The organism is Microbacterium sp. cx-59, from assembly GCF_020805625.1.
In the GTDB taxonomy this organism is placed as follows: domain Bacteria; phylum Actinomycetota; class Actinomycetes; order Actinomycetales; family Microbacteriaceae; genus Microbacterium.
This window is the reverse complement of record NZ_JAJHGO010000008.1, coordinates 169,457-227,007: the sequence shown is the minus strand read 5'-3', so window position 1 is coordinate 227,007 and position 57,551 is coordinate 169,457. Positions and strand designations below refer to the sequence as shown.

The 57,551-nt window shown below is 68.5% G+C and carries 53 protein-coding genes, 2 tRNA genes and 1 other RNA gene (1 of these 56 cut by a window edge); 28 read left to right on the top strand and 28 right to left on the bottom strand.

The window, feature by feature from the left end:
* Positions 1–386: the 3' portion of a hypothetical protein gene (locus LMI96_RS11805; RefSeq protein WP_228361608.1), read on the top strand. The gene continues 67 nt to the left of window position 1, outside the view; the window shows 386 of its 453 coding nt (coding positions 68–453); its start codon lies beyond the left edge, outside the window; its stop codon occupies positions 384–386.
* A 420-nt stretch (positions 387–806) separates the two neighbouring features.
* On the opposite strand, the gene LMI96_RS11800 is transcribed toward LMI96_RS11805, so the two are convergent.
* Genes LMI96_RS11800 through LMI96_RS11790 form a run of 3 tightly spaced genes read right to left on the bottom strand, consistent with a single transcriptional unit; the run spans position 807 to position 5,441 of the window.
* Positions 807–3,215: a DUF3488 and DUF4129 domain-containing transglutaminase family protein gene (locus tag LMI96_RS11800; RefSeq protein WP_228361607.1), complete on the bottom strand. Its 2,409-nt coding sequence runs from the start codon at positions 3,213–3,215 to the stop codon at positions 807–809.
* Positions 3,202–4,431 carry a DUF58 domain-containing protein gene (locus LMI96_RS11795; protein ID WP_228361606.1) on the bottom strand — a complete coding sequence of 410 codons (1,230 nt, stop codon included), beginning with the start codon at positions 4,429–4,431 and terminating at the stop codon, positions 3,202–3,204. Before LMI96_RS11795 ends, LMI96_RS11800 begins: the two co-directional genes overlap by 14 nt.
* 5 nt (positions 4,432–4,436) lie before the next feature.
* A complete protein-coding gene (locus LMI96_RS11790; RefSeq protein WP_223722808.1) occupies positions 4,437–5,441 on the bottom strand; it encodes a MoxR family ATPase in 1,005 nt (334 codons plus the stop codon).
* 99 nt (positions 5,442–5,540) lie between these two features.
* On the opposite strand from LMI96_RS11790, the gene ffs reads away from it, so the two are divergent.
* From ffs to mqo, 11 genes are all read left to right on the top strand, one after another.
* Positions 5,541–5,637, top strand: an RNA gene (ffs, locus tag LMI96_RS11785) — signal recognition particle sRNA small type.
* A gap of 105 nt (positions 5,638–5,742) precedes the next feature.
* A complete protein-coding gene (locus LMI96_RS11780; RefSeq protein ID WP_228361605.1) occupies positions 5,743–5,901 on the top strand; it encodes a hypothetical protein in 159 nt (52 codons plus the stop codon).
* 89 nt (positions 5,902–5,990) lie between these two features.
* Positions 5,991–8,141, top strand: a complete 2,151-nt coding sequence (gene pta / locus LMI96_RS11775; RefSeq protein ID WP_228361604.1) for a phosphate acetyltransferase — start codon at positions 5,991–5,993, stop codon at positions 8,139–8,141.
* On the top strand, positions 8,138–9,358 hold the full coding sequence (locus tag LMI96_RS11770; RefSeq protein ID WP_228361603.1) for an acetate/propionate family kinase: 1,221 nt from the start codon (positions 8,138–8,140) through the stop codon (positions 9,356–9,358). Before pta ends, LMI96_RS11770 begins: the two co-directional genes overlap by 4 nt.
* 114 nt (positions 9,359–9,472) lie before the next feature.
* A complete protein-coding gene (locus LMI96_RS11765; RefSeq protein ID WP_223722812.1) occupies positions 9,473–10,198 on the top strand; it encodes an HAD family phosphatase in 726 nt (241 codons plus the stop codon).
* Positions 10,199–10,257: 59 nt separating this feature from the next.
* Positions 10,258–12,783, top strand: a complete 2,526-nt coding sequence (locus LMI96_RS11760; protein WP_223722813.1) for a glycoside hydrolase family 65 protein — start codon at positions 10,258–10,260, stop codon at positions 12,781–12,783.
* Between the two features lie 77 nt (positions 12,784–12,860).
* Positions 12,861–15,098 (top strand): DNA polymerase III subunit gamma and tau, encoded by a 2,238-nt coding sequence (locus tag LMI96_RS11755; protein ID WP_228361602.1) that lies wholly within the window; start codon positions 12,861–12,863, stop codon positions 15,096–15,098.
* Complete coding sequence (gene recR, locus LMI96_RS11750; RefSeq protein WP_223722815.1) at positions 15,098–15,691, top strand: recombination mediator RecR; 594 nt, start codon at positions 15,098–15,100, stop codon at positions 15,689–15,691. The genes LMI96_RS11755 and recR overlap by 1 nt, the downstream gene beginning before the upstream one ends.
* Positions 15,692–15,774: 83 nt before the next feature.
* A complete protein-coding gene (locus LMI96_RS11745) occupies positions 15,775–17,061 on the top strand; it encodes an aspartate kinase (RefSeq protein WP_223722816.1) in 1,287 nt (428 codons plus the stop codon).
* Between the two features lie 162 nt (positions 17,062–17,223).
* On the top strand, positions 17,224–18,294 hold the full coding sequence (locus LMI96_RS11740; RefSeq protein ID WP_223722817.1) for an aspartate-semialdehyde dehydrogenase: 1,071 nt from the start codon (positions 17,224–17,226) through the stop codon (positions 18,292–18,294).
* A gap of 109 nt (positions 18,295–18,403) precedes the next feature.
* Positions 18,404–19,861: a malate dehydrogenase (quinone) gene (gene mqo, locus LMI96_RS11735; protein WP_228361601.1), complete on the top strand. Its 1,458-nt coding sequence runs from the start codon at positions 18,404–18,406 to the stop codon at positions 19,859–19,861.
* A 27-nt stretch (positions 19,862–19,888) separates the two neighbouring features.
* On the opposite strand, the gene LMI96_RS11730 is transcribed toward mqo, so the two are convergent.
* Complete coding sequence (locus tag LMI96_RS11730) at positions 19,889–20,323, bottom strand: YciI family protein (RefSeq protein WP_228361600.1); 435 nt, start codon at positions 20,321–20,323, stop codon at positions 19,889–19,891.
* A 95-nt stretch (positions 20,324–20,418) separates the two neighbouring features.
* On the opposite strand from LMI96_RS11730, the gene LMI96_RS11725 reads away from it, so the two are divergent.
* The gene (locus LMI96_RS11725; RefSeq protein WP_228361599.1) at positions 20,419–21,048 is read left to right on the top strand and encodes a thymidine kinase; all 630 of its coding nucleotides are present in this window, start codon (positions 20,419–20,421) and stop codon (positions 21,046–21,048) included.
* 273 nt (positions 21,049–21,321) lie between these two features.
* On the opposite strand, the gene LMI96_RS11720 is transcribed toward LMI96_RS11725, so the two are convergent.
* From LMI96_RS11720 to LMI96_RS11700, 5 genes are all read right to left on the bottom strand, one after another.
* The gene (locus LMI96_RS11720; protein ID WP_228361598.1) at positions 21,322–22,089 is read right to left on the bottom strand and encodes an HAD-IIB family hydrolase; all 768 of its coding nucleotides are present in this window, start codon (positions 22,087–22,089) and stop codon (positions 21,322–21,324) included.
* 81 nt (positions 22,090–22,170) lie between these two features.
* Positions 22,171–22,244, bottom strand: a tRNA-Pro gene (locus tag LMI96_RS11715).
* Positions 22,245–22,296: 52 nt separating this feature from the next.
* A complete protein-coding gene (locus tag LMI96_RS11710; RefSeq protein WP_228361597.1) occupies positions 22,297–24,789 on the bottom strand; it encodes a hypothetical protein in 2,493 nt (830 codons plus the stop codon).
* A gap of 117 nt (positions 24,790–24,906) precedes the next feature.
* Positions 24,907–25,839: a metallophosphoesterase gene (locus LMI96_RS11705; protein ID WP_228361596.1), complete on the bottom strand. Its 933-nt coding sequence runs from the start codon at positions 25,837–25,839 to the stop codon at positions 24,907–24,909.
* Positions 25,836–28,364, bottom strand: a complete 2,529-nt coding sequence (locus LMI96_RS11700; protein WP_228361595.1) for a transglycosylase domain-containing protein — start codon at positions 28,362–28,364, stop codon at positions 25,836–25,838. Before LMI96_RS11700 ends, LMI96_RS11705 begins: the two co-directional genes overlap by 4 nt.
* Positions 28,365–28,472: 108 nt before the next feature.
* Between LMI96_RS11700 and LMI96_RS11695 the strand changes: the two genes are divergently transcribed.
* The 4 genes from LMI96_RS11695 (at position 28,473) to LMI96_RS11680 (ending at position 30,930) form a co-directional block, all read left to right on the top strand.
* The gene (locus LMI96_RS11695) at positions 28,473–28,697 is read left to right on the top strand and encodes a DUF4177 domain-containing protein (protein ID WP_223722824.1); all 225 of its coding nucleotides are present in this window, start codon (positions 28,473–28,475) and stop codon (positions 28,695–28,697) included.
* Positions 28,694–29,164: a RidA family protein gene (locus LMI96_RS11690; RefSeq protein WP_228361594.1), complete on the top strand. Its 471-nt coding sequence runs from the start codon at positions 28,694–28,696 to the stop codon at positions 29,162–29,164. Before LMI96_RS11695 ends, LMI96_RS11690 begins: the two co-directional genes overlap by 4 nt.
* A gap of 318 nt (positions 29,165–29,482) precedes the next feature.
* Entirely contained in the window at positions 29,483–30,157 is a 675-nt protein-coding gene (locus LMI96_RS11685; RefSeq protein WP_228361593.1) for a hypothetical protein, read from the top strand.
* Positions 30,154–30,930 carry a hypothetical protein gene (locus tag LMI96_RS11680; protein WP_228361592.1) on the top strand — a complete coding sequence of 259 codons (777 nt, stop codon included), beginning with the start codon at positions 30,154–30,156 and terminating at the stop codon, positions 30,928–30,930. Before LMI96_RS11685 ends, LMI96_RS11680 begins: the two co-directional genes overlap by 4 nt.
* 112 nt (positions 30,931–31,042) lie before the next feature.
* Here the strand turns inward: LMI96_RS11680 and LMI96_RS11675 are convergent, their stop codons facing one another.
* The 18 genes from LMI96_RS11675 to acs all read right to left on the bottom strand — a co-directional run bounded on the left by LMI96_RS11675 (position 31,043) and on the right by acs (position 44,215).
* Positions 31,043–31,807 carry an immunity 52 family protein gene (locus tag LMI96_RS11675; protein WP_228361591.1) on the bottom strand — a complete coding sequence of 255 codons (765 nt, stop codon included), beginning with the start codon at positions 31,805–31,807 and terminating at the stop codon, positions 31,043–31,045.
* 140 nt (positions 31,808–31,947) lie between these two features.
* Positions 31,948–32,478: an Imm47 family immunity protein gene (imm47, locus tag LMI96_RS11670; RefSeq protein ID WP_223722829.1), complete on the bottom strand. Its 531-nt coding sequence runs from the start codon at positions 32,476–32,478 to the stop codon at positions 31,948–31,950.
* A 75-nt stretch (positions 32,479–32,553) separates the two neighbouring features.
* Positions 32,554–33,117 (bottom strand): T6SS immunity protein Tdi1 domain-containing protein, encoded by a 564-nt coding sequence (locus LMI96_RS11665; protein ID WP_228361590.1) that lies wholly within the window; start codon positions 33,115–33,117, stop codon positions 32,554–32,556.
* Between the two features lie 90 nt (positions 33,118–33,207).
* Complete coding sequence (locus LMI96_RS11660; RefSeq protein ID WP_228361589.1) at positions 33,208–33,666, bottom strand: hypothetical protein; 459 nt, start codon at positions 33,664–33,666, stop codon at positions 33,208–33,210.
* 40 nt (positions 33,667–33,706) lie between these two features.
* On the bottom strand, positions 33,707–33,976 hold the full coding sequence (locus tag LMI96_RS11655) for a hypothetical protein (RefSeq protein WP_228361588.1): 270 nt from the start codon (positions 33,974–33,976) through the stop codon (positions 33,707–33,709).
* 29 nt (positions 33,977–34,005) lie between these two features.
* Positions 34,006–34,287: a hypothetical protein gene (locus tag LMI96_RS11650; protein ID WP_228361587.1), complete on the bottom strand. Its 282-nt coding sequence runs from the start codon at positions 34,285–34,287 to the stop codon at positions 34,006–34,008.
* Positions 34,288–34,460: 173 nt separating this feature from the next.
* Positions 34,461–35,096 (bottom strand): hypothetical protein, encoded by a 636-nt coding sequence (locus LMI96_RS11645; RefSeq protein ID WP_228361586.1) that lies wholly within the window; start codon positions 35,094–35,096, stop codon positions 34,461–34,463.
* Positions 35,097–35,113: 17 nt separating this feature from the next.
* The gene (locus LMI96_RS11640; RefSeq protein ID WP_228361585.1) at positions 35,114–36,157 is read right to left on the bottom strand and encodes a hypothetical protein; all 1,044 of its coding nucleotides are present in this window, start codon (positions 36,155–36,157) and stop codon (positions 35,114–35,116) included.
* Positions 36,158–36,191: 34 nt separating this feature from the next.
* A complete protein-coding gene (locus tag LMI96_RS11635; protein WP_228361584.1) occupies positions 36,192–36,848 on the bottom strand; it encodes a hypothetical protein in 657 nt (218 codons plus the stop codon).
* A 73-nt stretch (positions 36,849–36,921) separates the two neighbouring features.
* The gene (locus tag LMI96_RS11630; protein WP_223722837.1) at positions 36,922–37,368 is read right to left on the bottom strand and encodes an ankyrin repeat domain-containing protein; all 447 of its coding nucleotides are present in this window, start codon (positions 37,366–37,368) and stop codon (positions 36,922–36,924) included.
* 142 nt (positions 37,369–37,510) lie between these two features.
* Positions 37,511–38,557, bottom strand: a complete 1,047-nt coding sequence (locus LMI96_RS11625) for a hypothetical protein (protein WP_228361583.1) — start codon at positions 38,555–38,557, stop codon at positions 37,511–37,513.
* A 10-nt stretch (positions 38,558–38,567) separates the two neighbouring features.
* Positions 38,568–39,188: a DUF1851 domain-containing protein gene (locus LMI96_RS11620; RefSeq protein ID WP_228361582.1), complete on the bottom strand. Its 621-nt coding sequence runs from the start codon at positions 39,186–39,188 to the stop codon at positions 38,568–38,570.
* Between the two features lie 36 nt (positions 39,189–39,224).
* Positions 39,225–39,878, bottom strand: a complete 654-nt coding sequence (locus LMI96_RS11615; protein ID WP_228361581.1) for a hypothetical protein — start codon at positions 39,876–39,878, stop codon at positions 39,225–39,227.
* Between the two features lie 31 nt (positions 39,879–39,909).
* Positions 39,910–40,887, bottom strand: a complete 978-nt coding sequence (locus LMI96_RS11610) for a hypothetical protein (RefSeq protein WP_228361580.1) — start codon at positions 40,885–40,887, stop codon at positions 39,910–39,912.
* Between the two features lie 13 nt (positions 40,888–40,900).
* Complete coding sequence (locus LMI96_RS11605; RefSeq protein ID WP_228361579.1) at positions 40,901–41,527, bottom strand: hypothetical protein; 627 nt, start codon at positions 41,525–41,527, stop codon at positions 40,901–40,903.
* 60 nt (positions 41,528–41,587) lie between these two features.
* Positions 41,588–42,007, bottom strand: a complete 420-nt coding sequence (locus LMI96_RS11600; protein WP_228361578.1) for a hypothetical protein — start codon at positions 42,005–42,007, stop codon at positions 41,588–41,590.
* A complete protein-coding gene (locus LMI96_RS11595) occupies positions 42,004–42,204 on the bottom strand; it encodes a hypothetical protein (protein WP_228361577.1) in 201 nt (66 codons plus the stop codon). Before LMI96_RS11595 ends, LMI96_RS11600 begins: the two co-directional genes overlap by 4 nt.
* Before the next feature lie 31 nt (positions 42,205–42,235).
* Positions 42,236–44,215, bottom strand: coding sequence for an acetate--CoA ligase (acs, locus tag LMI96_RS11590; RefSeq protein WP_228361576.1), 1,980 nt, complete (start codon positions 44,213–44,215; stop codon positions 42,236–42,238).
* A gap of 601 nt (positions 44,216–44,816) precedes the next feature.
* Here acs and LMI96_RS11585 point away from each other — a divergent pair.
* The 11 genes from LMI96_RS11585 (at position 44,817) to LMI96_RS11530 (ending at position 56,727) form a co-directional block, all read left to right on the top strand.
* Complete coding sequence (locus tag LMI96_RS11585; RefSeq protein WP_374197484.1) at positions 44,817–45,866, top strand: TadA family conjugal transfer-associated ATPase; 1,050 nt, start codon at positions 44,817–44,819, stop codon at positions 45,864–45,866.
* Positions 45,854–47,131, top strand: a complete 1,278-nt coding sequence (locus LMI96_RS16190; RefSeq protein WP_308015767.1) for a type II secretion system F family protein — start codon at positions 45,854–45,856, stop codon at positions 47,129–47,131. Before LMI96_RS11585 ends, LMI96_RS16190 begins: the two co-directional genes overlap by 13 nt.
* Before the next feature lie 99 nt (positions 47,132–47,230).
* On the top strand, positions 47,231–47,506 hold the full coding sequence (locus tag LMI96_RS11570) for a DUF4244 domain-containing protein (protein ID WP_228361575.1): 276 nt from the start codon (positions 47,231–47,233) through the stop codon (positions 47,504–47,506).
* Between the two features lie 23 nt (positions 47,507–47,529).
* Positions 47,530–47,868 carry a TadE family protein gene (locus LMI96_RS11565; RefSeq protein ID WP_228361574.1) on the top strand — a complete coding sequence of 113 codons (339 nt, stop codon included), beginning with the start codon at positions 47,530–47,532 and terminating at the stop codon, positions 47,866–47,868.
* Positions 47,868–48,209 carry a helicase gene (locus tag LMI96_RS11560; RefSeq protein WP_223722859.1) on the top strand — a complete coding sequence of 114 codons (342 nt, stop codon included), beginning with the start codon at positions 47,868–47,870 and terminating at the stop codon, positions 48,207–48,209. Before LMI96_RS11565 ends, LMI96_RS11560 begins: the two co-directional genes overlap by 1 nt.
* A gap of 61 nt (positions 48,210–48,270) precedes the next feature.
* A complete protein-coding gene (topA, locus tag LMI96_RS11555; protein WP_223722860.1) occupies positions 48,271–51,000 on the top strand; it encodes a type I DNA topoisomerase in 2,730 nt (909 codons plus the stop codon).
* Positions 50,997–51,626, top strand: a complete 630-nt coding sequence (gene tmk / locus LMI96_RS11550; RefSeq protein WP_228361573.1) for a dTMP kinase — start codon at positions 50,997–50,999, stop codon at positions 51,624–51,626. The genes topA and tmk overlap by 4 nt, the downstream gene beginning before the upstream one ends.
* Before the next feature lie 40 nt (positions 51,627–51,666).
* Entirely contained in the window at positions 51,667–52,821 is a 1,155-nt protein-coding gene (locus LMI96_RS11545) for a DNA polymerase III subunit delta' (protein ID WP_228361572.1), read from the top strand.
* Positions 52,818–54,356, top strand: a complete 1,539-nt coding sequence (locus LMI96_RS11540; RefSeq protein WP_228361571.1) for an alpha/beta hydrolase — start codon at positions 52,818–52,820, stop codon at positions 54,354–54,356. Before LMI96_RS11545 ends, LMI96_RS11540 begins: the two co-directional genes overlap by 4 nt.
* A 76-nt stretch (positions 54,357–54,432) precedes the next feature.
* A tRNA-Thr gene (locus LMI96_RS11535) sits at positions 54,433–54,505 on the top strand.
* 527 nt (positions 54,506–55,032) lie between these two features.
* Positions 55,033–56,727 carry a hypothetical protein gene (locus LMI96_RS11530; RefSeq protein ID WP_228361570.1) on the top strand — a complete coding sequence of 565 codons (1,695 nt, stop codon included), beginning with the start codon at positions 55,033–55,035 and terminating at the stop codon, positions 56,725–56,727.
* On the opposite strand, the gene LMI96_RS11525 is transcribed toward LMI96_RS11530, so the two are convergent.
* Positions 56,663–57,550 carry a DNA adenine methylase gene (locus LMI96_RS11525; protein WP_228361569.1) on the bottom strand — a complete coding sequence of 296 codons (888 nt, stop codon included), beginning with the start codon at positions 57,548–57,550 and terminating at the stop codon, positions 56,663–56,665. The two genes, LMI96_RS11530 and LMI96_RS11525, sit on opposite strands and share 65 nt — an antisense overlap.
* Between the last annotated feature and the right edge of the window lies 1 nt (position 57,551).

The window sequence follows — 57,551 nt, the reverse complement described above, 5'->3', positions numbered from 1 at the left end:
GGCGGCTTCGGTCTGCGAGCGCGCTCCTGCTCATCCAGGGAATCTTCATGGAGGGCGGCGTCTTCATCGGATTCTTGGTACTAGCTGCTCTGGGGGTCTCGCAGCAAGACGCCGGAACTCACTTCAGCTTCATCGTCCCCTTCTTCCAAGAACACCTCTTCCTCATGATGATCATGAGCGGCATCTTCGGTGCTCTCCGGATCACCGGCGCAATCGGCGTCCTGCGTAACAAGATGTGGGGTTACGCGCTGTCGGTTATCAACTGTGTGGTGACGATGGTTCTGATGATCTTCATGCTGCCTGCGGGAATCGCCGACGGTCTACTCTCTGGTGCCGCACTCGTCCTGCTTCTCATGGTGTTCTACCGCGGGAAATCAATCACCTAAGCAGCAGCCCCGCCACCTTCGTCCATGCCGAATCGTTCCAAGCTTCCCTCAGTGTGGCCGCCACCCACGAAAGCCTCGGCCGTTCCGGCCGGGGCTTTTCGTCTGCCCCGCCCCCGCTCGTCTGCCCCGCCCCCGCTCGTCTGCCCCGCCCCCGCTCGTCCGCCCCGCCCTCGCTCCTCGCGGCGGCTCCCGGGGCCGCCGCTCGCCCCCGCCGCGCCCGGGTCCCGCCGCGCCCGGGCCCCGGGCGCCCTCGCCACGCGCGCTGCGAGGCCCTGGCGCTCACGTGTCGCAATCGGCCGCCCCCAGCGACGGATCGCGACACGTGAACGGCGGGGATCTGCGCTCACGTGTTGCAATCGGGCACCGCGAGCGGCAGATCGCGACACGTGAGCGAGGGGGCGAGGCCGCGCGGGCGGCTTCCTAGCGGGTGGGCGTCGGCGACGCGCCACCGGCGGACGCGCTGCCGGGACGGACCACGAGCGAACGCGGCGCGATCACCGCGAGGCCGCGCCGGAGCGGCGACGCGTGCGCGCGCAGACCGGCCGTGACCGCGGCGAGGGCCGCGGCGAGCGGCCCGCCGCGGCGCGAGGGTGGGCCGGCAGGAGGGAGCCCGCCGCGGCGCGAGGGTGGGCCGGCAGGCGGGAGCCTGTCGCCACCCGTGGGTGAGCGGTCGGGCCCGCCGGCGGTCAGGTCATCGGCGCCATCCCCACGTGGGAGGTCGGCGCCGCTGGCGGGCACCGCATCCGCGGGCGCGTAGCTCGCCTGCTCCACCGCAGCGACGAGCAGGTGGACCGCATCCGCATCCGCTCCATGACTGCCGACCAGGCGTGCGCCGAACGCGCGCGGCGATTCGCTCGGCGGCACGGGGATCCCGAGGTCGATGGCCGCGCTCTGCACGGCGCTCCACGCGGCCACCGCGTCGCCTGCGCGCGCGGCGACACGCTGACGGGTGCGACGCAGCGCGCGCGCGAGCGCCGGCAGAAGGAGGAGAACGATCGCCAGAACGACGATGCCCGTGCCCGGCCAGAGTGCTCCGAGCGAGAACCCGGTGCCCGAGGCGCCCGCGGCGGGGGTGTCGGGGGTGTCGGGTCGGGTCGTCGGCGCGGCGGATGCGGTGGGCGACGGCGCGGACGTCGGGGCGGGCGTGTTGAGTGGATCGGTCGACGAGGTGCCGCCGCTCGCGAACACCGGTGGCGCTCCCAGGCTGTTCGTCGGCTCGAATGCGACCCACCCGATTCCCTCGAAGTACACCTCCGGCCAGGCATGCAGCAGGTCGCTCGTGACCGAGTAGACCGTCTCGTCGTCGACCGTGTCGGATGTCGCCCGCCCCGGCAGGTACCCGATCACGATGCGGGTCGGCATCCCGAGGGAACGCGCCATCACCGCGAAGGCCGATGCGTAGTGCACGCAGTACCCCTCACGCGTGATCAGGAACTGCTCGAGCGCTTCAACGCCCTCCCCGTCGAAACCGTCTTCGACGGGAGCATCGAGCGAGTACGAGAACTCCGACGAACGGAACCAGGTCTGCAGCGCGGCGACCGCGTCGTAGTCCGTCGAGGTCCCCTCCGTCACCTGCCGGGCAAGGTCCGTGACGAGCGCGGGCGTCTCGGTCGGGATGTCGGAGTACGCGGCCGGGACGTCCGACCCGCGCGAGGCCGCTGCGCGGATCTGCGGCAGCGTGGGGCGCGGCACCTCGGTCGAGACGGTGTAGTCCTGCCCGGAGGAATCCGTACCGAGTCCGATGACGGTGCGGTTCTCCGCCACGACACCCCACTCGCCGGTGAGGCCCTCGATCGAGGTCGCCGGGAACGGCACTGGCAGGTAAGGCGTGTTCAACTGCGAGACCTCGACGCGGACCTCGTCCTCGTCGCGGAGGATGTCGGACGCGGCGACGAGCGGACCGAAGCCGTCGCCCCCGGCGAGGGGCTCGGACGCGGGGTCATCGGGCTCCCACACGTCGCCGGCGAACGTCGAAAGGGTCACGGCGCGGAGGTACGGAGCAACGGCGTCAGAGGTGCGCACGCGCAGCACCTCGACGGGATTCGGCCGCCGGAGGTCCTCGCCGAGGCTGAGGGTCGGGTCGATTCCCGACGCCCCTCCCGAGCCCCACACGCCGGAGCGGTCCGCCGGCGCGGGCAGGAGCGGGGTGACCACGACGGCGACCATGACCGCCGCCACCCCGATCACGGCCGCGGTGACCGAGGCGCCCGGCGACCGAGGTGCGCGCGTCGCCGCGGGCACGCGGGTGCGCGTCTCGGTGCGGAGGAGGAACAGGATGCTGAGCCCGAGCAGGGCGAAGGTGCCGACGTCCATGGGAGCGGGCACGGCGATCGCGGGCACGAGCGCGACCGAGACGAGGGCGACGGCGGCGAGCAGCGGCATCCGCGTCGTGATGACCACGTGATCGAGGACGATGGCCAGAAGGCTCACGGCCGCCACCATGAAGAACTCCATGGACGGCGAGGGGGCGAGCGGGGCGACCCCCACCGAGATCTCCTGCCCGGTGGCCGCGATCGCATCGCCGACCGCACGGATCGTGTTCGGCGACGGCACGACGAAGAACCACGCGCCGGCCCGGAAGAACCCGGCGGTCAGGGCGACGACCCAGATCGCGAGCTGCACGATCGTCACCCCGATCGCCGGGGTGCGGATGCGGCGCAGCAGCGCACCGATCGCAAGGATCGCGGCCGCGAGCGCGAAGGCCCCCACCGTCCAGGCTCCCGGGGAGACGACGCGAAGCACCGGAAGGGTGGTCGCGAAGAGAGCCACGAGGACGCCCAGAGCGAGGGTGACGGTGCCGCCTCGGCGCGCCCGCTCAGGCCGGGACATGACCGCCCCTGCCCGCGCCCCGCCACGACTGCGCGAGATCCTCGCCGAGCTCGGCGGCCGCCCACCCGTGCGCGGCCGTGAAAGCGCCGGATTCAGGGGCGGTGGCGAGCAGTAGCGGGAACGAGCTGTGGTGCGCGACGGCGGCGAGCGGTACCGCATCCGCCGCGGTGAGTCTTCCGGTCACGAGCACGAGCGGCCCGGTCGTCGCGCCCGCGAACAGGTCGACGATGGCGGGCAGGCGGTCGTCGGTGCGCGCCGTCACCGTGGCGAGTGCGAGCAGGGCGTCGTCGAGGGCGATCGAGTCCGCGGACTCGACGCGCCGGCAGAGCGGCATTCCGTCCGGTTCGATCACATCGACCGCGTAGCCGTCGTGCACGAGCCTCACGAGGGCAGAGGCGCAGAGCGTCACGGCACGCTCGAAGGTCGGATCGGCGCCCGGATGCTCCATCGCCACCGGCGACCACCGCGACGACGCCCGGTCCAGCACGATGGTCGCTTCGGGGGAGGTCTCCTGCTCCTCCTGCCGCACCATCAGTTGGTCGCGGTGTGCGGAGGCGCGCCAGTGGATGCGGCGCATCGAGTCGCCCGGGGCGTACGGCCGCGCGACGACATCGTCGGCTCCCTGGCCGAGACGGTTCACGGGCGAGGCCACGGCGCCGCCGGCGCGCCCCACCAACCCGGGCAGGGTGGGCAGATCGATGACGGCCGGCGTCACGACCAGGCGGGTCGGCTCGCCGAGAGACACGGTGCGGCGGGCGATGCCGAACGGGTCTGCCGTCGACAGCCACAGCGGCCCGAGCCAGTGGATCCCGCGGCGCTGCACGACGGCCGTGTAGTCGAACGCGGCCGAGCGGTCGCCGCGGCTGAGGCCCGACGCCAACGCGGGGAAGGCGCCGGTCGCGGGGCCGTCGACGCCGCTCGGAAGCTCATCGCGCCAACGTCCGCCGAGCGACGGCGCCCCGCCGCGCAGCGCCACCTGCACCCTCACGCGGACCTCCGTGCCGACGACGGGCGATGCAGGGTCGAACGTGCGGGCGACATCGGCCCGGCTCCGTGATGCGAGGACGGCGACGAGCGACCCGGCGATGAGGGCGACCAGCAGGACGCCCAGCCAGACGAGTTCGACGAGCCCGAGCTGCGGGGCGAGTAACCCGCACGCGAGCGCCAGTACGAGCGCACTCGTCCCGCGCAGGGTCAGGGGCCAGCTGCGCCACATCGGGGTCAGGTCCGCGCGGCGAGCGGGACCCGCACCGAGCCGACGATCTGATCGAGCACCGCGGGTACGCCCCGGGAGTCGCCGCGGGCGCCGCTCGACCGGTGCGGGATCAGGCGGTGCGCGAACACCGGGCCGATCAGCGCGGCGACGTCGTCGGGGATGACGAACGCGCGGCCGTCGAGCGCGGCCCACACCTTCGCGGCGCGCACGAGCTGCAGCGTCGCGCGCGGGCTCGCGCCCAATCGCAGGTCGGGGTGCACACGGGTGGCGTGTGCGAGAGCGACCGCGTATTCCTCGACCGCGGGCGACACGTGGATGCGGCGCGCCCAGGCGATGAGATCCTGCACCCCGCGGGCGGTGACGACGGGGGTGATGGCCTCGAGAGGGTTGGTCTGCTCGCGCTGGCGCAGCATCAGCACCTCGGCGGCCGCATCCGGATACCCCATGGAGATGCGCATCATGAACCGGTCCCGCTGCGCTTCGGGGAGGGCGTACGTGCCCTCCATGTCGAGCGGGTTCTGCGTCGCGACGACGAGGAACGGGTCGGGCAGGTGGTGCGTGCGGCCATCGACCGTGACCTGGCGCTCTTCCATCGCTTCGAGCAGCGCCGACTGCGTCTTCGGCGAGGAACGATTGATCTCGTCGGCGATCACGACGTGCGCGAACACCGCGCCCGCTTTGAACTCGAACTCCCGCTCGACCGGATCGAACACCGAGATGCCGGTCACGTCTCCCGGCAGCAGATCGGGGGTGAACTGGATGCGGCGGACGGTGCCGTCGATCGTCGCCGCGAGCGCACGGGCCAGCATCGTCTTGCCGACCCCCGGTACGTCCTCGATCAGCAGATGCCCCTCCGCAAGAAGAGCGACGAGAGCGGCGCGCACCGCGGCGGGCTTGCCGTCGATCACGGTTGCGACGCTTCGGCCGATGGCTCTCGTGATGCGAGCGAAGGACTCCGCGGAGGCCGTCACGTCAGCGTGCGGGTCCGGAACCGTGCGGGTGTCGGTCATGCCAGGCCTTCCAGGTCGGCGAACCCTCCGATCGTAAGCCCCGGCCACGGGGGCCTGGCCCGAGGATTCGCCGAGAACCGCGGCGGGGCTTAGACTGGGATCAGCTCTCCGCGAGGCGGCATCCAGGCCAAATCCCCCAGGACGGAAACGTAGCAAGGGTAACCGGGCTCTGCCGGGTTCGCGGAGAGTCTTTTCTTTTCCCGGGCGGTGCGCAGCGCTCGTCCCCGCGGTCCGGGTGCCAGCGAATCGGTCCGGTGTCAAGCGCTCGACGGCGGTGTCGGTCGCTCGCGACGATGGTCACATGCCTGCACTCGCTCTCATCCTTCTCGTCATCGGCATCGTCCTCCTGCTCCTCGGAGTCTTCGTGGAAGCGGTGAAGTTCCTGCTCTGGGTGGGCCTGGTGATCGTGATCATCGCGATCATCGCCTGGCTGCTGCGCGTCATCCGTCGCCAGACCTGAGCCGCGGGTCGGACCGTGCCGGGGGCGCGGCAGTTATTCACGTCCGCGCTCCCTGGTCGGTCATAGCAACGGCGACCTAGGGTGGAACCGTGGCGCACAGCATCCTCATCACGTCCGCCGAAGGTCATTCGGGTAAATCCACTATCGCTCTCGGCGTTCTCGAGGAGATGAGTCGAGCGACCCCACGGGTCGGGGTGTTCCGCCCCGTGGCGCGGTCGACCGACGAGCCCGACTACGTGCTCGAGATGCTTCTCGGCCACGACGGTGTCGACCTCACGTACGACGAATGCATCGGCGTCACGTACGACGACATGCACGCCGATCCGGATGCGGCGCTCGCCCGCATCGTCGAACGGTTCAAGACCGTCGAGGCGAAGTGCGACGCCGTGGTGATCCTCGGCAGCGACTACACGGATGTCGGCAGCCCGGCCGAGCTCGGCTACAACGCTCGCGTCGCCGCGAACCTCGGCGCACCGGTTGTGCTGGTGCTCGGTGGGCGCGCGCAGCAGGGCCAGAGCGAACAACTCGGGGCCAGCGAGCCGCGGACGCCCGCAGAGATGGGCCAGATCGCGACCCTCGCGCTCGCGGAACTCCGCGCGGCGCGCGCCGAACTCCTCGCGATCGTCGCGAACCGTGTGGACCCGGACTCCGCAGAGGGGGCCATCTCCGCCATCCGCGACGCTCTCGCGCACAGCGGCGCGACCGATGTGCCCGTGTGGGCGCTCCCGGAAGACCGATTTCTCGTGGCGCCGTCGGTCCGCAGCGTCATGCTCTCGGTCGAGGGGGTCCTGCTGAAGGGCGATCCCGAGCTACTCACCCGCGAGGTGCTCGGGGTGGTCGTGGCCGGCATGTCGATAGTGAACGTCCTGCCGCGCCTGGATGAGAGCGCGGTCGTGATCATCCCGGCCGACCGCACCGAAGTGCTGCTCGCGACTCTGCTCGCCCACTCGTCGGGCACCTTCCCCTCGCTTGCCGGTGTCGTGCTGAACGGGCCGTTCCCGCTGCCCGAGGACATCGACCGGCTGATCGACGGACTCGGCTCGAACCTGCCGATCATCACCACCGATCGCTCGACCTACGACACGGCCGTCCGCATCATGAACACCCGCGGCCGGCTCGCGGCCGATTCGCCGCGCGGGTACGACACGGCGCTGACGCTGTTCGAGAAGCACGTGGACGCCGCAGAGCTCACCCGCCGCCTCGGGCTCGCGCGCCCCTCCGTCGTGACGCCGCTGATGTTCGAGTACGGCCTGGTCGAGCGCGCGCGCTCCGACCGCCGCCGCATCGTGCTGCCCGAGGGCGACGACGACCGGATCCTCCGCGCGGCGGCCACCGTGCTCGCCCGGGGCATCGCTGACCTCGTCATCCTGGGCGAGGAGATCGAGGTGCGCGGCCGCGCGCTCGAGCTCGGCCTGGACCTCTCGGGTGCCGAGGTCATCAGCCCCTTCGACGCGGTGCTCGGTGCCCGGTTCGCCGAGGAATACACGCGTCTGCGCGCCCACAAGGGCATGACGCTCGAGCGCGCCGCCGACACGATCAGCGACCCTTCCTACTTCGGCACGCTGATGGTGCACCTGGGCCTCGCCGACGGCATGGTCTCGGGCGCTGCGAACACGACGGCGCACACCATCCGTCCCGCGTTCGAAATCATCAAGACGCAGCCCGGCGTCTCCGTCGTCTCGAGCGTGTTCCTGATGGCGCTCGCCGACCGGGTGCTCGTCTACGGCGACTGCGCCGTGATCCCCGACCCGACGTCGGCTCAGCTCGCCGACATCGCGATCTCGTCGGCGGCGACCGCCGGTCGCTTCGGCATCGACCCGAGGGTCGCGATGCTGTCGTACTCGACGGGCGAGTCCGGATCGGGCGCCGACGTCGAGAAGGTGCGCGAAGCGACCCGCCTCGTGCGCGAGCGCGCTCCCGAGCTGCCGGTCGAAGGGCCCATCCAGTACGACGCGGCGACGGATGCAGCGGTCGCCTCGAAGAAGATGCCGGGTTCCGCGGTCGCCGGGCGCGCGACGGTGTTCGTTTTCCCCGATCTGAACACCGGCAACAATACGTATAAGGCTGTGCAGCGCTCTGCCGGCGCGGTCGCCATCGGCCCGGTGCTGCAGGGCCTCAACAAACCCATCAACGACCTTTCGCGGGGTGCTCTCGTGGGCGACATCGTCAACACGATCACGATCACCGCGATCCAAGCTCAGGGTGACGTCGTCGCCGACATCGAAGGAGTTCTCTTGTGAGTGTCGTACTGGTCGTCAACAGCGGGTCGTCCTCGTTCAAGTACCAGCTCCTGGAGCTCGACACCGAGCGCGTGCTCGCGAGCGGGCTCGTCGAGCGGATCGGCGAGGAGAACGGCCGCGTGATCCACAAGGTCGCGCTCACGGCCCCCGAGAGCACGGCGACGAACGCCGAGTACACGCGTGAGCTGCCCATCCCGGATCACACCGCAGGGTTCCGCGAGATGCTGTCCGCTTTCGCGGAGTACGGTCCCTCGCTGCAGGAGAACGCTCCCATCGCGGTGGGACACCGGGTCGTGCACGGCGGCGCCCGATTCTTCGAGCCGACGCTCGTCACCCCGCTCGTCGAGATCAACATCGACGAGCTCGCCGTCCTCGCTCCGCTCCACAACCCGGGCGCCCTCCAAGGGATCCGAGCCGCGAAGGACGCGTTCGGCGATCTGCCGCACGTCGCCGTGTTCGACACGGCATTCCACCAGTCCCTCTCGCCCGCGGCGTACACGTACGCGATCGACAAGGAACTCGCCGAGGCGCACCGCATCCGCCGCTACGGCTTCCACGGCACCTCGCACAAGTTCGTGAGCGAGGCCGCGGCCGCGTTCCTCGAGCGTCCGCTCGGCGAGCTGAAGCAGCTGATCTTCCACCTCGGCAACGGGGCATCCGTCACCGCCGTCGACGGCGGCCGTTCGGTCGAGACCTCGATGGGGCTCACCCCTCTCGAGGGACTCGTGATGGGAACGCGATCGGGCGATCTCGACCCGGCCGTGATCTTCCATCTCGCCCGCCGCGGGGGGCTCTCCATCAATGAGCTCGACGAACTGCTCAACAAGAAGAGCGGCATCCTCGGGCTCACGGGCGCCGCCGACATGCGCGACGTCGAGGATCGCGTCGAGGCGGGCGAGCCGGAGGCGGTCGCCGCGTTCGACGTGTACCTGCACCGGCTGCGCGCGTATGCGGGCGCCTACATCGCCCAGCTCGGCGGTGTCGATGTCATCTCCTTCACGGCGGGCGTCGGCGAGAACTCGCCGCTGGTGCGCGCGGGTGCGCTCGCGACCCTCGGCTTCCTCGGCGTGCAGATCGACGCGGAACGCAACGAGACCCGCGCCCGCGGCATCCGGGTCATCTCCACCGACGACTCTGCCGTGACGGTGCTCGTCGTTCCGACGAACGAAGAGCTCGAGATCGCGCGGCAGACGCTCGCCGTGGTCGAATCCCTCTGAGGCGACACTGTCGATAACGGCGCGTCTGGGGGCCTCGCCATCGCGTGGCGGCCCGATACCGCCGCGTAACCTGCGGCCAGTACGCTTTCTGGCACCCGATCCTTTGGAGACGTCGTGACAGACCTGCCCGATCTCGCCCGCTTCGACGGCGTGCTCTTCGATCTCGACGGCGTGCTGACGCCGACGGCGGAGGTGCACATGCACGCGTGGCAGACGATGTTCGAAGAGCTGTTCGCGGCGTGGGAGATCACCCCGCCCTACTCTGAGAGCGACTACTTCGAGTACCTCGACGGCAAGAAGCGCTACGACGGCGTGGCGAGCCTGCTGCGCTCGCGCGATGTCGAGGTGCCGTGGGGCGACCCGTCCGACTCGCCCGCCCTCGACACGATCTGCGGCATCGGCAACCGCAAGAACGAGGTCTTCGCTCGCGTGCTTCGCGCGGAGGGGATCGCCCCCTACCCCGGCTCGCTCGCGCTCCTCGACGCCCTCATCGCGAAGGGCGTGCCCGTGGCGGTGGTGTCGAGTTCGAAGAACGCCGAGGAAGTGCTGACCGCCGCCGGCATCCGCGACCGATTCGACGTCGTCATGGACGGGGTCATCGCCGAACGCGACGGCCTCGCCTCCAAGCCCGCCCCGGACGTGTTCGTCGAAGGCGCGCGGATGCTGGGCGTCGACCCGGCCCGGAGTGCCGCGGTCGAAGACGCCACGAGCGGTGCGCGTTCCGCATCCGCGGGCGGTTTCTCGCTCGTCGTGGGCGTGGATCGCGGCGTCGGCGCGGACGCGCTCCGTGCCGCCGGTGCCGACGTTGTCGTCGACGACCTGTCCGCGTTCGTAGACTGAACCGTCGCGCGAGCGTCGCCCCGAACTCCCCGCCCGACATCCCTGCGGAAGGCGCCCCCATGATGGATCGAGACCGTTTCCCGGTCGACCCTTGGCGACTCATCGAACGATCGTTCGACGTCGACAACACGGGCGTCACCGAGACCCTCTTCACGGTGGCGAACGGCTACCTGGGTCTGCGCGGTAATCACCCGGAGGGCCGGTTCGCGCACGAGCAGGGCACCTTCATCAACGGGTTCCATGAGACGTTCCCGATCCGTCACGCGGAGCAGGCCTACGGCTTCGCGGAGGTCGGCCAGACCATCATCAACGCACCCGACGCGAAGGTCATGCGCGTCTACGTCGATGACGAGCCCCTCTCGTTCGATGTCGCCGACCTCCTGCAGTACGAGCGCACGCTCGACATGCGCGACGGAGTGCTGCGCCGCGATCTGCTGTGGCGCACCCCGTCGGGCAAAGAGGTGCGGATCAACTACGAGCGGATGGTGTCGTTCGAGGAGAAGCACCTCGCGATCATGAACCTCGAGGTCACGGTCGAGAACGCCGACGCTCCCGTCACGGTGAGCTGCCAGCTCATCAACCGGCAGGACGGCGAGGACGTCTACGGCGGTCGCCCCCGCGGGGCGACGAAGGCCGGGTTCGACCCGCGCAAGACCGAGAAGCTCAACGAGCGCGTGCTGCAGCCGCGCGAGCACTGGCAGGACGGCGAGCGGTCGGTGCTCAGCTACGAGGTGACCGAATCCGGCATGACGCTCGCCGTCGCCGCCGATCACCTCATTGTCACCGACAACGAGTACACCGCGCGCACTCTCGTGCAGCCCGACATCGCGAAGAACGTGTTCCGGGTGCAGGCCAAGGCCGGTGTCCCGATCCGCATCACGAAGCTGGTCAGCTACCACACCTCGCGCGGCGTGCCCGCGGAGGAACTGGTCGATCGCTGCCGTCGCACGCTCGACCGCGCCCGCAGCGAGGGTGTCTCGGTGCAGTTCGAGAAGCAGCGCTTCTGGCTCGACGGGTTCTGGGAGCGCTCGGACGTGCGGATCGCCGGCCACGACGACCTGCAGCAGGCGACGCGCTGGTGCCTGTTCCAGCTCGCGCAGGCCACGGCCCGCGCCGACGGCCAGGGCGTTCCGGCGAAGGGCCTGTCGGGCTCGGGGTACAGCGGCCACTACTTCTGGGACACCGAGATCTACGTGCTCCCGTTTCTCGCGTACACGACGCCGCAGTGGGCCCGCAACGCGCTCCGGATGCGGGTGCACATGCTGCCCGCGGCACGCAAGCGCGCCTTCCAGCTCAACGAGGTCGGGGCACTGTTCCCGTGGCGGACGATCAACGGCGAGGAGGCGTCTGCGTACTACGCGGCCGGCACCGCGCAGTACCACATCAACGCCGACGTGAGCTTCGCGCTGGCGAAGTACGTGCGCGCCACGGGCGACGTCGAGTTCCTCTACCGCGAGGCCGTGGACATCGCGGTCGAGACGGCGCGGCTGTGGACGACCCTCGGATTCTGGCGCGATGAGATGGATGGCGAGGACTCGTTCCACATCCACGGCGTCACGGGCCCCGACGAGTACACGACGGTCGTCAACGACAACCTGTTCACGAACGTCATGGCCCGGTTCAACCTGCGCTTCGCCGCGCGAACGGTGCGCGAGATGGAGTTCGACGCGCCCGAGGCGTACCGCCACATGGTCGATCGGTTGGGGCTCGACCCCGACGAGCCGGACGTCTGGGAGCGCGCCGCCGACGCGATGCACATCCCGTTCAGCCCGGCGCTCGGCATCCATCCCCAGGATGCGGTGTTCCTCGAGCGCGAGGTCTGGGACCTGGAGCACACCCCCGCCGCGCAGCGTCCGCTGCTCCTGCACTTCCACCCCCTCGTCATCTACCGCTACCAGGTGCTCAAGCAGGCCGACGTGGTGCTCGCGCTGTTCCTGCAGGGAAACCACTTCAGCGACGAGGAGAAGCTCGCCGACTTCCAGTACTACGACCCGCTGACCACGGGAGATTCGACCCTGTCGGGCGTCGTGCAGTCGATTCTCGCGGCCGAGGTCGGGTATCAGGATCTGGCGTTGGAGTACTTCCTCGACTCGATCTACGTCGACCTCGCGGACCTGCACCACAACGCCGCCGACGGCGTGCACGTAGCCTCGGCCGGAGGTGTCTGGACGTCGCTCGTCAGCGGGTTCGGCGGCATGCGCGACCACTTCGGCGAGCTGACCTTCGACCCGCGCCTGCCCGAGTCGTGGCCGGAACTGTCGTATCCGCTGGCCTGGCACGACACCCGCCTGAACATCACGCTCCGCCGCGACGAGATGATCGTCCGCGCCGACACCGGCGGCGAACCGGTGTCGTTCTCGGTGCGGGGCGTGCCGTACACGGTCGATGGCGGCGATGAGATCGTCGTGCCGCTCGCGACGCAGGGGCCCGTGCGGGCCGGACGACCGACTCTCCGCATGTTCGCGGACGTCCGTCGCGAGGACGGCACGCTGCTGTCTGCCTCCGTGCCGAGTCTCACCTCCTCGATGCCGATCATCACCACACCGAACGCCGTCGTCGATCCGGAAGCCTCGGTCGACGCGTGATCACGATGGGCGGCGCCCGTGCGGAGCGCCGCCCATCGGGCCGTCCCGATGTCGGGGGCACGGCTTAGGCTGTGGGGGTGACCACCGCCCTTTATCGCCGCTACCGGCCCGAGTCCTTCGGCGAGATGATCGGTCAGACGCAGGTCACCGATCCGCTCATGACGGCCCTTCGCGGTGACCGCATCGGCCACGCGTACCTGTTCTCCGGTCCGCGCGGATGCGGCAAGACCACCTCGGCCCGCATCCTCGCCCGCTGCCTCAACTGCGCGGCCGGACCGACCGACACCCCGTGCGGCACCTGCGACAGCTGCGTCGAGCTCGGTCGCGGCGGCGGGGGCTCGCTCGATGTGGTCGAGATCGATGCCGCCAGCCACAATGGCGTCGACGACGCCCGCGACCTGCGCGAACGCGCGATCTTCGCTCCCGCCCGCGACCGGTTCAAGATCTTCATCCTCGACGAGGCGCACATGGTGACGCCGCAGGGGTTCAACGCCCTGCTCAAGCTCGTCGAAGAGCCGCCCGCGCACGTGAAGTTCATCTTCGCCACGACCGAGCCCGAGAAGGTCATCGGCACGATCCGCTCGCGCACCCACCATTACCCGTTCCGGCTCGTGCCGCCCGCGGCGATGCTGGAGTACGTCCAGACGATGTGCGAGACCGAGGGCGTCACGGTCGAGCCCGGTGTCCTCCCGCTCGTCGTGCGTGCCGGCGGCGGGTCGCCGCGCGACACCCTGTCTCTGCTCGACCAGCTGATCGCCGGGTCGGAGAATTCTGCCGTCAGCTACGAACGCGCGGTCGCCCTCCTCGGCTACACCCACGCCGAGCTCCTGGATGAGGTCGTCGAGGCGTTCGGCGCGAAAGACGCCGGAGCCGCCTTCGCCACCGTCGACCGGGTCGTTCAGACCGGGCAGGATCCGCGTCGGTTCGTCGAAGACCTCCTGGAACGGTTGCGCGATCTGATCGTGATCGCCGCGACCGGCCAGGGCGCGTCGGCCGTGCTGCGCGGCATCCCCGCCGACGATCTCGAGCGCATGGCGCGTCAGGCGACGATGGTCGGTACCATCCGGCTGTCTCGCACCGCCGACATCGTCATCGCCGCCCTCGACGAGATGACCGGGGCGACGTCGCCGCGATTGCAGCTCGAACTCATGGTCGCGCGTGTGCTCGCGCACACGGCGCCGGCCGCCGAACCCCTGGCAGTGGCGGCTCCCGCCGTGCCGACCCGTGCGGTTCCGGCTCCGGCCGCTCCTGTTGCGGCTGCCCCGGCGGCGGTTGCGCCGGCTTCGGTTGCCCCTCCGGCCGCGTCGGCTCCGCCTCCGCCTCCCGCAGCGGCTGCTCCCGCGGAGCGCGTGCCCGAGAATTCCACCGCTCCCGCGGCCGCCGCCGAGGCGCCCGCGACGCCGGCGGAGGCCCCCGCATCCGCCGACATCCCCGCGGGTCCGATCACGACGCAGCGGATGCGCGACGCGTGGCCCGAGGTGCTCGCGCGCCTCGAGACGATCAGCCGTTCGTCGTGGCTCATCGCGACGGTGGCTCGGGTGGCCGCTCTCGACGGCGACATCCTTACGCTGACTTTCCAGAGCCAGGGCGACGTGGCGGCGTTCAAGAAGCGCACCGCGGGGTCCGGCCCGAGCGAAGACCTTCGTCAGGCCATCCAGGGTGTGCTCGGTATCCGCGTGAAGTACATCGCCCGTCACGACTCCGACGAGCCCGGCGGCGACGGGCCGGGTGCGCCCCCGGCGGCCCCCGACGTGCCGCCGACCGGAGGGCGCGAGCCGAACCGTGCGGCGGATGCGGCGCCGCAGGCGAGCGCCCCGCGCACATCGCCCGCGGCCGCGCCACGCTCGTCCGCCCCCGTCACCGAGTGGGCAGTCGCCTCCATCCCGACGGATGCCCCCGTCGAGCCTTCCGCGCCGGCCGGGTCCGCATCGCGGGCCGCGGCGTCCTCTCCGCGGACGACGATCGCCGCTCCCCGCCCCGAGGTCATCCGAGAGGCGCCCGCGCAGTTCCCGGTCGACGACGAGCCCGAAGATGCCGCATCCGTCGCTGCGGGCGCCGCGGTAACGCCCGCCCGCGACGGCGTCGTGCTGCCGCCGGCCGAGGTCGCCCCCTCGATCGAACCCGACGAACCCGATGACCCGGCCGACGAAGAGACCTTCCCGATCGATGCACCGGTGCCGCCCGTCATCGCGCCGCCGGTGCGCTCCGCCGCACCGACCGGCGTGCAGCGCTACGGCGAAGCGGTCGTCCGGCAGGTACTGGGCGCGCGGTTCGTGCGTGAAGAGACCTACGAACGCCCGACGAGGCTCGCCTGATGTACGACGGCATCGTCCAGGATCTGATCGACGAGTTCGGGCGCCTGCCCGGCATCGGGCCGAAGTCCGCGCAGCGCATCGCGTTCCACATCCTGCAGACCCCGAACTTCGACGTGCTGCACCTGTCGAAGCTGCTCGGCGAGGTGCGCGACAAGGTGCGCTTCTGCGAAGTGTGCGGAAACGTCTCGGAGCAGGACCGCTGTTCCATCTGCCGCGACCCGCGGCGCAACGAGACCCTGATCTGCGTCGTCGAAGACGCGAAGGACGTCGCGGCGATCGAGCGCACGCGCGAGTTCAAGGGGCTCTACCACGTGCTCGGCGGGTCGATCAGCCCGATCGCCGGCGTCGGTCCTGACGATCTCCGCATCGCCCAGCTCATGCAGCGCCTCGCCGACGGCACGGTGCAAGAGGTCATCCTCGCGACGAACCCGAACCTCGAGGGAGAGGCGACCGCGACGTACCTCAGCCGTCTCCTCACCACGCTCGAGATCCATGTCACGCGGCTCGCGTCCGGGTTGCCGGTCGGCGGCGACCTCGAGTACGCCGACGAAGTGACGCTCGGCCGGGCGTTCGAGGGCCGCCGCACCGTCTGACACATGGCCGGCTCGGAATGAGAGCTTGCCTAAGATGGGGCGTTGGGCGCAGCATCCGAGCGTCGTGATCCCGGGAGTTCCACGTGGCGTTGATCGTGCAGAAGTACGGCGGGTCGTCGGTCGCCGACGCGGAAAGCATCAAGCGAGTCGCGAAGCGCATCGTCGACACCCGGCGTGCCGGGCACGACGTCGTCGTCGCGGTGAGCGCCATGGGCGACACGACCGACGAGCTGCTCGACCTCGCGAACCAGGTCGCGCCGATCCCGGCGCCCCGAGAGCTCGACATGCTGCTGTCGTCGGGGGAGCGCATCTCGATGGCGCTGCTCGCGATGGCCATCCACTCCATGGGTTTCGAGGCGCGCTCGTTCACCGGTAGCCAGGCCGGAATGATCACGGATGCCACGCACGGCGCCGCGCGGATCGTCGACGTCACCCCCGTGCGACTGCGCGAAGCGCTCGACGAGGGCGCGATCGTGATCGTCGCCGGGTTCCAGGGATTCAATCGCGACACCCGAGACATCACGACTCTCGGCCGCGGCGGATCCGACACGACCGCCGTCGCTCTCGCCGCCGCGCTGAACGCCGACGTCTGCGAGATCTACAGCGACGTCGACGGCATCTTCACCGCCGACCCGCGCGTCGTGCCGAAGGCCCGCAAACTCAGCGTCGTCTCGACCGAGGAGATGCTCGAGCTCGCCGCGAACGGCGCGAAGGTGCTCTACATCCGCGCGGTCGAGTACGCGCGGCGTCACGGTGTCACGATCCACGCGCGCTCGACGTTCAGTTCGAGCGAGGGCACCTACGTGCTCGACCAGGTAAAGCTTGCCGCGCAGAACCCCGAGGGAGACCCAGTGGAAGAGCCGATCGTCGCGGGAGTCGCGACCGACCTCAGCCAGGCGAAGATCACCGTCACCGGTGTGCCGGACGTTCCCGGGAAAGCCGCGGAGATCTTCAAGATCGTGGCGAAGTCCGGCGCGAACGTCGACATGATCGTGCAGAACGTCTCGGCGGCCACGACCGGCCGTACCGACATCTCGTTCACCCTGCCGACCTCCGATTCCGGGACGGCGCTGAAGGCCCTCGCCGCCGAGCAGGCCGAGGTGGGCTTCGCGGCTCTCGTGCACGACGACCAGATCGGCAAGCTGTCGGTCGTGGGCGCGGGCATGCGCACGCACTCCGGAGTGTCGGCGACGCTGTTCGAGGCGCTCAGCACGGCCGGCATCAACATCGAGATGATCTCGACCTCCGAGATCCGCATCTCGGTCGTGCTTCGTGCCGACGACATCGCCGAAGCCGCCCGGATCGTGCACACGGCCTACGGTCTCGACGGCGATTCCGACGCCGTCGTCCACGCCGGCACCGGTCGCTGACCGTCCACGCCCTCTTCGCCGACCCACCTCCTTCTTCCCGACCCACCCGCTTCTGTGCGGGTCTTAGAGGGGTGGCTCGGGCATAAGGGGGTGGGCCGGCACCCGCGCCGCGGGACACGTTAGAATTTGGCAACCCTGCGCACTACAGCATCGAGGACACTCATGACCCGCATCTCTGATTCCGGACTCTCCGTCGCCGTCGTGGGCGCCACTGGCCAGGTCGGCACGGTCATGCTCGAGATTCTCACCGAGCGGGCATTCCCGATCCGCGAACTGCGGCTGTTCTCGACCGCGCGTTCCGCAGGTACCGCGCTCGAGTTCGCGGGCGTCACGGTCATCGCCGAAGACGTCGCGACGGCCGACCCGGCCGGCATCGACATCGCGCTCTTCTCGGCGGGAGCGACGGGTTCCCGCGCGCACGCCCCCCGCTTCGCCGCGGCCGGTGCGGTCGTGATCGACAACTCGAGTGCATGGCGGATGGATCCGGACGTGCCGCTCGTCGTCAGCGAAGTCAACCCGCACGCGATCGCCGACGCGCACAAGGGCATCATCGCGAACCCGAACTGCACGACCATGGCGGCGATGCCCGTCCTCAAGGCGCTGCACGCCGAAGCGGGGCTCGAGCGTCTCATCGTCAGCACGTACCAGGCCGTTTCGGGCTCCGGTCTGGCGGGGGCGCAGGAGCTTCTCGGCCAGGTCGAGGGTGTGCTCGCCCAGGGCGACACGCTGCGTCTCGTGCGCGACGGTTCGGCAATCGACTTCCCGCAGCCGGAGAAGTACATCGCGCCGATCGCCTTCGACGTCATCCCGTTCGCCGGCAACCTCGTCGACGACGGTGACAACGAGACCGACGAGGAGAAGAAGCTTCGCAACGAGAGCCGCAAGATCCTCGAGCTCCCCGATCTCCGCGTGGCGGGCACCTGCGTGCGGGTGCCGGTGTTCACGGGTCACTCGCTGAGCATCAACGCCGAGTTCGCTGCCCCGCTTTCGCCGGAGCGTGCCCGCGAGATCCTCGCTCACGCACCCGGCGTCGCGCTCGAAGAAGTACCGACGCCGCTGCAGGCCGCGGGCAAGGACCCGAGCTTCGTGGGCCGCATCCGTGCCGATCAGTCCGCACCCGAGGGGCGTGGGCTCGCCCTCTTCATCAGCAACGACAACCTGCGTAAGGGTGCCGCGTTGAACGCCGTGCAGATCGCGGAACTGGTCGCCGCTCGCATCGGCGCCGAGGTCTGACCCGCGGGCAGAGCCGCCGGGTTTCGCGCTCGGTAAGAACCGCCTTCCTTGCCGGGGAGGGGGTCGTTCGGCGTGCCGAGGTCACCGGCGCGCGAACTACACTTGACGGGTGACAGGAACCGTCGACGTCCTCCTGATCGGTGGTGGCATCATGAGCGCCACCCTCGGGACATTTCTCCAGCAGCTCCAGCCCGACTGGAAGATCGCCGTCTACGAGCGACTCGGCGGTGTGGCCGAAGAGAGCTCGAACGCGTGGAACAACGCGGGCACCGGCCACGCGGCGCTGTGCGAGCTGAACTACATGCCCGCGGGGCCCGACGGGTCGGTGGATGCGGCGAAGGCCGTCACGATCAACGAGCAGTTCCAGCAGAGCCGGCAGTTCTGGACGAGCCTCATCGAGCGCGGCGTGCTGGATGGCCCGAAGACCTTCATCAACGCCACTCCCCACATGACTTTCGTGCAGGGCGAGAAGGATGTCGCGTACCTGAAGCGTCGCTACGAGGCGCTCCGTGTGCAGCCGCTGTTCGCGGGAATCGAGTACAGCGAAGACTCGCGGGTGATCAACCAGTGGGCGCCGCTGCTCATGCAGAAGCGACGGAAGGGCGAGCCGTTCGCGGCGACGCGCGTGCCGAGCGGCACGGACGTCGACTTCGGTGCGCTGACGCACCAGCTCATCGACACGCTGCGCGAGAACGGCGCGGACGTCGTGACCAACCGCGAGGTGAAGAACCTGAAGCGGATGAAGGACGGCACCTGGCGGGTCGACTTCCGCAACGTCGTCGGTGGCACCCCCGGTCAGATCAACGCGCGCTTCGTCTTCATCGGCGCCGGCGGCTGGGCGATCAAGCTCCTGCAGAAGTCGGGAATCCCGGAGATCAAGGGATACGGCGTCTTCCCCATCGGGGGTCAGTGGCTGAAGACCAGCGACCCGAAGATCGTCGCTCAGCACAAGGCGAAGGTCTACTCTCAGGCATCGGTCGGTGCACCGCCGATGTCGGTGCCGCACCTCGACACCCGTGTCGTCGACGGTGAGACCTCGCTGCTGTTCGGTCCGTTCGCGACGTTCAGCCCGAAGTTCTTGAAGACCGGCAAGTGGTGGGACATCATCACGCAGGTGCGGCCCTCGAACCTCGGCAGCATGCTGAAGGTCGGTGCGACGAACCTCGATCTCGTCAAATACCTCGTCAGCGAGCTCATCAAGACGCACGCGAAGAAGGTCGACAGCCTTCGCCAGTTCATGCCGACCGCCACGGCGGAGGACTGGGAGTTGCTCGACGCCGGACAGCGCGCACAGGTGATGAAGGGTGGCAAGCTGCAGTTCGGCACCGAGGTCGTCTCCAGCGCCGACGGCTCGATCGCGGGCCTTCTCGGTGCATCGCCGGGTGCGTCGACGGCTGTCTCGATCATGCTCGGTCTGCTCAAGGACTGCTTCCCCGACCGCATCGCGGCGTGGGAGCCGGCCCTCGCCGACCTGATCCCGAGCTACGGTGCGACGCTGAACGCCGATCCCGCCGCGGCCGCCGCATCCACGGCTCGGACCGCAGAGGCGCTCCAGATCAACCTCTGACGGCCGCCCAGTCGGGGCGGGTCTCGCCTACTCCGGGGAGGTGTGGTCGGTCTGCTCTCCGCGCCACTCCTTCTCCTTCTGCACGAATTCGTTGTCGGAGTAGTCCGCGAAGTCCGTTTCGTCGGTGAGGCGGCGGATCTCGATCTTGTTGCCGGCTCCGAGCGGCGCGCGCACGGCCCATGCGACGGCGTCTTCACGGGAGGCGACCTCGATGGTCCAGAACCCGTTGAAGAGTGCCGGGGCGTCGCCGTACGGGCCGTCGGTGACGTGGGGCGCACCGTCGGTGAATTCGACGACGGAGCCCTGCGCCGCATCCGTCAATCCGTCTCCGCCGACCAGGATCCCGGCCGTGATCATCGCTTCGTTGTAGGCGCCCATCGCGTTGATGACCGCTTCGAAGTCGACGTCTTCGGGGTTCTCGATCGAACCGCTGTTGCGCATGATGAGCATGTACTTCGACACGAGGTCTTCTCCTTGAGGGGGCGGGATGCGGGCTTCCCTCCCACTATCGCGGGGATCGGTGTCTACGGGAACAGACGCCCCCGTAGAATCCACAGGTGGCGAAGCTGTATTTCCGGTACGGAGCGATGAACTCCGGCAAGTCGACCGCTCTTCTGCAGGCGGCGTACAACTACGAGGAGCGCGGGCAGCGCGTGCTGCTGGCGAAGCCGGAGATCGATACGAAGAAGGCCGACCACATCTCGAGTCGCCTCGGGGTGACGCGCGAGGTCGACTTCCTGATCGGCCCGGATGCGGACCTCAGAGCCCTGTTCGGCGAACATCGCACCCGGGCGCGCGGGTCGGCATCCGATGACGGCCTGTCGACCGACGTCTCGTGCCTGCTGATCGACGAGGCGCAGTTCCTCACGCGCGAACAGGCCGATGACCTGCTGCGTATCGCGGTGATGGATGGCGTCCCGGTGCTCGCCTACGGCATCCGCACCGACTTCCTGACGCAAGCCTTTCCCGGCTCTCGTCGGCTCATGGAACTCGCGCACAGCCTGGAGGAGCTGAAGACGATCTGCCGCTGCGGACGCAAGGCGATCTTCAACGCTCGGCTCGTCGGCGGGCGCTTCGTGTTCGACGGCGACCAGGTCGCGATCGACGAGTTGACCGCGGAGCGGGTCACGTACGAGTCGATGTGCGCGCAGTGCTACCTGACGGAGTCCGGCGGCCGCCTGGGCTGATCGCCCCGTTCGCCCCGCGCGCGTGCCCGAGCATCTAGGCTCGGCTCACGTGTCGCAATAGGCGCTCTTCGCCGACCGATTGCGCCACGTGAACCTCACCCGAGGATGCTCACGTGTCGCAATCCGTCGTCGGGACCGACTGAATGCGACACGTGAGCGAAGAGGGTGAGCCCGGGTCAGCGACGAAGGCCTGCGGGGCAGTGACGAAGACCCCCCGGGTCAGTGACGAAGACCTGCGGTCAGTGACGCGCCGGCGCGGGTCAGCGCCGGGGGTCAGCGGCGGGGGAGTGTGGGGAGGAGTTGTTCGAGGTATTCGGCGGTGTCGTGCCATCCGTCGACGGCGTGGCAGGTGACGCCCATGACGAGGACGGGGTAGTCGTTGCCGTCGGGGTCGAGGCGGTCGCCGACGAAGAGCATGTCGTCGAGGGGGATGCCGGTTTGTTCGGCGAGTTGGCGCATGCCGTAGGCCTTGTCGATGCCGCGGTGGGTGATGTCGACGGAGGTGGATCCGCCGGAGCGGACTTCGAGGTCGGGGATGCGGGCGGCGACGGCTTCGCGGAGGGTGTTCTTCTTTTCGCCGGTGGGGTCCCAGGCGGTTTTCGCGTCGAGGGGTGCGGTTTGTCCGAGGGCGGAGAAGGTGATCTGTGATCCGCGGTCTTCGAGGATGTCGCCCCAGGTTTCATCGGCCCAGAGCCCGAGACGGCGGGCTTCTTCTTCGACGGCGGTGAGGGCGCGGGTCTTCTCGTCGTCGGTGAGGGCGTGGGCGTAGATGGTTTGGATGCCGTCGGCGTTGATGCGGTAGTACTGGGTGCCGCAGGTGGGCAGGAGGTGCAGGTGGGAGAGGACCTCGGGGGTGGTCTCGGGGAGTTGTTCGACGACCTGGGCGCGGAACTGGGAGAGTTGGCCGCCGGAGATGATCGCGACCTCGACGCGTTCGGCGAGGTCGAGGAGGATGCGGGCGATCCGCGGGTCTACGGCGCTCTTGGAGGGAGCGAGCGTGTCGTCGAGATCGAAGGCGATGAGCCTCGGGGTCGCGGGCATGGGAGGCTCCAGGAGGGTCGGCGATGCCGGACAGGACCAGATGATACGAAAGGCTCCGCCTTGCGGCGGAGCCTCCTCGCGTCGGGGTGACAGGATTTGAACCTGCGGCCTCTTCGTCCCGAACGAAGCGCGCTACCAAGCTGCGCCACACCCCGTGGCAACCGTTCGAGTCTACCCCAGCGGAGCCGCAGGGCCGAATCGGCCCGGTCACCGTCGGGCGGTTGCCGCCCGACGCCGTGCGAGAGCCGCGAGGGCGCAGCCCGCGGCCAGGACGACGGCTCCGATGCCCCCGATCGTGCGGATCGGCGAGCTGCTGCCTCCGTCCGCTCCGGTCGCGGCGAGCACGTCGACGTAGGTCGTTTCGAACTCCTCGCCGCACACGCCGGCGGCGAGGGTGACGGGGGTGCTGCCGTCGGTGGGTCGTGTCCGCAACTCGGCGACCCAGTGCTTCGCTCCCGCCTCCGACGAGGTGAGAGTCGGCGAGGTGTACTCGCCGCTGCCGGTGATGGGCACGGCGTCGGTGACGGCTTCGAGGGTCTCGGGCGTGCAGACGGGCTCGTCTCCGGCGGCGGTGTGGAAGATCGAGAAGACCAGCTCGGCACCGACTCCGTCGCCGAGACCCGTCACCGTCGCGGTGTCGGAGAACGGCTCGCCGGTCGCTGTGCGCTCGATCGCTCGCGTGGTGAGCGCGGGCTGCTCGACGACGGTCGTCTCGTTCTCGAGGCCGCAGGCGCCTCGTGCGATCTGCCGGGCCTCACCGCCCTCGGGGGTGTGCCAGAGGGTCTCGACCCAGTAGTGGGTACCGACGTCCTGCAGCCGCACGACCGGCGACGAGAAGGTGCCCTCCGTCGTCACGGCGACCGGGGTCGCGCTGGTGTCGGCGACGCGTCGTTCCGGTGTGCAGGCATCCGCGGGGGCCGCGCCCTCAGCCGCGTGGAACACCTCGAAGGTGAGCGTCGTCACGCCCGTGCGGGGCACCGGGCCCGACACGGTCGCGGCATCCGTCACCTCTCCGCCCCACCCGACGGTCGCGGTGGCCTGCGTGGTGACCGTCGGAAGCGGGGCCCGGGTGGTCTCGCTCTCCACACCGCACGCGCCCTCGTGCACGAGCCGTCCTTGCGCGTCGTTCGCTCGTTCCCGCCAGACGTAGGTGCCGAAGTCGGGGACGACGGGCCCCGGGATGCGGACGCTCCCGGGGGACGTCACGTGCACCGGGTCGTCGGGGTTCGCCCAGAGCAGGTTCTCGGGAGTGCAGGCCTCGACGGGGTCGACCCCGTCCGGCACGCGGTAGACGGCGGCCGACAGGTCGAGGCCGTCGCGAGGCACGACCCCCTCGACGATCACCTCGTCGCCCATGATGTCGCCGACCGCGACGATCGGATCGGCCTTCGATGAGACCGCGGTCACCATGGTGATCTGGCTCTGCTCGCCGAACTGCTCGCGCCAGGCGTAGTCCGCCTCGAGGGCGGCGACCGCATCCGGATGCTGACCCTCCGCCGCGATCTCCCAGACCGCGGTGTAGAAGCCCGGGCCGGGCAATGGCTCGGCCGTTTCGACGCGGTAGGGCGCGGTCGGCCCGATCACCGGGTCGGTCGTCAGCTCGAGCGTCGCGACCGGCTCGGCGTCGGCGGGCACGTCGGGAGCGAGGACGGGCTCGTCCTCCGTGCGGTAGAGCGTCGCGGTGGCGCGCACCGGCACGTAGTTTCCGTCGCCCGTGCGTCCCCAGGCGCCGCGGACCACACCGAATGTGACGTCGTCGATGTAGGTTCCGCCGGGCACGTACCGCGAGGCGACCTGGGTCGAGATGACGGGCGCGAACGTCGTGACGCGCGGGGCGGAGTCCTCACCGGCGACCGGAAAGTCGAGCGGTCCGACGGGACCCGCGGTGTCTTGCCCACCGGCCGTGGTGAAGTGGTGCACGAGCGGGGCGAACCCCGCACGGAAGGTGCCGCTGCCGCGTACGGTGAACGTCGTCTCGCCGTCCGGCGGCGTGGCCGTGATCGGGTACGTCGCGCCGACCGCCGCTCGCTCGAGCGTGGGCTGGCCGGACTCGGTGAACACGGCGTTCTCGAGCGTCAGGGTCCCGCGAGCGTCGGGAACATCGGCGATGACCGTGACGGTTCCGTGCCGCGGGTCAGCGGCGTCGGTGGCGAATTGCAGCGATCCGGATGCGGACGCCGGACCGGCGGCCATCGCCATCCCCTCGGCGTAATAGGCCGCGGCGAGGTTCTGCACGGCGACATTGTGCTCCGGAGCGATGTGGCGGAACACCCAGTCGATGGCCCCCTCGAGGCTCTCGCCGGGGTACCCGAACGTGTGCAGTGTCTCGTTCCAGTTCGCGATCGCCTTCACCGCCCACCCGACGCTGGCCGCCTGCACCGGATCGTGGGTTTGCCCGTAGGTGGACACGAGCATGTTGATGGCCGTGAGGCGGCGGGGATCGAGCCCGGCCGCGTCGCCGCTGATGCCGCGGTCCTCGGTGGCGCCGGTCGGCAGCGGACGACCGGGGAAGATGCAGTACGTGTGCACCCCGCCCACCAGCATCGAACCGTGCCAGCCGTAGCGTGTGGACGAGGCCCATTCGCCGAAGCCGCTGCCCGGAGAGGCGGCGCGTGCGGGGGCGGTGGAGACGATGCCGGCGACGATGAGCGCCGCGGCGACTGCGAGGGTGGCGAGGAGGGTGGTGAGCACACGTTTCATGCTCCGAGCGTGCGGGGAGAGCCCCATCCCTCGCCGGCGGATCGAGGCAGATGTGGACGATCAGGGCCGATCGTCAACCTGTGGAGGAGAGGACGCGACGACCGTCGTGCGCTCGGATCAGGCGATCGGGCGGAGGGTGAGGAGCGTCGCTTCGGGGCGGCAGGCGAACCGCACGGGAGCGAAGATCGAGTGCCCGATTCCGGCGCTCACGTTCAGCGGCACACGGCGGTCGTCGTGCGTCCAGGTGCTGAAGCCCCGGGCCTGATCGAGCGGGATGTCGCAGTTCGCGACGAGTGCCTTGGGCGACAACGGGATGCGGACCTGGCCACCGTGCGTGTGTCCTGCGAAGATCAGGTCGGCCCCGAAATCGGTGAAGGCGTTGAGTACTCGGCGGTACGGCGCGTGCGATACCCCGATCGTGAGTGCTGCGCCCCCGACCTGCTGCTGCGCCGCGCGTTGCGGCGCGAGCCCGGCGATGTCGTCCCAGTGGCGGTGCGCGTCATCGACCCCGAACGCGTCGATACGAAGGCCGTCGACGTCGAGGCTCGTCGTGGTGTTGTCGATGCCGACCCACCCGAGTTCGTCGCTCAGATAGCGATCGAGCGCGTCGACGTCGAGTGCCTCTGCTTCCGGCTTGTTCTTCGACGGGCCGGTGAAGTACCGCAGCGGATTGCGAGGGGCGGGCGCATACGCGTCGTTGGAGCCGTGCACGAAGACGCCCGGGATGCCGCGGAACCCGTCGAACGCGCGGCGAAGCCCCGCGAGCCCGTCGGCGTGACCCAGGTTGTCGCCCGTGTTCACGATGAGGTCCGGCTCGAATGCGGCGAGCGACGCGATCCAGCGCTGCTTGCGGTGCTGCCACGGGGCCATGTGGGCGTCCGAGATGTGCAGCGCCCGCAGCGGGCGGGAGCCCGCCGGCAGAACGAACAGATCGTGCTCGCGCACCGTGAACAGGTAGCGCTCCACTCCGACGCCCCAGATCGCGGCGCCGAGCCCGACCGCCCCCACTGCCGTGATGGCAGTGAGGGCAGTGCGGGGAGCGGTCGTCATGAGCACCGTGCGGCGGCGTACTCGATAGCGATCTGCGTGTTGCGGTTGGCCGCGGTTCCCCCGGCGGGGTTGGTGGCCGTCGCGCGGGTGTCGTTACCGGTCAGTTGCGGATCGACCGTGCACGTGCCGAGCGCGACGTTGCCGAATCCGGCCGACGTGAGCTGCTGCTGAGCGTTCTGGACGGTTCCGCTGACACCCGGTACCGTTCCGCCCTGGCCGTTACTGGGATTGATCGTGATCGTCGAACCGCCGGCGGTCGAGCCGCTGGGGTTCTGCGCGGCCACGATGTCGGTGGCCTGATCGGAATCCACCGCGGGGCCGACCGAGACCGTGAAGCCGGCGTCCTCGAGCGCAGCCTGTGCGGCCGCGATCGTCTGGCCGACGACGTTCGGGATCGGCGTCGTGACGGTCTTCGTCAGGTTCGCTGCGGGGGCCGGGAACGCGCCGCCGCCGTAGATGTCGTTCGCCGTGCGCTGGATCGTGCGGGCGAGGGAGTAGCGGATGTTCTGCAGTCCGCGCGCCTGGATGTTGGCGGTGCCCTGCACGGTGCCGACCCACGCGGCAGTGGTCACCGCGGTGCTCGACTCGACCATCCACGTCTGCAGCTGCTCGTGGGTTCCGGTCTTGCCGATGAGCTGCGTGCCGTCGTTGGTGTTGGCAGCGCCGCCCGTGCCGCCGTTCATCACACCGCGGAGGGCGTATGCCGCGGTCGCCGCCACCTCGGGGGCGATGACCTGCGAGCAGGTGCGCTGCGGCTTGGGCAGCTCGTTGCCGTTCGAGTCGGTGACGAGGTCGATCGCCTGGGGCTGGCAGTACACGCCGTTGTTGGCGATCGTCGCGTAGGCGCCGGCGATGGCGAGAGGCGAGACGTTGTCCGATCCGATGACCTCACCGGCCCGTGTCATCGGTACGGGTGTGCCGTCGCCGAGCGTTACGCCCATCTTCGTCGCGACGTTGCCGATATCGCAGAGGTCGAGCTTCTCGGCCATCGCGAGGAAGCCGGAGTTCAGCGAGGCGGCGGTGAACTGCATCGGTGTTCCCGTGTAGCCGCCGACGCCACCGAAGTTGCCGATCTTCGTATTGCTGACGTTGACCCAGTCGCCCGCGCACGAGTTGGTCATGCGGGGGAAGACGCGGTTGCGGCCGTTCAGTACCTCGTTGACGGAGTGGCCCTGCTCGAGCCAGTCGACCAGGGTGAAGAGCTTGAAGGTCGAGCCGGCGTTGAAGCCACTGGAGCCGCCGAACTGCTTATCGCCGGCGTAAACGAGAGAGGTCTGGCCGGGGCCGGGGTTCGGGGACTCGTTGAAGTCGGTGTTCTGGGCGATCGCGAGAACGCGACCGGAGTTCGTCTCGACGTTGACCGTGGCGGCGCCGAAGTCCATGCCGTCGACCGACGTCGGCGTCTGGTCCCGCATCGCCGTCGTGGCGACGTTCTGCAGGTCGAGGCTCAGCGTGGTGTGCACGCGGAGTCCGCCGCGGCGGAGGGCCGCCTGGCGGTCGTCGGCCGTTTCGCCGAACGCGGGGTCGTTGCGCACCACGGAGACGACGTACTGGCAGAAGTACGGCGCAACGCTCGCGCCGCATCCCTGGGTCGGGTTCGTGATCTGCGGTGTGATCGGCTCCGCGACCGCGGCGTCGTGCTGCTCCTGCGTGATCTTGCCGTCTTCGAGCATGCGGCCGAGCACGTACTCCTGGCGCTTCTTCGTGAGCGAGTAGCCGTCGGCTTCGCCGTTGACTTCATTTCCCGGCTGGTCGATGCGGTAGGTGTTCGGGTTCTGCACGACGCCCGCGAGGATCGCCGCCTGGCCGATGCTCAGCTGGCTGGCCGGCACGTTGAAGTAGTAGCGGGCTGCGGCGTCGACGCCGTAGTTGACCGAACCGAAGTTCGCGATGTTGAGGTACCCGAGCAGGATGTCGTTCTTCGAGTACTCCTGCTCCAGCTGGATCGCGTAGCGCATCTCCTGGAGCTTGCGCTCGATGCCCTCGGTTCCGCTCGAGTTGGTCGCCGCAGTGAAACACGCCTGCTTCGCCGCGTCGTCTGCCGCATCCCATTCGCACTTCTGGATCAGGATGTTCTTCACGTACTGCTGGCTGATCGAGGATCCGCCCTGGGTGCTGCCGCCGCCCTCGAGGTTGGACAGCAGCGCGCGGCTCGTGCCGATCAGGTCGACGCCGCCGTGCTCGTAGTAGCGCGGGTCTTCGCTGGAGAGGATCGCGTCGTACATGACCGGCGCGACCTGGTCGAACGTGACCGGCGAACGGTTCTGCTCGTAGAAGGTGGCGAGAACCTGGTCGTTGCCCTCGTTGTCCTTGTAGAGAATCGTGGAGGGCTCCATGCCCTCGGTGAGCTCGAGGTAGCCGGGCATGTTGTCGAACAACGTGATGGCACTCGAGGCCGCTGCGCCCGAGATGGCGATGGCGGGAGTCACCGTCGCGGTGATGAGAACTGCGGCTACCGCGCTCAATCCGATGAGTCCGGCGAGGCCGCCGAGCACACCGGTGGCCGTGCGTTTGGTATCGGGCATAGGGTGATCGTAAGCCAGGATGCTGAGGGATGACCCGATGGCGCCCGGTACGCCTGGCATCCGAACGGGCGGATCACCGCCCCCGATGCGCACATTCCGGGAGTCGCGATGACCACGTGGGAGTACCTCACCACGCCCCTACTGATCCACAACACCGCCGCGATCCTCAATAACTGGGGCAAGCAGGGCTGGGAGCTCGTGCAGATCGTGACCGGGCCCGAGGGCGGGCTCGTCGCGTACCTCAAGCGTCCCGTCGGCGCGGACTCGTCGGCGAATGCCGGGTTGTCGGCCGCGGCAGAAGCATCCCGTCGCTTCGACGGAGCCGGCGCGTGAGCGGCGTCGTCGAGCGCCTCGCCGCCCTCGGGCTCGAGCTGCCGGACGTCGCGCCGCCCGTTGCCGCATATGTGCCGGCGAAGGTCCACGCCGACCTCGTCTACACGGCAGGCCAGCTACCGTTCATCGCCGGCGCCCTCCCCGCGACCGGCAAGGTCGGCGAGGGCGACGGGCTCGTCGCCGCATCCGATGCCTATGGCTACGCGCGGCAGAGCGCGCTGAACGCGATCGCGGCCGCCGCATCCGCCGTCGGAGGCGTCGAACGGCTGACCGGCGTTCTCAAGGTGACCGGCTTCGTGGCCTCGGTGCCCACGTTCACCGGCCAGCCCGGCGTCATCAACGGTGCGAGCGAGCTTCTGGCCGAGGTCTTCGGGGAGCCGGGCCGTCACGCCCGCTCGGCCGTCGGTGTTCCCGTGCTGCCGCTCGACAGCCCCGTCGAGGTCGAGGTCGTCTTCACCTTCGCCTGAGCGCCGCCCGCCAGCATGTCCCACTTATTGCCGACCGTGTCCCAGTTTTTGCCGCTCAGAGCAGGTCAATGCGGCAAAAAGTGGGACATGGTTTGGTGGGGATGCGGATGCCGGACCAGCGCGCGGATGCCGGACCAGCGGATGCGGCTACTTCACCTGCGCGGAGATCACCGACATCACGGCGGTGTCGCCGACCTCACGCCCTTCCGCCACATCGCGGGAGCCGGCGCATGATCCCGTTGCCGCGTGAACTCCCGCTGCTCCCGTAGAATTCGTCGGGATGAGCAGGTCCCGGACCGCCGAGGGAAAGCGTGTGTCATGGCCGCATTCAATACCGAGTTCGCCCGTCATCCCGATCGGTTTCGGAACGGGCGGTCCTGGCCGCGCACCATCATCATGATCGTCATCGCCGTTGCCGCGTTGGTCGCCTTCGTCTACCGGGCCATCAGCTTCGATGAGCTGCAGGATCAGGCCGTCGAGGCGACCGGATCGGTCCGCTTCGTCGCCGGCCAGCGCATCGGGCTCCTGGTCTCCCCGATCCTCCTCGTGCTCGTGGCGGCGGCATGCGTGTTCGCGGCCATCCGGTGGGGACGGGTGTGGAGCATGGTGGGCACGGGAACGCGACTCCGTCGGCGTCACCGCGGCGGGATGTTTAGCGGACGCCGACTCTTCGACGACATGGTCGTGCGGTTGAAGACCGGGGACCCCTCCACCATCACGCCTCTTCCGACACAGCCGTGCTTCGTCGACGTGGACCTCGAGTTCTGGACCGCCGATGCCGACCGTGTCGGCTTCGCCAAGGACATGCTCCTCGAGGAGACGAACAACCAGGATGTCGCCTTCGCGGAGCCGATCGCCTTCGAGGGTGCCTCCTACGACGCGCTGAAGGCCGCGATTGCGCAGGGATTCGATGAACGAGCCGCCCCGCCCGTCGCCCCCGGTCCAGGTCCCGTGGCTCCCGGCACGTCTGCTCCGACGGGACCCACGTCGTGAACGTCCCGGGAGTCCCCGCCGAGCTTCAGCACTGGGCTCGCGCATTCGAGGGCGGGAACCACTACGACGCCGTCTACGACCGTGCCGCAGCCGACGCCGTGCTGGCGCGCAACCGTCGAATGGCGACCGTGCTCGCCATCGTCGGCGGCGTGAGCCTCCTGCTCTGCCTCCTACTCCTGATCTTCGGAGGAGCGTTCACTCGGCTCCTCATCCTCCTCGGCGTCTTCGGGTTGGTCGTGGTGTTCGTGACGCTCCCAACGATCCTGAATGTGGGGCGGGGGATGCGCAGACTGGCCGTCGGTGAGGGTCTGCTCGCGCGGGTGTCGGGTGAGGGCGTGTCCTTCAGCCTCGTGGGTCCGATCGCCTGGAACGAGGTGGTCGGGGTCATCGAGTACGACTCCACTGCTCGCGCGCGGGCCAGCGCACGCATCCCGATCATCGGCTGGGGCGCTCGATTCTCGCAGAAGGCTGGCAACGGCTCGCGCGGTCTCACCCTTGCTCTCCGCGACGGTTCGGCCGTGCAGGCGCGAGTCCGAGACGAGAACGAGCGCGGCTTCGTGCGGTTGTGGGGGCCGAGGTCGTCGCCGGCCCGCCCCGGCGACATCGCGATTATCCTCGATTCGTTCCTCGATGAGACCGGTGTTCGTCAGCTCCTCGAGACCATCGTCGTGGGCGCGCTCATGAACGGTGTTCCCGTGCACCACCCACGGTCGGCCGCCGACTACATCCAGACGCTCGGCCGCCTGGTCGACCCGAAGTTCCCCACGGTGTAGCCGGCCCCCGCGGGAGCCTCCTCCGGCCGCTCCATCGCAGCCTGAACGGTTGAGGGCGGACGACAGAGGCGGATGACGGCGCCGGTGGAGCGTGGCCGTGTGTGGTGCTCGGTCATCGGTCGGCTTCGCCGGAGTCGAGGGGGATCCGCGCCTTCCAGTCGTCGGACGACGCCGCCTCCAGGACTGCTAGAACGGAAGAACCCGCTACCGCGTCGTCGGGTGAGTCGGGTTCGAGCGACAGCATTGCTCCGTCCGGGAGGATGTCCACCCGGGCCGGGACCGACGGAACCGGGAACGAGCCCGCCCGATCGCTCAGGTAGGTGATCGCGCCGATCCACGGCTCATCGACGTGGGGCACGAGCTGGTCGTTCACTCGGCGCTGTTCCTTCGACAGCAGCGCGGCGTGCTCAGGTTGCCACGCCCCCACGAGGCCGGCGAAGGCAGCGGGCCAGAGCGGGAACGTCTCCTGTTCGGGAAAGAGCGATGTGCCGTCGACGAAGACCGTGTTGTGAAAATTCCGCCGGGGTGTGACGGCCGATCCCGCAGCGATCGTGAGACGGATGGTCGAACGCGACTCGAATGACGATTCCCCGGCGGGTACGAGAACGAGTACGACACTGAATCCCTGCTCTGCGAAGATCCTCCCGTCGATCGAGCTCGGAACGCTCCGGGCGACGAGATCCTCGGCCGCCTGAGTCGTGCGTTCCACATCGTGGCCGGAAGCGTCGACCCAGCGCCCACCGATCGCGTCTCGGAACCCGTCGAGAGCCGCGAGGGTGTCGATCAGCCGGCGAGCGACCGTGACGGAGTCTTCCTCGCGCGCTCCCCAGAACGCCTGGAAGAGGAGCCCCCACCGGTTCGTCGCTTCCACCGTCATACGATTCATCCTCTCGCGTCCGTCGAACACTCACGAGACGGTCGCGGGATCAGCATCGGGAGCCCGCCCGAACCCACTGACGCGGAGACCGTAGAAAACGTCGCGTCGTCGACAGCCTAGGAATCCCCTCCTCGGCGTGGTCAGGGAAGGGTGGATTCGGCGAACGGGCCGTCGTAGACGATTCGACCGGAGTCGTCGTGCACGGCGAGCACGGTGTTCCTGTCCGCCACGACGACGAACCCCGGCGGCAGGTTGACGGTCGCGAGGAGGGCCGGCCGCTCGAGGAACACCGTGTAGGCCTTGGCGATGTGTGCCGAGTCCACATCCGACGCGGGCTGTGGCGGGACGGCCACGTCGACGAGCCATCCCGAGAACGGGGATCCGTCGAGCTCCTCTCGGTCTTCGGGGCGGCGAAGATCGTCATGAGTGCAGGCCGACTGGAGGACGCGCAGGGCCGAGGCGGTGAACCCGGGGTCGCGCACCTCGGCGACCAGGTCGAAGAGGATCGACGTCGATGTGAAGTCACCGATCTTGAACAACTCGAGCGAAGCGGCGAGGTACTCCTGAGGAGTCCGGGCGGCGCGAAGCTCCTCGAGGAGTCGAGGCTTGTCGGCCAGCGGTGCCGGCGGTCCGTACCTCCCGTTCGGCGCGATGGCTGTCGGCGTCGTCATCGGAATCCCCCCGTTGGCATGGGCGCGCAATACTATCGACCAGAATCTCCGCGGCCCGTCGAGGCGGGGTCGCCGTCAGTAGAGCGGGCCGGCGACCTGCGTGACGAAGAGGATGTGCTCTCTCAACGACACGGTCGTCAGATGGTCGGCGTCCTCCGGGCCTCCGAGGACGAGCAGAGGGGTGAAGCCGAAGCACTCGTCCGCCAATGGGATTCCTAGTCTCTCGACCGCCTGCGGGTACGGGTTCCAGTCGAGATAGTCGGCGTGTTCTCGGCGCATCGGGCTGCCGAGGTATGTGAGGAGCCGGGCCGGGCGGACGGTGAGGATGTCTACCCGTCCGCGGCGGTACTTCAGCAACTCGACGGCGCCGTCACGGAGCACGCCGATGTCACCGAGCGCGGTCGAGAAGAGAGGCACAGCTCCGGCACTCCGCTCGAACGTCTCCTCGACGATGTCCGTCAGGGACCTGGGGTCCACGAACCGCACGAATCCGCCGACTGTGGTGCCAAACCCGTGGGTCTCCCACACATTGACCAGCTCCTCAGGCACGACCCCCCTGTAGCGCTCGATGACCTCCGGCTGTGCAGGTTCTCCAGGCAGCAGCGTCTTGAGAGGGTCGTTCGGGAGGGGGTCGGTCACGGTGAGTCCTCAGTCGGTAATGGAATGGCCGGTTTCGTCGTGCAGGAGCGGTCGATCGTTTCGGGGATTTTCACGGTGTCGGGCACCGCGTCATCCGTCGTCGTTGTCCGAGGTGGTGCCCGACGCGCCGAGCTCCGTGAGCCTGGCGAGGAACTCCGCTGAGTACATCGATTCGCCCATCCAGTTGAAGGAGTCGTGGGCGCGTTCGACGACGTCGGGGGTCACGTGCGCTCCACCGTCGATCAGGGCGAGACAGATCGCCTCGACGGAGGGACCGGTGCCGAGCTTGACCGTCGTCAGGGCGGCCCTGAGTGGGGTGCGGCCCATGGGGTCGACGGCGTTGGGGTCGGCGTCGACGTCGATGAGGGTCCGCACGCTCTCGAGGTCGCCGCGTTCGATCGCGAGAGTGAGCGGGGAGTAGTCGTGTCGAGGCTTGCCGATGTTCATGGCGCCGTTGATCTCGACCCCCTGCGACGCGACGTCCCGGATTCCTTCTACATCGCCGACGGAGACGGGACCGAGGAACGGTCGCGACGGGGTTTCTCGCATCAGGTACGTCCTTCTCTCGGGATGTCGATGGGCTCGGTGTTCAGGACGTCCGGAGGACGAACTTCTCCGGTGGGGTGCGGGTTCCGGCGAGGAACGCGGCGAGACCGGTTTCGAAATCCATCGTCGAGGCGACGAAGAGAACGCTCTCGTCCGGCGCGACGTAGATCTTGCCGCCGCCCCGCACGGTGTGTGCGACGCAGACGCCAGCGTCGTTGTCCAGAGGGATCGTGCGGAGTTCTGCGTCGGGCGCGAGTTGCGCGAAGTAGCGGTGCCCGACCGCTGTCAGTCGTTCTTCGTCATCCGCGCTCACGTTGTGTTCCCCTCGTCGTCCATCTGCGCTCAGCCCGTCACGAGTGGGCCGGTATGCCCGCCGTCGATCAGCTTCCTGTACACCGCCAGTACATCATCCACGCGGAGCGAGGGACCGTGAGGCCCGTCCACCGTCAGCAGAGTGCCGCCGTCCACGCGCTCGATCGAGGCGCCTGCCACCGTATCGGGGATGGAATGCGTGCCGTCGCGGAGCCAGGTGACCGCGCCGAGCCGCGGCCAGGAGAAAGGGATGAGCTCCGGGTCGCCTTGGCGATCGCCGTGCTGCTGATGGTGCTGTTGAGGGCGTCCCACTCGAGGGCCAGAGTCCGCACGATGGTGGAAAGGTCCGCGAGGAAGGGGCGGACGACATCATGAAGATATCCATCGTCCGCGCGCCACCGGAGAGGCGTGTGATTTCGGACTGACGTGTCATGAGGTTGTCGTCGAGCATCGTTTCTCTCATGCTGTCGGGATCGAACGGGGGCTCAGGATGTCGGGGGAGCGTAGCCGGGGACGGCGTGAACGCCGGCGATGTTCTTCTTGACCTGCGCGTCGATGCGCTCCGGTGTCCAGGTGCTGGAGCCGCCGCAGACGGAGATCGAGGCAAGAACGAGGAGGTCAGTGGCGATGCTTCCGGCGTGGTACGAGGCTGGAAGGACGTCGTACTTCACGGCTTCATCTGCCGGCATTTCGAGCATGCCCCGGAGCTGGCCGCCGCGCAGATAGCCGGGTGGTCGTGTGAAGTCGGCTGGGACGAATACGGACGGATCCAGAGCTCGCAGCGTCGTCGCGTCAACACGTCGGTCGGCAAAGTAGGCGGCGGTGTGAATGATCTCCCGGACGGGTTCGTAGATCGTCGCGTTCCCGGTGTGGGGCGTGGGGGCCACCGCAAGCGCGATTTCGTTGAGGCGATCGAACTGGCCGTACGTCGCGAGAAACGCGACGACCTCATCGAGTTCAGCGAGTTTCACCTCTCGGGTGAATGAGAACGACTTCGCTGCTCTGACGGCTCGTTTGTGAACGGCGGCGGGCAGGGGAAGGGCCGACGTTTCCAGCAGCTTGGTGATGCGGGGCGAGACCTCGGCGGAGAACGCCTTGAGCTCGGCCTTGGTCGCCCACATCGTGGAGTCGTGTCCGGTCATCGGTCGGCCGCTCCCGTCGACGGCCGGGGAGGCGTCACGGTGAAGCGCTCGAGAGCGTCGAGGGTGGCGATGGCTCCGGCGGTTTCGTGGACGGCTTGGAGGAGGAGGTCGAGTTGGTCGTCCTCGTCGGGGTTGCCGGTCTTGACGAGGCTGTTGCTGCCGTAGAGGTCGCGGACGGTGGCGCCGGGTGCGGTGTCGGGAACCGTCGAGTAGTCGGGGAGCTCGTCGATCTCGAGTTCTCGTTGCTTCTCGATGGGGAGCGATTTGAGGGTTTGGTAGAGGTGGAGGAGGTTCGGGAGGGACCGATTGAAGACGTGGCGGTCGAGCGGCCCGTTGGTGATCGTCTGTAAGGGACCGTCGAGGATCCAGAGTGCTTTTGCTTCGGTGAGGTCGGGGTCGACGAGTTCGGCGGAGAACTCGTCGGTGAGGGTGGCGATCTGCTGGGGTACGGCGGCGTGGATGTCGGCGATGAGCGACGCCCACGCGGGGGAGGATTCGGAGAGATGGGCCTCGAAGGGCATTGGCGTCACGGTCCGGTTGAGGGCGTTGGCGAAGTACCCGGTCGAGTTGCCTATCCGCGGAGGCGTGACCTGGCGCGGGTACCAGTCGGGGATGAATTTTTCGTCCCGAGGGAAGCGCTCGAGGTCGAGCGCGTACTCGTCGTCGGTGAGCGCGTCATGGCTCGGCGGAACCGGCGTGAAGAAGTCCCCGCCCCCCACATTGAGGTAGACGCGAGCGTCGTAGTTGAAGACGAATTCGAAGCTGCCAGACGGCGCGATTTCTACATGCGCCGAGAGCCATGTTCCTCGGCCGGGTTGATACATCGCCTCACGAAGGGATGTGAACGGGCCACTGAGAACACCAGCCAAACGCCTGATCTGATCAACGGAACCGTCGCTGCGATAGACGAGATTCCGCGTGCGGCCGGTCGAGCCGACTGTGCAGTACCAAGCGATCGCCCGGTCCCAATCACCGTCAGCCTTCCCGAAGAAGAGGCGTGCGATATCGGACTGACGTGTCATGAGGTTGTCGTCGAGCATCGCTTCTCTCTTGCTGTCGGGACCGAACGGGGACTCAGGATGTCGGGGGAGCGTAGCCGCGGACGGCGAAGACGCCCGCGATGATTCTGTCGACCTGCGCGTCGATCCGATCGGGGGTCCATACGGACGAGCCGCCGCAGACCGAGATCGAGGCGAGGGTCAGAAGGTCGTCGGCGATCATTCCCGCGTGATACGAAGCGGGGAGTGCCCTGGCTTCCTCAGCCTTCTCGGCCGGCAGGTCCAGCCAGTTCTGCAGGTGTTCTCCGGTGAGGTATCCGGCAGGGCGTGTGAAGTCGGCGGGAACGAACAGATGGGGATCGAGCGCCTCCATCGTCGAAGCGTCGTGGCGCCGCTTCGCGAAGTAGGTCGCCGTATGGACGATGTTCCGGATGGGCTCGTAGAGCGTCGAGTTCCCGGTGTGTGGCGTGCGGGCGACGGTTCGGGCAAGCGCGTCGAGGCGGTGGTACCGACCATAGGCTGCCAGGAACGACACGACCTCGACGAGTTCGCCGAGCTTCACTTCACGAGTGAAGGAGAAGGACTTCGCCGTACTCTTTGCCCGTTGATGGACGGGTCGGGGAACGGGGATGTCTGACGTGTCGAGGAGCTCGACGACGCGAGGGGACGTTTTGTCGGAGAACGCCTTGAGATCTTTTGCGGACTCCCACTTGGGTGGTTCAATGTCGGTCATCGGTCGACTTCCCCGATGGGCTGCGAGATGGTTCCGTCAGGGAAGAACGAGCGAACGTGCTCGAGTGTGCCCGTCATTGTGCCGATCCTTTCTGGGTCGCTTGCTCGAGCTTCTCGATCAGCGACGCGGGGTATGCCGGCGAGCCGTAGGCGTCGTAGGTGTTCCGCACACGATCGAGCGCTCGATCTGTCACAGTCGCCCCACGCGCGACGAGTTCCTCGACGATGGCGATGGTGAGCGGGCGATCGCGGTTACCGCCCGCGAACAGGGCAGCCTCGAGGGGAGTGCGCCCCATCGGGTCTGCCGCGTCGATACCGGCACCGGCGTCGAGAAGCGCCGTGACGCTCTCGATCTTCTTCACCTCTGCGGCGAGGGTGAGCGGGGTGCACTGATGACGGGGGAGCGCGTCGACGAGGTCGTCGAGTGGGACGCCTTCGGACGCGAGCGCTTGGATGGCCGCGACATCGCCGTGCTTCACCGGGGTGCTGAACGCTCGCGATGGGGTCGGTGTCGATGTCATGGGCGGGGACCTCGGGCTCTCACGGGCGTCGGTTGTTGCGGTTGCTGCGGTTATCCGACGGATTCACGCCACTGGTGGCCCGGGGCGTGAACGAAGTCGAAGCTGGGGTGCGAGGTCGGAGATTCGGCGTAACGCTTCGGGCTCACCAACCACGGCTGTCTCCGACGACGCCGGGCGGCGGGACCGTGACGTCGAAGCGGTTGAGGGCGTCATTAGTCGCCACGGCGCTGGCGGTCTCGTTGACCACCTGGGTGAGAATGCTGAGCAGCTCCGTGTGTTCGGTCTTTCCGAAGGTGTTGGTGTCCCACAGCATCCGGACGGTTGTGTCGGGCGCGGTGGCGGGCACAGTGGTGTAGTCGGGGAAGGTCTCGAGCTCGAGGACGAGTCCGTCCCGGGCGTCGGTCGGGAGTGTCTTGACCGCTCGGTAGAGGTCGAGGAGGTTCGGGAGGGACTTCTGCCACATGTGGCGGTCGACCGGTTCGCCCGTGATGGTCTGCAGGGGTCCATTCAGGATCCAGATCGCCTTCGCCCAGGACAGGCCGGGGTCGACGAGCTCCGCGGAGAACTCGTCGGTGAGTGTCGCGATCTGCTGAGGAACGGCGGCGTGAATCTCAGAGATCATCGACGCCCAGACCGGGGAGGCATCCGCAAGACGCTTCTCGAGGCGCAACGGGGTGACGGTTCGGTTGAGCGCGTCGGCGAAGTAATCGACGGGGTCGGCGATCGGTGCGGGTGCGTTCTCTCTCGGGTACCACTCCGGGATGAACTGCTCGTCGCGAGGGAACTGCTCGAGGTCGCGGACGTAGGAGTCGTCCTTCAGGAGGTCGTCCTGGGGCGCGACCGGTTCGAGAAAGTCCCCATCGTCGTCCAACGGGATGAAGACCCGGTTGTCGTAGTTGAAGGTGAATTCGAAACCACCCGATGGTGCGACCTCGACCCGGGCGGAGAACCAGGCGCCGCGTGTCGGCTGGTACATGATCTCTCGAAGGTTCGAGAACGCATCAAGTGTCGAATTGAGAAGCCGGATCCGCTCAGTTGATCCGCCCGAACGAGACACCCAGTTCTCGGCGGTTCCAGTCCCACCGACCTCGACGTACGAGATGACGCCACGCTCCCATTCGCCCTCGATGGCGGCTATGAAGGTGCGAGCGATCTCGCTCTGGATCGTCTTCGATGTGTCGTCGGTCATCGGAATCCCCCTACCCCTCCGAAGGAGGCGTGACCGCGACCGGGGAGCCTTCGGGGAGGTCCCGTGACTGGGCGCGCACCTGGCCGACGACCGTCCAGAGGACGCTCGTGTCGGTGACACCCATGTTCTGGATGGTGTCGTCGCCGCCCAGGAAGAGAGGGACGTCGTACTCGATGCACTCGTCGAACCCTAGCGTGGCCGTGGGGACTCCGTTCGCCGCGCGCCATTCGGTGAAGGTCTGCGCGTCGAGTGCTTCCTCGATCGCTCCGTTCTGGAGCGCCGCGCCGAACTCGGCCGGGGTGGCGGCCTCGTAGAGCGTGCCGGTGCCGAGGTCGGCGATGTGGATGAGCAGTTCGTCCCAGGTGCCGTCCTCGGCGCGGGTGCGGAGGCTCACCAGCTGGCGTCCCATCCAGTCGAACGCGACCACGCCGGCGTCGGGGTCGACGATCTCCGGGAACGCCTCCCGGACCATCTCGGTGAACTCCGGGCCGCTCGTCGCGTCGTGAAAGCGGATGAGCCCCTGGTTGAACGACCGACCGCAGTATCCGGCATCCGCGAGAGCCGACGGGAAGTTCGGCGGAACGTACGCTCCACCGGCGTTGTCGACGGTGGGATCCACGGTGAGAGGCATGGTTTCTCCTTCAGAGATCGATCGGACGGAGGTGACTCAGGGTGCAGGGGGAGCGTACCCGGGAACGGCGAAGAGGCCCGCGATGGTCTTGTCGACCTGTGCATCGATTCGTTCCGGTGTCCATGTGGACGACCCGCCGCAGACCGAGATCGAGGCGAGGTCGAGAAGATCCAGCACGATCATTTCGGCGTGGTAGCGCACCGGGTGCTTGCTGTACGTCGCTGCTTCTTCGACGGGCATGTCCAGCAACCGCCGTAGCGACCATCCTGCGAGGTAGGTCGGGGATCGGGTGAAGTCCGCCGGGACGAAGAGATACGGCTGGAGAGTCCCTGTGGTCGAGGAGTCAGCGCGTCGGGCTGCGAAGTAGTAGGCGGCGTGAACGATACGCCTGACCGGCTCGTACACGGTCTCGTTGCCTGTGAAAGGGGTCGGCGCTACCGTCATCGCAATGCTGTTCAGGTGGTCGAACTCACCGTACGCAGCCAGATAGGCGACGATCGACGTGAGTTCGGTGAGCTTGACTTCCCTCGTGAACGAGAACGACCTCGCAGCTGTCTTGGCGCCCCGTCGTTCAGGTGCGGGAAGAACAGGCTGCAGTGTCTCGAGCAGCTCGACGATCCGCGGCGATGTCTCATCGGAGAACGCCCTGAGGTCCTTCGCGGTCGCCCAGCGGGGCTGCGCGTCAGTCATGGACGGGTGCTCCCAGAGGTCTGTGCATCGCTCATTGCCTTTCCATCCCGCACGCAGAGGGGTGACGTGTCAGGACTTCGGGCGGAGACTTCTCCGGCGGGGTGCGGGTGCCGGCGCGGAATGCGGCGAGGCCGGCATCGAAGTCCATCGCCGAGCCCACGAAGAGCACGCTCTCGTCGGGCGCGACGTAGATCTTCCCGCCACCGCGAACGGTGTGGACGACGCACACGCCCGCGCCGTCCTCGAGAGGGATGGTGCGGAGCTCGGCGTCGGGAGCGAGCTGAGCGAAGAGCTCCTCGGCTACCGCGGAGAGTCGGTCGTTCGGGTGTGGGTCGGTCACGTTAGATCCTCGCGTCGGGCGGTCAGGGAAGGGTGGGATCGGCGAAAGGCCGTCGTAGGCGACTCGACCGGACTCGTCGTGCACGGCGAGGACGACGCTCTTGTCAGCGACGACGACGAATCCCGGCGGAAGGTTGAGGGTCGCGAGGAGTGCCGGCCTCTCAAGGAACACGGTGTACGCCTTCGCGATGTCGCCCGCGTCCACGTCCGACGCCGGCTGCGGCGGGACGGCTACGTCGACGAGCCATCCCGAGAAGGGGGAGCCGTCGAGTTCCTCACATCGGATACAGACGGTGTCGGCCTGCCATGCCCCCTCGATCTGGTAGATCGAGTTGTCGAAGTTCGTCGGAGGCCCGAGCGGGAGACCGCTGCGCTCGTGGAAGTCGTCCTGCATCGCCCGAATCCAGAGTGCGTCCGTGAGGTCCTCGCTCACGCGACGGCGCGGGAACATCGACCGGAAGTTCGGTGCGACGGCGATGAGACCGTCCTCGACCTCGCGCAGTCTGATGGGCGCCCACCCCAGGTCGATGGACGCACCACCGATCACCGTGTCGCGCTCGAACAGGTCGAGCGCAGCGACGGCGGACGCCACCATGTCGTCACGAACGGTCGCGCGGATGTTCACTCCGGTCACGCGATGGTCGATCGTGACGCGATTCGCACTCGTCATCCGTGGTCGCCGTTCACAACGGCCCCTGAGCCAGGATCGAGAAGTCGGCCTCGCGGAAGACCGCTTCCATGCCCTGGTCATTGACCACGGCGGCGACGCCGGGCGGGAGGAAGAGCGCGCGAACCGCGTGCTTCTTCAGCTGCAGGAGCTGCGCGGCGGGATAGCGGGTCATCTCCCCGGGCGGCAGTGCCTCGCCGGGCGGAGTGGGGTAGACGTCCATGTACCACCCGCTGTCGTGCGGGCGAGGCGCGCTGCGTGACAGGGTCCAGCGCTCGGCGTCGATCGCCCGGTTGGCGATGATCACGTCCTGGTCGAAGTTCGTCGGGGTCGGCTCATCGATCTCCGCCATCGACAGGACGAGAGTCTGCCCCACGAGCGTCCACAGCGCGAGCGTCAGGTCGTCGGTGATCTCCCCGTCCGCATGATCCTCGTATCGTGGGGCGACCACCGTGTAGGCGTCCTCTGAATCCTGGCGGAGGATGAAGGGCCCCCATCCGAGCTGCACGCTCAGCCCATCGCGGAACTCGGCGCGGTATGGCCGGAGGGCTTCGATGATGCCGCCGACTTGTGCGGACAACTCGCCCATGGCGCTCCCGCTCACGCGAGCTCCGTCGATGTCGGTCGTCACGGTCTCCAGCACGTCGTACCTCCTGTCGTCTCGTCGTTCCACATTAGGTGCTCACCGTCGCCCGATGAGCGATCACGCACCGTCGAGGAAGTCGTCGATGGCATCGGTCACCGCGTCGAGAGCCTCATTGCTGATCCTGCGCAGCATGGCGCGCGTCTCCGGCGTGATGGGAGCGAAGGCGGGGTGCCCTGGCCATGCTTCGAGCGGCTTGGAGCCCGTCGACGCGTTGGTCCGCGGACCCATGCCCCAGAAGTTCGCGGAGAGGTTCACGATGTCGAGCATCTGCTCGTAGGTGAGGTCCCGGAAACCCCGGAGGTCGACGATCCTTCGAAGAGGAATGATGTGGTCCGCTTGGAACGTCGTGGGACGGTAGTCGGGCTGCGCCGGGTCGGGGCGCTCTTCGCCCCTCTCGTACGACCCTTGAACGAGGTCGCGGATCTCGTCGGTCCGTGTCTTCGGCTGGAAGTGCTCGGCGAGCTGCTGGGACGTCATCCCGTCAGTCCGGCCTGGGGGATGTCCATGCCGGCCAGATTGGTGAGGGTGCCGTTGAGCTCGCCCTTGGCGCTCGTGATCGACGAGCTGAACTCCGACCACGCGGAGGCCGCGTCGCCAAGCTTGCCGGTGTCGGCGTCGGGGAGGACCACACCGATCTGCGCGAGGGCGTCCATGACGAACTCGATGTGCGACACGGAGGGGAGTGCGTGTCGCACGTCGCCGCGATTACTTGCTCTTCACTTGACCCTTGATCGTGCTCATGACCATCGTGTCTGCCAACGTCGTCGTGTCGCCGACCTCGCGCCCCTCCGCAACGTCACGAAGGAGGCGACGCATGATCTTTCCGGATCGCGTCTTCGGAAGTTCGGTCACGATATAGATGTCGCGAGGACGAGCGATCGCGCCGATCTGTTGCGCGACCCACGCGCGTAATTCGACTATCAACGCCTCGAGTTCATCGGGATTCACAGCGTGCGAGTTCTTAATACATACAAAAGCGACGACCGCCTGGCCGGTGGTCTCATCCGAGGCGCCGACGACGGCCGCCTCGGCGACGGCCTCGTTCCCGACGAGGGCCGATTCGATTTCGGCGGTCGACAGCCGGTGCCCCGAGACGTTCATCACGTCGTCGACGCGACCGAGCAGCCAGACGTCGCCGTCGTCGTCGAGGCGCGCACCGTCGCCCGCGAAGTAGAACCCGCGAACCGCGAACTTCTCCCAGTAGGTCTCGACGAACCGGTCGGGGTCGCCCCAGATCCCGCGCAGCATGCTCGGCCACGGACGCGTCACCACGAGCAGACCGCCGTTGCCGTTGCCGACCTCCGTGCCGGTGTCGTCGACGACGTCTACCGAGATCCCGGGCAGCGGCACCTGCGCCGACCCGGGCTTCGTCTCGGTGACGCCGGGCAGCGCCGAGATCATGATGGCGCCCGTTTCGGTCTGCCACCACGTGTCGACGATCGGTGCGGTTCCCGCGCCGATGACCGACCGGTACCAGACCCAGGCCTCGGGGTTGATCGGCTCGCCGACCGATCCGAGCAGACGCAGGCTCGACAGGTCGAATTCCTGCGGCACCTGGCGTCCGATCTTCATGAACGACCGGATGGCGGTGGGGGCCGTATAGAGGACCGTCACGCCGTACTTCTCCACGATCTCCCACCAGCGTCCCGGATGCGGTGAATCGGGCGTTCCCTCGTAGATCACCTGCGTCGCGCCGTTCGCGAGCGGCCCGTAGGTCACGTAAGTGTGGCCCGTGATCCATCCGACATCCGCAGTGCACCAGTACACGTCCGACTCGGGGTGGATGTCGTGCACCACGCTGTTCGTGAACGCCGCCTGAGTGAGGTAGCCGCCGGACGTGTGCAGGATGCCCTTCGGCTTACCGGTCGTGCCCGAGGTGTAGAGGATGAACAGCGGGTTCTCCGCCGGAAACGCCTGCGCGATGTGGTCGGCGGATGCGGTGGCCACCGCCTCGTGCCACCACAGGTCGCGACCGTCGACCCAGTCGACGTCGTTGCCGCCGCGTCGGACGACGAGGACGTGCTCCACCGTCTCCTGGGGGCCGGCGCCGTTCCGATCGGCGAGGGCGAGGTCGACCGCCGGCTTCAGCGCCGAGACCTTGCCCTTCCGATACCCGCCGTCGGCCGTGATCACGAGCTTGGCCCCGGCGTCGTCGATGCGGGCGCGCAGGCTGTCGGCCGAGAATCCGCCGAAGACGACCGAGTGCACCGCGCCGACGCGGGCAACAGCGAGCATCGACGCCACCGCCTCGGGAATCATCGGCAGGTAGATCGCCACCCGGTCGCCCTGTCCGATGCCGAGTTCGGTGAGCAGATTCGCGAGCCGCTTTACCTCGTCGGTGAGTTCCGCGTAGGTCACCCGTCGCTGATCGCCGGGCTCGCCCTCCCAGAGAAGTGCGACGCGGTCGCCGTGGCCTGCCTCGACGTGACGGTCGAGGCAGTTGTACGCGACGTTAAGCTCGCCGTCGGCGAACCAGGTCGCGAACGGCGGATTCGACCAGTCCAGCACCTCGGTGAACGGGCGGTGCCAGTGCACGTACTCGCGCGCTCGCGCGGCCCAGAACGCCTCCGGGTCGGCGGCCGCCTCGGCGTAGAGCGCGGCCGTGCCGACGGCATCGGCGGCGAAGGCCGCATCCGGAGCGAACCGGCGGTCCTCGGAGAACAGGTGGTCGATCTGGCTACTCATGTGCGCTCCTTTGCGTACCGCGCCACCGGGCGCCGTGAGGGTGGCGCGACCTACGCGCCGGGTCCCATCCTGCGACCCGCGGCGAGGGACGCGCCACCCCCGTTAGTTGGTGACGGATGCGGCAGGGGACACGCGCCGATTGCTGTTGGCGCGTCCCATCGGGCGCGCGTATGCTCATGGTCGCCCGCGATCTATTCGGGTGTGCGCGATCTCTCAGTGCCCCCCATTCGGAGGGTCGCGCACGGCGGCATCCTCACCCCCCATGAGGATGCCGCCTTCTTTTTTGTGCGAGGGTGCGCCCTCGCGTGACGGAGGGGCCGACCGCATCTCCACAGCGGCGATATTCGGCGAGCTGTCCACGGACGGGGGTCTGGGCGGGGTGCCGCCGTCGCTCGCGACCTAGCGTCGTGCCATGCCCCCGCCGTTCGTCGTGAGTCCCCGCGCGGAGACGCCAAGCCTGCCCGACGCCTCGGTGTCTCGAGCGGTGGCGCGCGGTGTGCCGGCCGGGGTGCGATCGGATGCGGCGGGCGCGTCGCGTGCGGATGCATTCGGGGCGCCGCGTGCGGATGCATTCGGGGCGCCGCGCGCGGATGCATTCGGTATGCCGCGTGCGGAGCCGTTCGTGGTGCGCCCCGCGGCCGCGTTGGGCGCAGCAGCGACTTCGGCGGTTGCTCGCGCGGACGCTTCCGCGCCGCACGCGCCGCGGATCCCGCCGGCGAGGGCACGCCTGCCGGAGGCGTTGCGCGCGCACGCCGATGATCCGGCGGTCACCGACATCTTCGTCAACGGGGCGCGCGGACTCTTCGTCGACCGCGGCGCCGGCGCCGAGCGCGTGGCACAGTGGCGGGCCGGCGAGGAGGAGGTGCGTGAACTGGCGGTTTCCCTCATCGCGCTCGGCGGTCGGCACATCGATGACGCGACGCCGTGCGTGGATGTGCGCCTCGATGGCGGCATCCGCGTGCATGCCGTGCTGCCGCCCGTGTGCGCCGACGGCACGACGATCTCCATCCGCGTGCCGCGTGCCGACATCGTCGACCTCGCGGGGCTCGAAGCGCGCGGGGTGTTCGGGGACGCCGGGCGCGCGATGCTCGAGGGCTTCGTCGCCGCGCGCGAGAACCTGCTGGTGACGGGTGCGGCCGGAACCGGCAAGACGACTCTGCTGGGCGCACTCCTGGCAACGGCGCCCGCGGGGGAGCGCATCGTGACGATCGAGGATGTCGCCGAGCTCCGCATCGATCATCCGCACCACGTCCGGCTCGAGGCGCGCCAGCCGAACCTCGAGGGGGCGGGCGGGATCGGGCTCGCGCAGCTCGTCCGCGAGGCGCTCCGGATGCGGCCCGACCGGCTCGTGGTCGGGGAGTGCCGGGGCGCGGAGGTCCGCGAACTCCTCTCCGCACTCAATACGGGTCACGACGGCGGGGCGGGGACGCTGCATGCCAACGGTCTCCGCGACGTGCCGGCGCGGCTGGAAGCGCTCGGCGCCCTCGCCGGACTCGATGACCGGGCGCTCGCGCGGCAGGTGGCGAGCGCGATCGGGTGGGTCGTGCATCTCGAGCGCGGCGCCGACGGAGTGCGCCGGGTCGCCGGAGTCGGGCGCCCCGGCATCCGGAACGAGCGGCTGGTCATCGAGGAGGCGCCGTGGCCCGTCTGACTCTCCGCCGTGCTCCCGCACCGGCTGATCGCACGCCCGAGATCGCGTTGCGGCTCGCTGTCCTGCTGCAGGCCGGCGTCGCTCCCGCGGGTGCATGGCGCTTCCTTGCCGAGTCCGGCGAAGCGGATGCCGCGGCCATCTCCGCCCGTCACGCTTCCGGTTCCGACCTGGCCGGCGCGATCGCCGCGCAGGGCGAGCGTTGGGCGCCGATCGCCGCTGCGTGGCGGGTCGCGACGGAAGTGGGCGCGCCGCTCGCCGCCGGGCTCCGTGCCATCGCCCGTGCGCTCCGAGAGGCCGATGAATGCCGTGACGAGGTGCAGGTCGCGCTCGCCGAACCTGCCTCGACCGCACGGCTGATGACCTGGCTGCCGCTCGTCGCGGTCGTGCTGGGCGTCGCGCTCGGGGTCGACACGCTCGGGGTGCTGACGACGAGTCCGGGCGGGATCGCCTGCCTCGTGCTGGGCCTCCTGCTCATGGGCGCCGCCCACGTGTGGACGCGTCGGCTGGTCCGAGGAGCGGCCCCGCCCCCGCAGGTGGCGGGGCTCGGCGCAGAACTGATCGCGATCGCCCTCAGCGGAGGCGTCTCGATCGAGCGCGCGCGCCGGCTCGCGGACGACGCGCGTGGGCGGGACGCAGCGGGGGCGGACGCTGCGGCGCCCGAAGCGAGGAGATCTGCTCGGGCGAGGGCCGGGAACGCTGTATCCGTCCTCGCTTCGGCAGATCTCCTCGCTCCGGGCCGCATCGGTGCGCGCGGCCACCCCCTCGGCGCACCGAGAACCCCGAAGACACGGAAAACCCCGAAGACACCAGGAACTCCGAAGACTGCGCAGCCCCAGGGAACCTCGCAGCTTCCATCCACCTCGGGTGCCCGCGGCGCGCCGGGCCGCCGGAGCGCGCCCGGCCGTCGGAACGCGCCGAGCCGCCGCAACGCGCCGAGCCGCCGGAACGCGCTGGGCCGCCGCAACGCGACGGTCACCGAGCCTGCCGCCCCCGCGTCGACATCCGCTTCGCACGAGGACGGCGATGCCGAGATCGATCGGATTCTCGAGCTCTCGCGGTCGGCGGGTGTTCCGGCGGCGGAGTTGCTCCGCGCCTCGGCGGCGATGGCGCGTCAGCGTGCCCGCATCGAGGGGCGGATGCGGGCGGCCCGGCTCTCGTCCGCCCTGCTCGTGCCGCTCGGCGTCTGCGTTCTGCCGGCGTTCATCGTGCTCGGCGTCGCGCCGATGCTCATGGCGATCCTGTCGTCGACCTCGCTGGGGGTGTGAGCGACCGTGCCCACGCAGACCGTGCCCACACAGACCGTGCCCACCCCTCGCCCGCACAGACCGTGCCCACCATCGTGCCCCTCTATAGAAGGAGACATCATGTCCGTCATCCGTCACCGCACCACGCTTCGCCCTCACCGCGCGCCTCTCGAGCGGCCCGCGTCCACCGGGGCCGGTCGCCCGCATCCGCCGGCGCTCACGTCGCTCCGTGCCCGCCGCCTCTTCGCCGACGACACCGGCGCCGCAACCGCGGAGTATGCGATCGCCACGATGGCGGCCGTCGCGTTCGCGGGTTTGCTGGTCGTGATCATGCGTTCGGACGAGGTGCGCGGCATCCTGGAGGATCTCATCCGCCGCGCGCTCACGGTCGAATGAATCCGCCGCGCGCTGACGGTCGAATGAGCCGCCGGCTCGGCGACCGCGGCTCGGTCAGCGCCGAGTTCGCGGTCGCCCTGCCGGCGATCGTGCTGCTGCTCGTGCTGTGCATCGGCGCGCTGTCGTCGGCGTCGTGGCAGGTTCGACTGCAGGACGCGACGGCGGATGCGGCACGCCTGATCGCCCGCGGCGACGACGAGGGCCGTGCGCTCGCTCTCGTCGCGGGCTCTGCTCCGGGGGCGCAGGGCGTCGTGGAGTACTCGGACGACCTGGTGTGCGTGACCGCGACCGCGCCCGCCGGGATTCCGGTCGTCGAGCTGCGGTTCACCGCATCCTCGTGCGCCCTGGGCGGCGGCCGCTGATGGCCGGATCCGCCGCGTCGACCGGGGTCGTCGCGGTCATCGTCACGCTGACGCTCGGCCTCGCCGCGGCGGGAGCGGCGGCGGTTCATGCGCAGCGCCTTTCGGGCACGGCGGATGCGGCGGCGCTCGCCGCGGCGGACGCCGCATCCGGCGCTGTTTCGGGATCTCCGTGCGCCCGCGCCGACGAGATCGCGACCCGAGCCGCCGCAGAGGTCGTATCCTGCGAAGTGGTGGGTCTCATCGCGACCATCCGGGTCTCGGCCGCTTTCGGGCCGTTTCCCGCCTCGGCAGCCGCGCGAGCGGGGCCGCCACCCGGCCAGACGATCGTCGTCGGCCGCTGATGCCTCCCAGCCGCCCCGATCTTGCGGGTGTGTATGGTGTGCATCGACGAAAGGACCACTGTTGGCACAGGGCGCGAAGGCGAAGACCGGTCAGGGCAAGAAGCTCGTGATCGTCGAGTCGCCGACGAAGATGACCTCCATCCAGGGCTACCTGGGTGATGCGTACGAGGTGTTGAGCTCTGTCGGCCACATCCGTGATCTGGCGAGCAAGAAAGACATCCCGGCGGAGAAGAAGACCGCGTACGGCAAGTACTCGATCGACGTCGACAACGGCTTCGATCCCTTCTACGTGGTCAACGACCGCAAGACGAAGACGGTCACCGAACTCAAGCGGGCGCTCAAGGATGCCGACGAGGTTCTGCTCGCCACCGATGAAGATCGCGAAGGCGAAGCCATCGCGTGGCACCTGCTCGAGGTCCTGAAGCCCAAGGTCCCCGTCAAGCGCATGGTCTTCCACGAGATCACCGCCGACGCCATCCGTGCCGCCGCCGAGAACACCCGCGAACTCGACCTCGCCCTCGTCGACGCGCAGGAGACCCGTCGCGTGCTCGACCGCCTCTACGGGTGGGACGTCTCGCCGGTGCTGTGGCGCAAGGTCGGCAGCGGTCGCGAAGGCACGGCGCTGAGCGCCGGGCGTGTGCAGTCCGCCGCGACCCGCATGGTCGTCGAACGTGAACGCGAGCGGATGGCGTTCGTCTCCGCCAGTTACTGGGACATCGAGGCTCTCGCCGCCAAGGGCGAATCCGCGTTCACCGCGCGGCTGGCGCGTATCGATGGCGCACCGCTCGCCCGCGGCACCGACTTCGATGACCGCGGCACGCTGAAGAAGGCCGTCATCGTGCTGTCCGAGACCGAGGCGCGCGCTCTCGCCGCCGCGATCGAGACGACCGGTGAGTTCACGGTCGCCAGCGTCGAATCCAAGCCCGGTACCCGCAGCCCCAAAGCCCCCTTCACGACCTCCACCCTCCAGCAGGAGGCGGGGCGCAAGCTCTCGATGAGCGCCAAGCACACGATGAGTGTCGCCCAGCGTCTCTACGAGAAGGGGTACATCACTTATATGCGCACCGACTCGACGTCGCTGTCGAAGCAGGCCATCACGGCGGCGCGCGAGCAGGCCGTGTCGCTGTACGGCGACCGCGCCGTGCCCGCGAACCCCCGCACGCACGCCAGCAAGAGCAAGAACGCGCAGGAAGCGCACGAGGCGATTCGTCCGTCGGGCGAGCACTTCCGCACCCCGGCATCGATCTCGTCCGAGCTCGACCGCGACGAGCAGCGCGTCTACGACCTCATCTGGAAGCGCACGGTCGCCAGCCAGATGTCGGACGCCAAGTACGAGACGACGACCGTCACCCTGGCGCTCACTGCAGACGGCAAGGCCGTCGAGTTCACCGCATCCGGCACCGTGTACACCTTCAAGGGCTTCCTCGAGGCGTACGAAGAGGGTCGCGACGAGAAGCGCGCCGACGCCGACAAGGCCGACGACCAGTCGCTTCCCGCGATGGCGGTCGGCGACACGCTCGCCGCGAAGGACGTCGAGCCGAAGGGCCACAGCACCTCCCCGAAGCCGCGTTACACCGAAGCGAGCCTCGTGAAGGCGCTCGAAGAGCGCGGCATCGGGCGCCCCTCGACGTTCGCCAGCATCATCGATGTGATCCTCGACCGCGGCTACGTGAGCAAGCGCGGCCAGGCGCTCGTGCCGAGCTGGCTGGCCTTCAGCGTGGTGCGTCTTCTCGAAGAGCACTTCGCCGACCTCGTCGACTACGACTTCACGGCCGCGCTCGAAGACGACCTCGACGCGATCGCCCGGGGTGAGCAGCGTCGGGAGCAGTGGCTCCGCGACTTCTACTTCGGGTCCGAGAACCACGTCGGTCTTCGTCACATCGTCGAGAACCTCGGCGACATCGATGCGCGCGAGCTCAACTCGACGCGCATCACCGACACCGCGACGCTCCGGTTCGGCAAGTACGGCCCGTACCTCGAGGTCACCGAGTCCGATGACCCCGAGGCGAAGCCGCGCATCGTGAACGTGCCGGAAGAGCTGGCGCCCGACGAACTGACGCCCGAGAAGGCGCAGGAGCTCATCGATGCGCCCGTCGCGGGTGACCGCGTGCTGGGGGAGAACCCCGGCAACGGCAAGCTCGTCGTCGTCAAGGACGGCCGCTTCGGTCCGTACGTCCAAGAGGTCGAACCGACCGATCCGGATGCGGTCGACGAATCGACCGGCGAGGTCGTCGAGGCCCCGAAGAAGCGCGGTGCCAAGAAGGAAGTCGCCCCGAAGCCCCGTACGGCGTCGCTGTTCAAGAGCATGTCGGTCGACACCGTCGACCTCGAAACCGCGCTCCGGCTCCTCGACCTGCCGCGCGTGGTCGGGGTCGACCCGGCGACGGAAGAAGAGATCACCGCGCAGAACGGCCGGTATGGTCCGTACCTGAAGAAGGGCACCGACTCGCGCTCGCTCGACAGTGAGCAGCAGATCTTCGACGTCACCCTCGAGCAGGCGCTCGAGATCTATGCGCAGCCCAAGTACGGCGCGCGGCGCGCATCGAGCGCGCTCAAGGAGTTCGACGCCGATCCGGTCAGCGGAAAGCCGATCAAGATCAAGGACGGCCGCTTCGGCGCCTACGTCACCGACGGTGAGACGAACGCGACGATCCCGCGCGGGGAGACCGTCGAGGACGTCGACTTCGAGCGCGCGAAGCAGTTGCTCGCCGACAAGCGTGCGAAGGGCCCGGCGCCCAAGCGCACGGCGGCGAAGAAGACCACGACCCGCAAGCCCGCCGCGAAGAAGTGAGCAGCGCACCCGGCCTCTGGGTGACGTTCGAGGGCGGAGACGGCTCGGGCAAGACCACCCAGGCCGCCCTCCTCGAGCAGTGGCTCATGGATGCGGGGCGCACGGTGACCCGCACCCGCGAACCCGGCGGAACCGAGGTGGGCGTCCTCATCCGCGACATCGTCCTGCACCACCGGGGCGAGATCGCGTCTCGCGCGGAAGCACTGCTCTACGCCGCCGACCGCGCGCACCACATCGAGACCCTGGTGCGCCCGGCGCTCGCGCGCGGCGAGGTCGTCATCCAGGACCGATATCTCGACTCGTCGGTCGCGTACCAGGGTGCCGGGCGCGTGCTCGACCCCGCCGAGATCCGTTCGTTGTCGCTGTGGGCGACCGGAGATGCGCTGCCCGACCTGACCGTGCTGCTGGATCTCGCCCCGGATGCGGCGCGCCGTCGACTCGACGCGGCAGACAAACCGTTCGATCGTCTCGAGGCGGAGAAGGCGGACTTCCACGAGCGCGTGCGCGCGGCTTTTCTCGCGCTCGCCGCCGAGGAGCCCGATCGATTCCTGATCGTCGACGCGGCACTCCCGCCGGACGAGATCACCGACGTCATCCGTCAGCGGATCGCTCCACACCTCGCTTGAGCGGCGTTCGCCGTCGGGGGTCGCCGTTAGGGTGAACCGTATGGAAACTGCGCCCGCCACCTTCCCCTGGGAAGACGTGTGGGGGCAGGACGACGCCGTGCGGATGCTGCGCGCCGCGGTCGATGATCCGTTGCAGATGACCCACGCCTGGCTCATCACGGGGCCGCCCGGGTCGGGTCGGTCGACGCTCGCCCACGCGTTCGCCGCGTCGCTGATCGCGGAGCCCGGCGACGAGCCGGCGATGCGTCAGGTGCTCGCCCGGTCGCATCCCGACCTGACGGCTCTGCGCACCGAGCAGGTCATCATCCGCATCGAAGAGGCCCGCAAACTCGTCGAGCGGGCGTACTTCTCGCCGTCGCTCGGGCGATACCGGGTGATCGTCGTCGAAGACGCCGATCGTATGGCCGAACGCACCTCCAACGTGCTGCTGAAAGCGCTCGAAGAACCTCCCGAGCGCACCGTGTGGGTGCTCTGCGCGCCGAGCGACGCCGACCTGCTGCCGACGATCCGTTCCCGCGTGCGCACCGTGCGCCTGAAGGAGCCCGAGGTCGACGACGTCGCCCGCCTGATCGCTGCCCGGACGGGAGTCGACCCGGCGATCGCTGCGCAGTCCGCGCGGCACGCGCAGCGCCACATCGGGATGGCGCAGCGGCTGGCCACGGATGCCGACGCCCGCGCCCGGCGCGACGACACGCTGCGTGCCGTGCTGGCCGTCCGGGGCGTCGGCGACGCCGTGGAGGCGGCGACCCGGATCGTGCAGGCCGCCGGCGACGATGCCAAGGCCATCACCGCCCTGCGCGACGAAGCCGAGCGCTCCGATCTTCTCCGGATGGTGGGGGTCGCCCCGGGCGCCGCGGTTCCTCCCGCGGTCCGTGCGCAAGTGAACGCCCTCGCTGATGAGCAGAAGCGCCGCGCGACGCGCAGCCTCCGCGACGGGATCGACCGGGTGCTCACCGATCTGCAGTCGATGTTCCGCGACGTCATCATGCTCCAGTACGGACGCGCGGACGACCTCATCAACACCGAGCTCGACGACGACCTCCGCGCGCTCGCTGCCGCGTGGTCGCCCGCGCGCACCCTGCTTGTGCTCGATGAGATCGCCCTCACTCGGCGCAACGTCGAACGCAACGCCGCGCCCGCCCTCGCCATCGAAAGCCTGCTCGTCGCCGTCGCCACCGGAAGGACCTCCTCATGACCCGCAGCTCCCGCACGATCCGCGGTGTGTTCATCGCGGTGGTCGCCGCCGCATCCGTCGCCCTCGCGGGGTGCTCGTTCATCCCGGACTCCCCGACGCGGCCGAGCACGAGCGCGGAGCCCGACGTGTCGGGCGTCGAGGAAGCGCTGATCCCGTTCTACAGCCAGGATCTCGCCTGGGAGGACTGCGGGGGCACCTTCGACTGTACGACGGTGCGCGCACCCCTCGACTGGAACGAGCCCGACGCGGGTGACATCGAGCTCTCCGTCGTGCGCCAGCGGGCCACGGACGGCGAGCCCCAGGGATCCCTGCTCACGAACCCGGGCGGCCCGGGCGCGAGCGGTGTCGACCTGATCCAGGGGTCGATCGACTTCGCCGTCGGCGAGGCGCTGCAGGCCGACTACGACGTCATCGGGTTCGACCCGCGCGGGGTCGGGCGGTCGACCGCGGTGAAGTGCTACGACGCGAGCGAAATGGATGCGTACCTTTTCGACATCCCCGCGGGAACCCGGGGGAGCGCGCAGTGGACGGATGAGCTGACCCAGCGCAGCGCCCAGTTCGCGGCGGCGTGCGACGAGAACAGCGATGGCATCCTCCCGTTCATCACGACGGTGCAGTCGGCGCGCGACATGGACCTGCTGCGCGGGGTGCTCGGCGACGAGAAGCTCAACTACCTCGGCTACTCGTACGGAACGTTCCTCGGTGCGACCTATGCCGACCTGTACCCCGACCGCGTCGGCCGCCTCGTGCTCGACGGTGCGCTCGACCCGCAGGCCAGCTCGCTCGAGGTCTCGACCACGCAGGGCGTCGGGTTCGAGTCGGCGCTGCGTAGCTACATGGCCGACTGCCTGGGCGGCAGCGACTGCCCGTTCGCCGGAACGGTCGATGACGCCATGGCCGACCTCGGCACGCTCCTCGCGAGCGTGGATCGCACTCCGCTCGCCAACGACGACGGCCGCCAGCTCGGTGCCGACTCGTTGCTCACCGCGATCATCGCTGCCCTCTATTCGCAGGACAGCTGGCCCTACTTGACCACGGCCCTCAGCAGCGCGCTGCAGGGTCAGGCCGGTCCGGCGTTCCAGCTCGCCGACTTCTACTACGCCCGCTCCGGGGGAACGTACTCCGACAACTCCACCGAGGCGTTCACGGCCTACAACTGCATGGACTACCCGGCCGACAACGCCGACGACCAGGCGGCTGCGGAGGCGCTGCTCGCCGAGAAGGCGCCGACGGTCGCACCGTACTGGGGCACGACCGACGGCTGCGCCTCGTGGCCGGCAGAAGCCACCGGCACGCGCACCGCGCTGACCGCCGACGGCGCGGCCCCGATCGTGGTCGTCGGAACGACCGGCGACCCGGCGACGCCCTACGAGTGGTCGGTGGCACTCGCCGACCAGCTGTCGTCGGGCGTGCTCATCACCCGCGTCGGCGAGGGGCACACCGGCTACAACAAGGGCAACGCGTGTGTCGACGACGCGGTGGAGAAGTACTTCACCGACGGCACCGTGCCGACGGACGGCCTGCGCTGCGAGTGAGCGCGGCGGTCGCCGGTTCGCCGGGACGCTCGTGAACATGTAGGATCGATCATCGTGCGCCGCGCTCGCGCGTCGCGCCACCTTAGCTCAGTCGGCAGAGCGATTCACTCGTAATGAATAGGTCAAGGGTTCGATTCCCTTAGGTGGCTCCGAACGAAGAGGCCCGGTTTTCCGGGCCTCTTCTGTTTCCCCTCGAGACTCGCCATCTCTCACCTTCGCAACCGGTGTCCCTGACGTGTCACCCAACAGAGCGTTGATCCTGGCAACGGCGACCTGATCGGTGCTCGATCCCATCCAGTGGGCGTACAGATCGACCGCCCGAGTCATGCTTGTTTGGCTCAGCCGCGTCACTACCGTGTTCGGACCGATGTTGCTCAACGATCAGACGATGCCGCCGTGTGGCGCAGATCATGAATCCGCCGTCCACCGTTGTGCTTGCTCCAGCCAGTGGACCGTTGCCAGTTCGGCCCGTTCAGCCGGCGGACGTCCGCCGACATCGGTTCCCTTCTCGCCCGCTGCCCACGCCTCGATTGTGACGCGACTGGAGGTGCAACCAGCGCCATCTACAAAGGCGATGACAAGTAACGTCGTAGCCCCTCCGCCCCGCCGGGGCGTGTGACGGTGCGCGAGGCGCGTCTCCTGCCAGACTGCTCCTGAGGCGAGGGGAAGAGCACAGATGCCGTATTTGGAGTATCCGATTGAGTCGGTCGATGTTGATGACCTGCATCTCGACGTCAGCAACTATCGGTTCGCTAACGACCAACCGACAGAGACCGCCGCGATGAACTACCTCTGGGCGGAGGAGGACGTAAAGGAAGTTGCCACGCTGATCCTGCGCGATCAATACGTGGATAACGAGTTGCCGCTCGTCGTACGCGAGGACGGGCGACTGATTCTGTTGGAAGGCAACCGACGGGTTTCTGCGCTTCTCGCTCTGCTAACCCCCTCCCTGGCTCCAGCACATCAGGGCGAGATCGAGCGGCTGCGGAAGCGCTACGCCATCGAGGCGGAGAACCTGCCGCGCCGAATCCGAGCCATGGTACTTCCGGACCGGACGACCGCTGCGCCCATCCTCGCCAGACTCCATATAGGTCAATCCAAGAAGCCGTGGAGTCTCGATGAACAGGCCAAGTTCGTGTTGGCGCAGCTCACTGGCACCACGACGCTCGATCAGTTGCGCGGAATGCTTCCGGCGATCAAGGACGTGCCGCGCGTCGTGCGCATGGGAAGAGTGCGTCAACGTCTTCGCGCTACGCACTATTCGAACGCTCGACTAGCGGACTACATCGCCGGTCCCAAGCTCACGATGTCGGCGTTCGAGTACGCCTACCGCAACACGACCATCCAGGGCCTCATCGGGCTCAGGTTCGACGACCAGGCACGGGTGGTGGGTTGGGCCTCTACTCCAGACGAAATTCGAGCGCTCGAACGACTGCTCACCGGTTTCATGACCAATGAGGTAAACACCCGTCGCGGCTTGAAGGCAGGGACAGCTGAGTACAAAAAGCTGCTCCGTGGGATGCAGGGCCTCCCCGACGAGGAGGTAGAAGAAGCGCCGCCGTCTGCGGATGAGGGGTCCGCGACCCCTCAGGAGACCCCGGCTGACGACCCAACACCTCTTGCTGACGAGGACGGTGCTCGTCGGCATGAGATCAGTTCGGGGAAGACCCCGGACGAGGTTCCGGTTGGCGACTCTGCCTCAACGGACGATGACGGAGCGAACCACATCCGCGACTACGTCACCACTGAAAAGCTGACGGGTGACGGCGGCGAAGGCGATGGCGATTCGAATTCACCGGACAGCACGAACGCGCCGCCAGGGGATGAAGACGAAACCGGTACCGAGTCAGGCGGCGTGCAGCTCGATGAACGCCGTGGCCGTGGCCCCTCCCGACCCGAGATCCGCGTGAACCTGAACACCACCGGTGTGGACGAGAGAACCCTTCCCGTGACCCTCCAGCACCGGTGGCGCGAACTCCGACAGATCAACGTCAGGGACTTCCCGGCGGCCGCGACGATGCTCATGCGTTCTATGATCGAGGCTTCCATTAAGGAACACTTCGGACTCGGAAACGGCATCGAAGTCACCGGGATGCTTAGTCAGGTGATGGTGCGCGTTACGAACGAGTACAAGACCAACGGACAGCTATCTCACGCAATCGCGACCTTAAACCGCGTCAAGAACGATGCGAGTACGACACCCGGCTCGGGACGCTGGTTCAACTTGGTATCTCATAGTGTCAACACGGACGTGACCGGCGAGCACGTACATCAAGCGTGGCGAGTCATCTTTCCGCTTGTGCGGTTCATGCTGATCGAGCGTCCGTTACCCGTGCCAGCGCAGCCTCAACCGGAGGCGACGCAATCATGAGTTCGTGGGCGCGTCCTGGGTGGCGTGCTGAGTAGTTCAACTCGTACCTACAAAGGAAGAAGTCCGCGTACAACTCTTCGATGAGCGGCGACTCGTCATAGGTCATGAACCAGTTCCCTCCAGCGCCGGAGACCACAGAGGCGAGATTCGCGTGATCCCTGGAGTCGAATGCGTTCAGGTACAACTGGGAACCGGCGCGAACGTAAGGCGGGTCGATGTACAAGAACGCCTTGGGGTCGGCCGCGTAGTCCAGGATGACGGTCCGTCCGTCGTCGTCACGAACAGTGATCTGATCGGCGAGGTTACCCAAAGCCGTAACGCGTTCCTTCAAGGTGTCCCGGTTGAAACGAGCGTCGATCTTATAGTTTCCGGCCTGATTCAGCCCACCGATGACTCCGCCGGTGAGGACCCCGGAGCGGTTGGTGCGGTTGAGGTAGAAGAACGCGAACCCGAGTTTGAGCGGATCACTCGCGTCAGCGCTTCTGTAGATCTCCCGCTGCCGCCGCCACTCATCGACAGTGAGTGGGGTCTTTTCGAGCATGGACAGGAACTCCGCGTTCTCGCGGACCACGCTCCGCCAGAACGAGTGCACCGCGGGGTCGAAGTCATTGACCACGAGTTCCTGGATTAGCCCCTCGCGCAGGAGTGCAACACCGGCACCGGCGCCGCCCGCGTACGGCTCGATGTATTTTGCGTCTTCGAGTCCTAGCTCTGCGATGAGGTCAGCGAACAGCCCGGCGAGCGCCGCCTTTCCGCCGGGGTACCGTAACGGCGAGGTAGTGCCGTAACGCCGTGTCGCCGGGATCGAAAGAGTAGCTGGCACG

What these genes read in the sequence shown, in the direction of transcription:
- LMI96_RS11800 (WP_228361607.1), bottom strand. Translation starts at nt 3,215, where the DNA reads ATGTCCCGGCCTGAGCGGGCGCGCCGAGGCGGCACCGTCACCCTCGCT.
- LMI96_RS11795 (WP_228361606.1), bottom strand. Translation starts at nt 4,431, where the DNA reads ATGTGGCGCAGCTGGCCCCTGACCCTGCGCGGGACGAGTGCGCTCGTA.
- LMI96_RS11790 (WP_223722808.1), bottom strand. Translation starts at nt 5,441, where the DNA reads ATGACCGACACCCGCACGGTTCCGGACCCGCACGCTGACGTGACGGCC.
- LMI96_RS11780 (WP_228361605.1), top strand. Translation starts at nt 5,743, where the DNA reads ATGCCTGCACTCGCTCTCATCCTTCTCGTCATCGGCATCGTCCTCCTG.
- LMI96_RS11760 (WP_223722813.1), top strand. Translation starts at nt 10,258, where the DNA reads ATGATGGATCGAGACCGTTTCCCGGTCGACCCTTGGCGACTCATCGAA.
- recR (WP_223722815.1), top strand. Translation starts at nt 15,098, where the DNA reads ATGTACGACGGCATCGTCCAGGATCTGATCGACGAGTTCGGGCGCCTG.
- LMI96_RS11740 (WP_223722817.1), top strand. Translation starts at nt 17,224, where the DNA reads ATGACCCGCATCTCTGATTCCGGACTCTCCGTCGCCGTCGTGGGCGCC.
- LMI96_RS11720 (WP_228361598.1), bottom strand. Translation starts at nt 22,089, where the DNA reads ATGCCCGCGACCCCGAGGCTCATCGCCTTCGATCTCGACGACACGCTC.
- LMI96_RS11710 (WP_228361597.1), bottom strand. Translation starts at nt 24,789, where the DNA reads ATGAAACGTGTGCTCACCACCCTCCTCGCCACCCTCGCAGTCGCCGCG.
- LMI96_RS11705 (WP_228361596.1), bottom strand. Translation starts at nt 25,839, where the DNA reads ATGACGACCGCTCCCCGCACTGCCCTCACTGCCATCACGGCAGTGGGG.
- LMI96_RS11700 (WP_228361595.1), bottom strand. Translation starts at nt 28,364, where the DNA reads ATGCCCGATACCAAACGCACGGCCACCGGTGTGCTCGGCGGCCTCGCC.
- LMI96_RS11695 (WP_223722824.1), top strand. Translation starts at nt 28,473, where the DNA reads ATGACCACGTGGGAGTACCTCACCACGCCCCTACTGATCCACAACACC.
- LMI96_RS11685 (WP_228361593.1), top strand. Translation starts at nt 29,483, where the DNA reads ATGGCCGCATTCAATACCGAGTTCGCCCGTCATCCCGATCGGTTTCGG.
- LMI96_RS11675 (WP_228361591.1), bottom strand. Translation starts at nt 31,807, where the DNA reads ATGACGGTGGAAGCGACGAACCGGTGGGGGCTCCTCTTCCAGGCGTTC.
- imm47 (WP_223722829.1), bottom strand. Translation starts at nt 32,478, where the DNA reads ATGACGACGCCGACAGCCATCGCGCCGAACGGGAGGTACGGACCGCCG.
- LMI96_RS11660 (WP_228361589.1), bottom strand. Translation starts at nt 33,666, where the DNA reads ATGCGAGAAACCCCGTCGCGACCGTTCCTCGGTCCCGTCTCCGTCGGC.
- LMI96_RS11645 (WP_228361586.1), bottom strand. Translation starts at nt 35,096, where the DNA reads ATGTGGGCGACCAAGGCCGAGCTCAAGGCGTTCTCCGCCGAGGTCTCG.
- LMI96_RS11640 (WP_228361585.1), bottom strand. Translation starts at nt 36,157, where the DNA reads ATGCTCGACGACAACCTCATGACACGTCAGTCCGATATCGCACGCCTC.
- LMI96_RS11635 (WP_228361584.1), bottom strand. Translation starts at nt 36,848, where the DNA reads ATGACCGACATTGAACCACCCAAGTGGGAGTCCGCAAAAGATCTCAAG.
- LMI96_RS11630 (WP_223722837.1), bottom strand. Translation starts at nt 37,368, where the DNA reads ATGACATCGACACCGACCCCATCGCGAGCGTTCAGCACCCCGGTGAAG.
- LMI96_RS11625 (WP_228361583.1), bottom strand. Translation starts at nt 38,557, where the DNA reads ATGACCGACGACACATCGAAGACGATCCAGAGCGAGATCGCTCGCACC.
- LMI96_RS11620 (WP_228361582.1), bottom strand. Translation starts at nt 39,188, where the DNA reads ATGCCTCTCACCGTGGATCCCACCGTCGACAACGCCGGTGGAGCGTAC.
- LMI96_RS11615 (WP_228361581.1), bottom strand. Translation starts at nt 39,878, where the DNA reads ATGACTGACGCGCAGCCCCGCTGGGCGACCGCGAAGGACCTCAGGGCG.
- LMI96_RS11610 (WP_228361580.1), bottom strand. Translation starts at nt 40,887, where the DNA reads ATGACGAGTGCGAATCGCGTCACGATCGACCATCGCGTGACCGGAGTG.
- LMI96_RS11600 (WP_228361578.1), bottom strand. Translation starts at nt 42,007, where the DNA reads ATGACGTCCCAGCAGCTCGCCGAGCACTTCCAGCCGAAGACACGGACC.
- acs (WP_228361576.1), bottom strand. Translation starts at nt 44,215, where the DNA reads ATGAGTAGCCAGATCGACCACCTGTTCTCCGAGGACCGCCGGTTCGCT.
- LMI96_RS11585 (WP_374197484.1), top strand. Translation starts at nt 44,817, where the DNA reads ATGCCGCGTGCGGAGCCGTTCGTGGTGCGCCCCGCGGCCGCGTTGGGC.
- LMI96_RS11570 (WP_228361575.1), top strand. Translation starts at nt 47,231, where the DNA reads ATGTCCGTCATCCGTCACCGCACCACGCTTCGCCCTCACCGCGCGCCT.
- LMI96_RS11565 (WP_228361574.1), top strand. Translation starts at nt 47,530, where the DNA reads ATGAGCCGCCGGCTCGGCGACCGCGGCTCGGTCAGCGCCGAGTTCGCG.
- LMI96_RS11560 (WP_223722859.1), top strand. Translation starts at nt 47,868, where the DNA reads ATGGCCGGATCCGCCGCGTCGACCGGGGTCGTCGCGGTCATCGTCACG.
- LMI96_RS11545 (WP_228361572.1), top strand. Translation starts at nt 51,667, where the DNA reads ATGGAAACTGCGCCCGCCACCTTCCCCTGGGAAGACGTGTGGGGGCAG.
- LMI96_RS11540 (WP_228361571.1), top strand. Translation starts at nt 52,818, where the DNA reads ATGACCCGCAGCTCCCGCACGATCCGCGGTGTGTTCATCGCGGTGGTC.
- LMI96_RS11530 (WP_228361570.1), top strand. Translation starts at nt 55,033, where the DNA reads ATGCCGTATTTGGAGTATCCGATTGAGTCGGTCGATGTTGATGACCTG.